This window comes from Brevundimonas sp. FG8, assembly GCF_057808845.1.
In genome coordinates, this window is record NZ_JBMDIU010000001.1 from 448060 (window position 1) to 503160 (window position 55101).

General features: G+C 67.2%; 58 protein-coding genes and 1 riboswitch (2 of these 59 cut by a window edge). Of the genes, 32 read left to right on the plus strand and 26 right to left on the minus strand.

Annotated features, from left to right (window positions below; genetic code table 11):
• From metE to purC, 5 genes are all read right to left on the minus strand, one after another.
• Window positions 1–1427 carry the 5' portion of a 5-methyltetrahydropteroyltriglutamate--homocysteine S-methyltransferase gene (gene metE / locus ACODRV_RS02090; protein ID WP_488907248.1) on the minus strand. Its footprint begins 898 nt before the window's first position, so only the first 1427 of its 2325 coding nucleotides appear in the window; the start codon lies at window positions 1425–1427; its stop codon lies off the left edge, out of view.
• 107 nt (window positions 1428–1534) lie between these two features.
• Window positions 1535–1755, minus strand: a riboswitch (cobalamin riboswitch).
• Between the two features lie 68 nt (window positions 1756–1823).
• Window positions 1824–2303, minus strand: a complete 480-nt coding sequence (locus ACODRV_RS02095; RefSeq protein WP_141626032.1) for a YbhB/YbcL family Raf kinase inhibitor-like protein — start codon at window positions 2301–2303, stop codon at window positions 1824–1826.
• A gap of 71 nt (window positions 2304–2374) precedes the next feature.
• The gene (locus ACODRV_RS02100) at window positions 2375–2506 is read right to left on the minus strand and encodes a hypothetical protein (protein ID WP_255431444.1); all 132 of its coding nucleotides are present in this window, start codon (window positions 2504–2506) and stop codon (window positions 2375–2377) included.
• Complete coding sequence (gene purS / locus ACODRV_RS02105) at window positions 2503–2739, minus strand: phosphoribosylformylglycinamidine synthase subunit PurS (RefSeq protein ID WP_141626033.1); 237 nt, start codon at window positions 2737–2739, stop codon at window positions 2503–2505. Before purS ends, ACODRV_RS02100 begins: the two co-directional genes overlap by 4 nt.
• Window positions 2739–3497 (minus strand): phosphoribosylaminoimidazolesuccinocarboxamide synthase, encoded by a 759-nt coding sequence (gene purC, locus ACODRV_RS02110; RefSeq protein WP_141626034.1) that lies wholly within the window; start codon window positions 3495–3497, stop codon window positions 2739–2741. Before purC ends, purS begins: the two co-directional genes overlap by 1 nt.
• 269 nt (window positions 3498–3766) lie before the next feature.
• Here purC and ACODRV_RS02115 point away from each other — a divergent pair, with 269 nt between their 5' ends.
• Window positions 3767–4090 carry a DUF1476 domain-containing protein gene (locus tag ACODRV_RS02115; RefSeq protein WP_205750851.1) on the plus strand — a complete coding sequence of 108 codons (324 nt, stop codon included), beginning with the start codon at window positions 3767–3769 and terminating at the stop codon, window positions 4088–4090.
• A 75-nt stretch (window positions 4091–4165) separates the two neighbouring features.
• Here the strand turns inward: ACODRV_RS02115 and ACODRV_RS02120 are convergent, their stop codons facing one another.
• The 6 genes from ACODRV_RS02120 to ACODRV_RS02145 form a co-directional block, all read right to left on the minus strand.
• Window positions 4166–4753: a fasciclin domain-containing protein gene (locus tag ACODRV_RS02120; RefSeq protein ID WP_488907249.1), complete on the minus strand. Its 588-nt coding sequence runs from the start codon at window positions 4751–4753 to the stop codon at window positions 4166–4168.
• Between the two features lie 121 nt (window positions 4754–4874).
• Window positions 4875–5381, minus strand: coding sequence for a DNA-deoxyinosine glycosylase (locus ACODRV_RS02125; protein ID WP_488907250.1), 507 nt, complete (start codon window positions 5379–5381; stop codon window positions 4875–4877).
• A gap of 10 nt (window positions 5382–5391) precedes the next feature.
• Window positions 5392–5751, minus strand: coding sequence for a hypothetical protein (locus ACODRV_RS02130; protein WP_141626037.1), 360 nt, complete (start codon window positions 5749–5751; stop codon window positions 5392–5394).
• 3 nt (window positions 5752–5754) lie between these two features.
• Window positions 5755–7053 carry an adenylosuccinate lyase gene (purB, locus tag ACODRV_RS02135; RefSeq protein WP_488907251.1) on the minus strand — a complete coding sequence of 433 codons (1299 nt, stop codon included), beginning with the start codon at window positions 7051–7053 and terminating at the stop codon, window positions 5755–5757.
• A gap of 284 nt (window positions 7054–7337) precedes the next feature.
• Window positions 7338–8999, minus strand: coding sequence for a lytic transglycosylase domain-containing protein (locus ACODRV_RS02140; RefSeq protein ID WP_488907252.1), 1662 nt, complete (start codon window positions 8997–8999; stop codon window positions 7338–7340).
• Window positions 9000–9172: 173 nt separating this feature from the next.
• Complete coding sequence (locus ACODRV_RS02145; protein ID WP_488907253.1) at window positions 9173–9964, minus strand: uracil-DNA glycosylase; 792 nt, start codon at window positions 9962–9964, stop codon at window positions 9173–9175.
• A 200-nt stretch (window positions 9965–10164) separates the two neighbouring features.
• Between ACODRV_RS02145 and ACODRV_RS02150 the strand changes: the two genes are divergently transcribed.
• The 5 genes from ACODRV_RS02150 to ACODRV_RS02170 all read left to right on the plus strand — a co-directional run bounded on the left by ACODRV_RS02150 (window position 10165) and on the right by ACODRV_RS02170 (window position 16752).
• Window positions 10165–11814, plus strand: coding sequence for an electron transfer flavoprotein-ubiquinone oxidoreductase (locus tag ACODRV_RS02150; RefSeq protein ID WP_488907443.1), 1650 nt, complete (start codon window positions 10165–10167; stop codon window positions 11812–11814).
• A gap of 145 nt (window positions 11815–11959) precedes the next feature.
• On the plus strand, window positions 11960–13807 hold the full coding sequence (locus ACODRV_RS02155; protein ID WP_488907254.1) for a tetratricopeptide repeat protein: 1848 nt from the start codon (window positions 11960–11962) through the stop codon (window positions 13805–13807).
• Window positions 13808–13810: 3 nt separating this feature from the next.
• Entirely contained in the window at window positions 13811–14677 is an 867-nt protein-coding gene (locus ACODRV_RS02160; RefSeq protein WP_488907255.1) for a 4-(cytidine 5'-diphospho)-2-C-methyl-D-erythritol kinase, read from the plus strand.
• A 223-nt stretch (window positions 14678–14900) separates the two neighbouring features.
• On the plus strand, window positions 14901–15734 hold the full coding sequence (locus ACODRV_RS02165) for a fasciclin domain-containing protein (RefSeq protein WP_488907256.1): 834 nt from the start codon (window positions 14901–14903) through the stop codon (window positions 15732–15734).
• A 97-nt stretch (window positions 15735–15831) separates the two neighbouring features.
• Window positions 15832–16752 (plus strand): hypothetical protein, encoded by a 921-nt coding sequence (locus ACODRV_RS02170; protein ID WP_488907257.1) that lies wholly within the window; start codon window positions 15832–15834, stop codon window positions 16750–16752.
• Between the two features lie 199 nt (window positions 16753–16951).
• Here the strand turns inward: ACODRV_RS02170 and ACODRV_RS02175 are convergent, their stop codons facing one another.
• Window positions 16952–17692 carry a polysaccharide deacetylase family protein gene (locus ACODRV_RS02175; RefSeq protein WP_488907258.1) on the minus strand — a complete coding sequence of 247 codons (741 nt, stop codon included), beginning with the start codon at window positions 17690–17692 and terminating at the stop codon, window positions 16952–16954.
• Between the two features lie 270 nt (window positions 17693–17962).
• Between ACODRV_RS02175 and ACODRV_RS02180 the strand changes: the two genes are divergently transcribed.
• From ACODRV_RS02180 to glyS, 3 genes are read left to right on the plus strand one after another with little or no spacing between them, the layout of a single operon-like run.
• On the plus strand, window positions 17963–18850 hold the full coding sequence (locus ACODRV_RS02180) for a glycine--tRNA ligase subunit alpha (protein WP_488907259.1): 888 nt from the start codon (window positions 17963–17965) through the stop codon (window positions 18848–18850).
• Window positions 18847–19350 (plus strand): endonuclease domain-containing protein, encoded by a 504-nt coding sequence (locus tag ACODRV_RS02185; protein WP_488907260.1) that lies wholly within the window; start codon window positions 18847–18849, stop codon window positions 19348–19350. Before ACODRV_RS02180 ends, ACODRV_RS02185 begins: the two co-directional genes overlap by 4 nt.
• A complete protein-coding gene (gene glyS, locus ACODRV_RS02190; protein ID WP_488907261.1) occupies window positions 19351–21483 on the plus strand; it encodes a glycine--tRNA ligase subunit beta in 2133 nt (710 codons plus the stop codon). It begins immediately after the preceding gene.
• Between the two features lie 3 nt (window positions 21484–21486).
• Here the strand turns inward: glyS and ACODRV_RS02195 are convergent, their stop codons facing one another.
• The 5 genes from ACODRV_RS02195 to ACODRV_RS02215 form a co-directional block, all read right to left on the minus strand.
• Entirely contained in the window at window positions 21487–22485 is a 999-nt protein-coding gene (locus ACODRV_RS02195) for a glycerophosphodiester phosphodiesterase family protein (RefSeq protein ID WP_488907262.1), read from the minus strand.
• Window positions 22486–22540: 55 nt separating this feature from the next.
• Window positions 22541–23446 carry a cobalamin biosynthesis protein CbiG gene (locus tag ACODRV_RS02200; RefSeq protein WP_141626051.1) on the minus strand — a complete coding sequence of 302 codons (906 nt, stop codon included), beginning with the start codon at window positions 23444–23446 and terminating at the stop codon, window positions 22541–22543.
• A gap of 180 nt (window positions 23447–23626) precedes the next feature.
• Window positions 23627–24133 carry a hypothetical protein gene (locus tag ACODRV_RS02205; RefSeq protein WP_488907444.1) on the minus strand — a complete coding sequence of 169 codons (507 nt, stop codon included), beginning with the start codon at window positions 24131–24133 and terminating at the stop codon, window positions 23627–23629.
• Window positions 24134–24145: 12 nt separating this feature from the next.
• The gene (xth, locus tag ACODRV_RS02210) at window positions 24146–24943 is read right to left on the minus strand and encodes an exodeoxyribonuclease III (RefSeq protein ID WP_488907263.1); all 798 of its coding nucleotides are present in this window, start codon (window positions 24941–24943) and stop codon (window positions 24146–24148) included.
• Window positions 24944–25047: 104 nt separating this feature from the next.
• The gene (locus ACODRV_RS02215; RefSeq protein WP_141626054.1) at window positions 25048–26031 is read right to left on the minus strand and encodes a hypothetical protein; all 984 of its coding nucleotides are present in this window, start codon (window positions 26029–26031) and stop codon (window positions 25048–25050) included.
• 137 nt (window positions 26032–26168) lie between these two features.
• On the opposite strand from ACODRV_RS02215, the gene ACODRV_RS02220 reads away from it, so the two are divergent.
• From ACODRV_RS02220 to ACODRV_RS02245, 6 genes are read left to right on the plus strand one after another with little or no spacing between them, the layout of a single operon-like run.
• The gene (locus ACODRV_RS02220) at window positions 26169–27260 is read left to right on the plus strand and encodes an MBL fold metallo-hydrolase (protein ID WP_488907264.1); all 1092 of its coding nucleotides are present in this window, start codon (window positions 26169–26171) and stop codon (window positions 27258–27260) included.
• A complete protein-coding gene (locus ACODRV_RS02225) occupies window positions 27257–28030 on the plus strand; it encodes an enoyl-CoA hydratase (RefSeq protein WP_488907265.1) in 774 nt (257 codons plus the stop codon). The genes ACODRV_RS02220 and ACODRV_RS02225 overlap by 4 nt, the downstream gene beginning before the upstream one ends.
• Window positions 28031–28064: 34 nt before the next feature.
• The gene (locus ACODRV_RS02230; protein ID WP_488907266.1) at window positions 28065–28538 is read left to right on the plus strand and encodes a GNAT family N-acetyltransferase; all 474 of its coding nucleotides are present in this window, start codon (window positions 28065–28067) and stop codon (window positions 28536–28538) included.
• Window positions 28539–28579: 41 nt separating this feature from the next.
• The gene (locus ACODRV_RS02235; RefSeq protein WP_488907267.1) at window positions 28580–29134 is read left to right on the plus strand and encodes a DUF1285 domain-containing protein; all 555 of its coding nucleotides are present in this window, start codon (window positions 28580–28582) and stop codon (window positions 29132–29134) included.
• On the plus strand, window positions 29131–29793 hold the full coding sequence (locus ACODRV_RS02240; RefSeq protein WP_488907268.1) for a CoA pyrophosphatase: 663 nt from the start codon (window positions 29131–29133) through the stop codon (window positions 29791–29793). The genes ACODRV_RS02235 and ACODRV_RS02240 overlap by 4 nt, the downstream gene beginning before the upstream one ends.
• Window positions 29790–31001: a CCA tRNA nucleotidyltransferase gene (locus tag ACODRV_RS02245; protein WP_141626060.1), complete on the plus strand. Its 1212-nt coding sequence runs from the start codon at window positions 29790–29792 to the stop codon at window positions 30999–31001. Before ACODRV_RS02240 ends, ACODRV_RS02245 begins: the two co-directional genes overlap by 4 nt.
• On the opposite strand, the gene ACODRV_RS02250 is transcribed toward ACODRV_RS02245, so the two are convergent.
• Window positions 30982–31974: an endonuclease/exonuclease/phosphatase family protein gene (locus tag ACODRV_RS02250; protein WP_488907269.1), complete on the minus strand. Its 993-nt coding sequence runs from the start codon at window positions 31972–31974 to the stop codon at window positions 30982–30984. The genes ACODRV_RS02245 and ACODRV_RS02250 overlap by 20 nt on opposite strands.
• Before the next feature lie 32 nt (window positions 31975–32006).
• Between ACODRV_RS02250 and ACODRV_RS02255 the strand changes: the two genes are divergently transcribed.
• The 14 genes from ACODRV_RS02255 (at window position 32007) to ACODRV_RS02320 (ending at window position 43453) form a co-directional block, all read left to right on the plus strand.
• Complete coding sequence (locus tag ACODRV_RS02255) at window positions 32007–32480, plus strand: DUF4112 domain-containing protein (protein WP_141626062.1); 474 nt, start codon at window positions 32007–32009, stop codon at window positions 32478–32480.
• A 145-nt stretch (window positions 32481–32625) separates the two neighbouring features.
• Entirely contained in the window at window positions 32626–34104 is a 1479-nt protein-coding gene (locus tag ACODRV_RS02260; RefSeq protein WP_488907270.1) for a DUF2793 domain-containing protein, read from the plus strand.
• Window positions 34101–34268 (plus strand): hypothetical protein, encoded by a 168-nt coding sequence (locus tag ACODRV_RS02265; RefSeq protein ID WP_168196789.1) that lies wholly within the window; start codon window positions 34101–34103, stop codon window positions 34266–34268. Before ACODRV_RS02260 ends, ACODRV_RS02265 begins: the two co-directional genes overlap by 4 nt.
• On the plus strand, window positions 34265–34546 hold the full coding sequence (locus ACODRV_RS02270; protein ID WP_141626064.1) for a hypothetical protein: 282 nt from the start codon (window positions 34265–34267) through the stop codon (window positions 34544–34546). Before ACODRV_RS02265 ends, ACODRV_RS02270 begins: the two co-directional genes overlap by 4 nt.
• A complete protein-coding gene (locus ACODRV_RS02275; protein WP_205750853.1) occupies window positions 34543–35028 on the plus strand; it encodes a hypothetical protein in 486 nt (161 codons plus the stop codon). Before ACODRV_RS02270 ends, ACODRV_RS02275 begins: the two co-directional genes overlap by 4 nt.
• A 10-nt stretch (window positions 35029–35038) precedes the next feature.
• Entirely contained in the window at window positions 35039–35170 is a 132-nt protein-coding gene (locus ACODRV_RS02280; RefSeq protein ID WP_488907271.1) for a hypothetical protein, read from the plus strand.
• A gap of 253 nt (window positions 35171–35423) precedes the next feature.
• Complete coding sequence (locus ACODRV_RS02285; RefSeq protein WP_141626065.1) at window positions 35424–36251, plus strand: flagellin; 828 nt, start codon at window positions 35424–35426, stop codon at window positions 36249–36251.
• Between the two features lie 92 nt (window positions 36252–36343).
• Window positions 36344–36628 carry a flagellar protein FlaG gene (locus ACODRV_RS02290; RefSeq protein ID WP_141626066.1) on the plus strand — a complete coding sequence of 95 codons (285 nt, stop codon included), beginning with the start codon at window positions 36344–36346 and terminating at the stop codon, window positions 36626–36628.
• Between the two features lie 131 nt (window positions 36629–36759).
• Window positions 36760–37593, plus strand: a complete 834-nt coding sequence (locus tag ACODRV_RS02295; RefSeq protein WP_141626067.1) for a flagellin — start codon at window positions 36760–36762, stop codon at window positions 37591–37593.
• A 256-nt stretch (window positions 37594–37849) separates the two neighbouring features.
• Window positions 37850–40573 carry an NHL repeat-containing protein gene (locus ACODRV_RS02300; RefSeq protein WP_488907272.1) on the plus strand — a complete coding sequence of 908 codons (2724 nt, stop codon included), beginning with the start codon at window positions 37850–37852 and terminating at the stop codon, window positions 40571–40573.
• A gap of 75 nt (window positions 40574–40648) precedes the next feature.
• A complete protein-coding gene (locus ACODRV_RS02305; RefSeq protein WP_488907273.1) occupies window positions 40649–41326 on the plus strand; it encodes a hypothetical protein in 678 nt (225 codons plus the stop codon).
• Window positions 41326–41730, plus strand: a complete 405-nt coding sequence (locus tag ACODRV_RS02310) for a hypothetical protein (protein WP_488907274.1) — start codon at window positions 41326–41328, stop codon at window positions 41728–41730. Before ACODRV_RS02305 ends, ACODRV_RS02310 begins: the two co-directional genes overlap by 1 nt.
• 204 nt (window positions 41731–41934) lie before the next feature.
• Window positions 41935–42429 (plus strand): single-stranded DNA-binding protein, encoded by a 495-nt coding sequence (gene ssb / locus ACODRV_RS02315; RefSeq protein WP_304580236.1) that lies wholly within the window; start codon window positions 41935–41937, stop codon window positions 42427–42429.
• A gap of 118 nt (window positions 42430–42547) precedes the next feature.
• Window positions 42548–43453 carry a DMT family transporter gene (locus ACODRV_RS02320; RefSeq protein WP_488907275.1) on the plus strand — a complete coding sequence of 302 codons (906 nt, stop codon included), beginning with the start codon at window positions 42548–42550 and terminating at the stop codon, window positions 43451–43453.
• 59 nt (window positions 43454–43512) lie between these two features.
• On the opposite strand, the gene ACODRV_RS02325 is transcribed toward ACODRV_RS02320, so the two are convergent.
• Both ACODRV_RS02325 and lspA read right to left on the minus strand, forming a co-directional pair.
• Window positions 43513–44076 (minus strand): DUF3035 domain-containing protein, encoded by a 564-nt coding sequence (locus ACODRV_RS02325; RefSeq protein WP_141626073.1) that lies wholly within the window; start codon window positions 44074–44076, stop codon window positions 43513–43515.
• Between the two features lie 61 nt (window positions 44077–44137).
• On the minus strand, window positions 44138–44680 hold the full coding sequence (gene lspA, locus ACODRV_RS02330; RefSeq protein ID WP_141626074.1) for a signal peptidase II: 543 nt from the start codon (window positions 44678–44680) through the stop codon (window positions 44138–44140).
• 178 nt (window positions 44681–44858) lie between these two features.
• Between lspA and ACODRV_RS02335 the strand changes: the two genes are divergently transcribed.
• Window positions 44859–46118: a cation:proton antiporter domain-containing protein gene (locus ACODRV_RS02335; protein ID WP_488907276.1), complete on the plus strand. Its 1260-nt coding sequence runs from the start codon at window positions 44859–44861 to the stop codon at window positions 46116–46118.
• Between the two features lie 66 nt (window positions 46119–46184).
• On the opposite strand, the gene ACODRV_RS02340 is transcribed toward ACODRV_RS02335, so the two are convergent.
• Window positions 46185–46964, minus strand: a complete 780-nt coding sequence (locus ACODRV_RS02340) for a PhoH family protein (protein ID WP_141628229.1) — start codon at window positions 46962–46964, stop codon at window positions 46185–46187.
• A 286-nt stretch (window positions 46965–47250) separates the two neighbouring features.
• On the opposite strand from ACODRV_RS02340, the gene ACODRV_RS02345 reads away from it, so the two are divergent.
• On the plus strand, window positions 47251–47778 hold the full coding sequence (locus ACODRV_RS02345; protein WP_488907277.1) for a gamma carbonic anhydrase family protein: 528 nt from the start codon (window positions 47251–47253) through the stop codon (window positions 47776–47778).
• Here the strand turns inward: ACODRV_RS02345 and ACODRV_RS02350 are convergent.
• Together ACODRV_RS02350 and ACODRV_RS02355 are read right to left on the minus strand one after the other, a co-directional pair.
• On the minus strand, window positions 47775–48977 hold the full coding sequence (locus ACODRV_RS02350; RefSeq protein ID WP_488907278.1) for a cation:proton antiporter: 1203 nt from the start codon (window positions 48975–48977) through the stop codon (window positions 47775–47777). The two genes, ACODRV_RS02345 and ACODRV_RS02350, sit on opposite strands and share 4 nt — an antisense overlap.
• 106 nt (window positions 48978–49083) lie before the next feature.
• Window positions 49084–49626 carry a PAS domain-containing protein gene (locus tag ACODRV_RS02355; RefSeq protein WP_168196790.1) on the minus strand — a complete coding sequence of 181 codons (543 nt, stop codon included), beginning with the start codon at window positions 49624–49626 and terminating at the stop codon, window positions 49084–49086.
• 154 nt (window positions 49627–49780) lie between these two features.
• On the opposite strand from ACODRV_RS02355, the gene ACODRV_RS02360 reads away from it, so the two are divergent.
• Entirely contained in the window at window positions 49781–50638 is an 858-nt protein-coding gene (locus ACODRV_RS02360) for a hypothetical protein (protein WP_488907279.1), read from the plus strand.
• 129 nt (window positions 50639–50767) lie between these two features.
• Here the strand turns inward: ACODRV_RS02360 and ACODRV_RS02365 are convergent, their stop codons facing one another.
• From ACODRV_RS02365 to hfaB, 3 genes are all read right to left on the minus strand, one after another.
• A complete protein-coding gene (locus ACODRV_RS02365; protein WP_488907280.1) occupies window positions 50768–53614 on the minus strand; it encodes a M16 family metallopeptidase in 2847 nt (948 codons plus the stop codon).
• 141 nt (window positions 53615–53755) lie between these two features.
• Complete coding sequence (gene hfaD / locus ACODRV_RS02370) at window positions 53756–55012, minus strand: holdfast anchor protein HfaD (RefSeq protein WP_488907281.1); 1257 nt, start codon at window positions 55010–55012, stop codon at window positions 53756–53758.
• A protein-coding gene (hfaB, locus tag ACODRV_RS02375) for a holdfast anchoring protein HfaB (RefSeq protein ID WP_141626081.1) crosses the window boundary here: on the minus strand, window positions 54939–55101 show its final stretch. 851 nt of this gene lie beyond the right edge of the window; 163 of the gene's 1014 nt are visible here — the last part of the coding sequence; its start codon lies off the right edge, out of view — the gene reads right to left on this strand; it ends in the stop codon at window positions 54939–54941. Before hfaB ends, hfaD begins: the two co-directional genes overlap by 74 nt.

Consider the following 55101-nt stretch of genomic DNA (forward strand, 5'->3'; position numbering starts at 1 on the left):
TCAGCCAGAACGCCCTTGCCGTGCTCGGCGCGGGCCTTTCGCACTTCCGGCGTCTGGGGGAAGGAGCCGATGGTTGTCGTGGGAAAGGCGGGCAGGCCCAGCCGCTTCGCCTGCGCCAGACGGCGGATTTCAAAGCCGTTGGCGCGCTGCGCCGGTGCGGCGTCCGCCGTCCGCGCCTTCACCGCCGGGTCTTGGATCAGCACGGAGTTCCGGCGCGAGACGATGGCCGCGTCCGTTGCATCGAGTTCGACTCGCACCGCATCGCGCCCTTCGTTGAGCGCGCGGGCCAGCACCTTGAGTTCGCCCACCTTCTGCACGGCGAAGGCCAGCCAATCGCGCACCTCCGGATCCAGCGTCGTCTCCTGGTCCAGATCGATCGGCGTGTGCAGCAACGAGCAGGACGGCGCCACGATCACCTGACGGCCAGAGCCGACCACCGGCTCGATCCGATCCAGAACGGCGCTCAGGTCCGCCTTCCAGACATTGCGCCCGTCGATGACGCCCAGCGACAGCGCCTGATCGGGTCGCGCCCCCGCGACCACCGCCTCCAACTGCTCCGGCGCCCGGACCAGATCGACGTGCAGACCGTGCGCGGGCAACGACAGGGCCAGTTCGAGATTGTCCTCCAGCCCGCCGAAATAGGTCGTCAGCATCACCCGGATCGGCGGCGTCACATCGCACAGCATCCGGTAGGCGAGGGCGTAGGCCTCGGCCGCGCCCTCTGGCAGGTCAGTGACGAGGCAGGGCTCGTCGATCTGCACCCAGGTCGCCCCCGCGCGCGCCAGCGATCGCAGCACCTCGGCATAGACCGGCAGCAGTCTCGGCAGCAGCGAGAGGACGTCGAAGTCGCCGCCTTTCGCCTTGCCCAGCAGCAGATAGCTGACCGGCCCCAGCAGCACCGGCCGGGTCTCGACCCCCTGTTCCTTGGCCTCCAGATACTCGTGCAGCGCCTTGGTCGAGGCGAGGCGGAAGGTCTGGTCCGCCGTGAACTCCGGCACGATGAAGTGGTAGTTGGTGTCGAACCACTTGGTCATCTCGGCCGCCGGCGCGTCCTGCGCGCCATGCCCGGAGACTTGCGCGTGGCCGTGCTCGCACCGGTCCCCCTGCGCCCCCCGCGCCATGGCGAAATAGGTGTCCAGATCGACCCGGTCATCCGACCAGCCGTAGATCGCGGGCACGGCCCCGACCATGGCGGTGGTGTCCAGCACATGGTCGTACAGCGAGAAGTCGTTCGACGGGATCAGGTCCGCGCCCAGCTCACGCTGGCGGGCCCAGGCCTGACCGCGCAGGTCGGCGGCGGCGGCGAACAATGCCTTGGCGTCGAGCCTGCCGGCCCAGTGGGCTTCAAGCGCGGTCTTCAGCTCGCGCTTCGGGCCGATGCGGGGAAAGCCGAGGGTGGCGACCTGGACGGGGAGGCGGGCGGTCATGGGGCGAAACCTTTGCTGTTGGCAGGGCTTCGGACAGGGACGCGCGAACGCTCACGCGGGCATCGGATCCGGCGGCGCACTTGCGGCCTGACCGGACACCCCGCCGGAGGACGTTATCTGTCGGGGCAGGTCTCCTGGCTCACGGGTCACGGCTTCGGGCCCGGCCTTCCCGGAGGCGAACCCCCAGTGACACGAGATGGACCCTCGGCTCGCCGCTTACAGTTGCGGGGGCAGCGCCGGATTTGACGCGAAATGCGTCTCACCGGCTTCCCTCTTAGCTCCGCGCGACCCGAAAGCCGCGCGCAGAACCACGATGCCCGCATAGAGCGGGCATCCTCCGGCGAAGTCAAGAAACATATAAAGACATGCTTATATGTTTATGGGATTGGCTTGGGGTCAGCCTTGGCCGGTGTTTTCGTAGGTGGCGGTGATCGTCGCCTTGGCCAGCGTATGGAAATGCAGGTTGAAGCCGAAGACGGCGCCCGAATTGTCCGGGGTGACGTCCAGCTTGTCGGTGTCCACGGCGAAGACGGTGAAGATGTAGCGGTGCGGGCCGTGACCGGGAGGCGGGGCGGCGCCGCCGAAGCCTGCGGGGCCGTAGTCCGTGCGCCCCTCGACCGATCCGGCGGGCAGATCGGCGGACGAGGCGCCGGTCTTAAGCTCGGTCACATCGGCGGGAATGTTGGCCACGGTCCAGTGCCAGAAGCCCGAGCCCGTGGGGGCGTCAGGGTCGTAGCAGGTGACGGCGTAGCTCTTCGTGCCCTCGGGGGCGCCCGACCATGACAGATGCGGCGAGGTATTGCCCTTCGCCTGAACCTGCGCGTCCGGCAGCACGCCGCCGTCGGTGATGTCGTTGGAAGTCAGGGTGAAGGTCATGGGCCGCTCCGCAAAAGGACTGCGGACCTCATAACGCGCGCGGGGCGGCCCCGTCACCCGTGGAGCGGGGCTTAGTGCCCCTGCTCGTGCGCGGCGGTGGTGAAGGCGCTGTCGTCCATCAGTCCACCGGCGAGGGCTGCGGCGAAGATCACGCAGCCCGCGACGATGAAGAGGATGACCAGAGGCTTCAGGATGCGTTTCACGCGACCTCGATCCGGTAGGATTCGATGACCGTGTTGGCGAGCAGGGTTTCGCACATCTTCTTCGCCTCGACGGCGGGGTCGCCCTCGCCGGCGAAGTCGAACTCGATCAGCTTGCCGACGCGGGCGTTGGAAACGCCGCCCCAGCCCAGACCGTTCAGCGCGCCTTCAACGGCCTTGCCCTGAACGTCCAGAACGCCCGGCTTCAGGAAGACGTGAACCTTGACCTTGGCCATCAGTGCAGCCCTCCCTGAATGACCGTGGGCATGCCCTTCATGATGCCCAGGCGGCGCGCCACTTCGGTGTAGCTTTCGATGACATTGCCCAGATCGCGGCGGAAGCGATCCTTGTCCAGCTTCTCGCCGGTGTTCACGTCCCACAGGCGGCAGCTGTCCGGGCTGATCTCGTCGGCCAGGATCACGCGGGCGAAGTCATTCTCCCAGATGCGGCCGAACTCGATCTTGAAGTCCACCAGCTGGATGCCGACGGCGCCGAACATGCCCGACAGATAGTCGTTCACGCGCACGGTCATGGCCAGAATGTCGTCCAGCTCCTGGGTTGAGGCCCAGTTGAAGGCGGTGATGTGCTCTTCGGTCACCATCGGATCGTTGAGCTCGTCCTTCTTCAGGTAGAACTCGATGATCGAACGGGGCAGGGGCGTGCCTTCCTCGATGCCGAGGCGCTTGCTCATCGAACCGGCCACCACGTTGCGGCAGACGACTTCCAGCGGAATGATCTCGACTTCGCGGATCAGCTGTTCACGCAGGTTCAGACGTTTGATGAAGTGGTTGGTCACGCCGATGCCGTTCAGGCGCGACATGATGAATTCGCTGATCTGGTTGTTGATGACGCCCTTGCCCTCGAGCTGGGCCTTCTTCTCGCCGTTGAAGGCAGTGGCGTCGTCCTTGAAGTACTGGATCAGGGTGCCGGGCTCGGGTCCTTCGTACAGGATCTTGGCCTTGCCCTCGTAGAGCTTCTTGCGCTTGACGTTCATGGGTCTCGTCCGGGCGGGGCCACGCCGGAAACAAAAAACGCGCAGCCAGCGCGTAGGTCTGGTCAGCGCGATCCGGAATCGGGCGGGCGGGTAAATCGTCGCGGTCTCCTTAGCGGAACCCGCCCCGTGATACAAACGGCGCAGCGGATGACACCGATGGGGGACAAGCCGCCGCAACCTGTTGGTTCCGGTTGCGTTCGCCCCCGGTGCGGATATAGAGCAGCGCAACGCGGCCACCCCCCGGTCGTTTGAGGAGCCTGCAGACGCCCATGACCACCTTTGACGATCGCGAAAAGGGCTTCGAGGCCAAGTTCGCCCTCGATGAGGAGCAGGAGTTCAAGGCGACCGCCCGGCGCAACAAGCTGCTGGGTCTGTGGGCCGCCGAGAAGATGGGCCTGAGCACCGAGAGCGCCGACCAGTACGCCGCCGCCGTCGTGCGCGCCGACTTCGAGCAGCCCGGCGAGGAAGACGTCTTCCGCAAGATCGCCCAGGACTTCGAAGGTTCGGGTCTGGTCGTCTCGGAAGGCGAGATCCGTCGCAAGATGGACGAACTGTCCTCCGTCGCCCGCGAGCAGATCCGCAACGGCGAATAGGCGCTTACGGATCGTCCGACAAAAAAGGCCGCCTCGGCAGAGGCGGCCTTTCTCGTTTCTGGCGTGGATTTCGGCCTAGTTCGGCATCACCACGGTGTCGATCGCGTGGATAACGCCGTTGGAGGCTGCGATGTCTGTCTGGGTGACGGTCGAGACATTGCCGGCCTCATCCGTCAGGGTCACGGAGCCGCCGGCGCCGACGCGGGCGGTCAGCGTGCCGCCTTCAACGGTGGTCAGGGTCGCCGTGCCGTTGCCCGCCTGGATTTGCTGCGTCAGGGTCGCGGCATCCACCCGGCCCGGGACCACGTGGTAGGTCAGGATCTTGGTCAGCTCAGCCTTGCCGGCGGGCGCCAGCAGCCCCTCGAGGGTCGCGGCCGGGACCTTGGCGAACGCGGCGTTCGTGGGGGCGAACACGGTGAACGGGCCAGCCCCGTTCAGGGTGCTGACCAGATCAGCGGCCTGGACCGCCGAAACGAGGGTCGAGAAGTCGGGCGCGCCTTGGGCGACGGCGACGATCGTTCCGGCTTCCGTCGTCTGGGCGGGCGCCATGGCGTCGGCGGGGGCGGCTTCGGCCGGCGGCGGGGCTTCTTCGGCATTGCTGCACGCGGCGAGCAGCAGGGTTGAGGCGGCGGCGAGGAGGGCGGCTTGAGCGGTACGCTTCATGGTTCTGTTTCCTTCCTGAGTGACGCACGGGGGGTGGCGTCGTCAGGAATTACGCACGAGGCGGGCCTTCGGATGTGGCTGCGTCAGACCGCCGCGACCCGGGGGCAGGAGAGGGGCGGACTCATGGTCTCCCGGTCGAGGAGGCGACGTAGGGCGCGATCATGGCCCAATGTTCCGCCTTCCATGCAAGCGGTTTCGCCAGCGCCGTGCTGCTCGACGGCAGGTTCAGTCTGACCGGGACGCCGGTGTCCGGCCCCAGCACGCGCGCGCCGCGCTTCGCCGCCGTGGCTCCGTTGAACGCGATGGCTTTCAGGTTCGGCAGGCGGTCGATCAGCCCGGACAGGTCAGCCGCCTCGGCGTTCCGGATCGCCGTGTCGAGACTGCCCTTTCGCTCCGCGCCGGCGATGACGTCCCACAGGCCGATGCCCGCGGCCTTCAGCGCCGTCAGCCGGTCCTCATAGGGCAGGGCGGTCAGGTCCCGCCCGATCACGTCGCCGACCAGCCGCCAGAAGGCGTTGCGCGGATGGCCGTAGTATTGCCCCACGCTCAGCGAAGCGTCGCCGGGCAGGCTGCCGAGGATCAGCAACCGCGTCCCGGCGTCGACGACGGGCGCGAACCCCCGCTTCACCGGATCGGACTCAGAAGGGGTCCTGGATCTGGACGCTCAGGCTGATCGGAATGCTGACCGGGCCGCCGTTGGCCGGCTGGCCGGTGGCGGTGTCGATGAACCGGTACTCACGCGCCAGACAGCGGGCTGCGGTGCGGTGACGGACCGGGTTGTCCTGTCCGGTTTCCAGACGGCACTGGTCCGGCACGCCGTTCCTCACAGTCGCGCAGCTGATCGTGATCCGGCTCGATGCCGTGGCGCGATCCGTCGCCAATGGTCGCATACAGGCATTGAACGGGCGCCCGGACGGCGGCGTCGCCGTCATGCCCGGCGCCAGGACCGCACCGGCGCCCTGCTGCAGGAACAGCGCCAGAAGCAGGGACATCAGCATGGTTTAACCCCCGAAGACGCGCGCGAACACCGTGTCCACGTGCTTGGTGTGATAGCCGAGGTCGAACAGCGCCTCGAGCTGGCTTTCCGGCAGGGTGACACGGGCGTCGGCCTTCAGGAAGTCCAGGAAGCGACCTTCGCCGCGCCACACCTTCATCGCGTTCTCCTGCACGGCGGCATAGGCGTCCTCGCGGCTCACCCCCGCCTGCGTCAGGGCCAGCATCACCCGCTGCGAGTGAACCAGCCCGCCCAGCAGGTCGATGTTCTTCTGCATGTTCTCCGGATAGATGTTCATCCGCTCGACCACGCCCGCCAGACGGTGCAGAGCGAAATCCAGATGGATGGTCGCATCCGGGCCGATGCCGCGCTCGACCGACGAGTGGCTGATATCGCGCTCGTGCCACAGGGCGACGTTCTCCATCGCGGGCACCACCGACGAGCGGACCAGACGGGCCAGACCCGTCAGGTTCTCGGTCAGGATCGGGTTGCGCTTGTGCGGCATCGCCGACGAGCCCTTCTGACCCTTGTCGAAGAACTCTTCGGCCTCCAGCACCTCGGTGCGTTGCAGGTGCCGGACCTCGGTGGCCAGACGCTCGATGGAGCTGGCGACGACGCCCAGCGCCGCGAAGAAGGCGGCGTGGCGGTCGCGCGGGATCACCTGCGTCGAGACCGGCTCGACCTGCAGGCCCATCTGGTCGGCGACATATTGCTCAACCGCCGGATCGACGTTGGCGAAGGTGCCCACGGCGCCCGAGATGGCGCAGGTGGCGATCTCTTCCTTCGCTGTAATCAGACGGCGCTTCGCCCGCTGGAACTCGGCGTGATAGCCGGCCAGCTTCAGACCAAAGGTGATCGGCTCGGCGTGGATGCCGTGGCTGCGGCCGACCTGCGGGGTGAATTTGTGCTCCTTGGCCCGGGTCTCCAGCGCCGCCAGCACCCGGTCCACGCCGTCGATCAGCAGGTCCGCCGAACGTGCCAGTTGCACCGCGAAACAGGTGTCCAGCACGTCCGACGAGGTCATGCCCTGGTGCAGGAAGCGGGCTTCCTCGCCGACGATCTCGGCCACATGAGTCAGGAAGGCGATGACGTCGTGCTTGGTGGTGCGCTCGATTTCGTCGATCCGGTCGGCGTCGAAGACCGCGTCCTTGCCCTTGGCCCAGATGGCCTCGGCGGCGTCCGTCGGGATCACCCCCAGCTCGGCCATCTTCGTGGCGGCGTGCGCCTCGATCTCGAACCAGATTTTGTACTTGGTCTCTTGCGACCAGATAGCGACGGCGTCGGGGCGGGAATAGCGCGTGATCATGGACGGGCCGTGTCGGTCGCAGGGGCTCCGGAGTCAAGCGCCGCCGCCATTTCACCCGGTCAAACCCGGGCAAGTCCCGTCTGTCAGTGTTGCGTTAACCCCACGTTCCAACCCGACCTTAAGACAACGGCGGTATCAACGGAGCCGAAGCAACGCAGACGCGTTTCAAGGTCCGTCATGTCAATGCAAGCGCCTCAACCCGTCGCCCGCCGCCCCAGCCTGCTGGTGTATGCGCTGCTGATCGTGGTGGCTTGCTGCCTTCCGGCGATGCTGCTGGCGGGTCTCTAGCTGCCCGTCGTCTGAACCGACGCGACCTGTACCGGCTCCACCGGAGCCGGGGGCGGCGGCACATAGTCGAGGCTCAGCGGGATCAGGGTCGCCCCCGACGCCACGGCGTCCAGCGTGTTCAGCGGCCGTCCGTTCATGCGCTGATAGATCCAGTAGGCGGCGACCACCTTCTCCACGTAATCACGCGCCTGCGGCACGTCGATCGTCTCGATCAGCAGCAGCGGGTCGGCGTCCGGCCCCAGCTTGCGGACAGCGGCCATCATCGGCCCCGGCCCGGCGTTGTAAGAGGCCGCGACCCGCAGCAGATCGCCGTTGATCTCGGGACGGGCCAGCACCCGGTTTACATAGGCCTGCCCCAGGCGGGCGTTGATCGCTGGATCATACAGCCGGTCCGGCGCGGTCACGAAACCCCGGTCGCCTGACAGCTCGGCCGCCGTCGTCGGCATCACCTGCATCAGCCCATAGGCCCCGGCGCCGGAGCGGGCGCGGGCGTTGAAGCCGGTCTCCTTGCGGGCGATGGCGTAGACCAGCGACCGCTCGATGACGAAGCCGCCGACCGGCTCGATCACCGGCTGGGCGTAGTTGTTGGCGTCCACCCGGCGGGCGTCGGCGTCGGAACCCGTCACCCGCGGACCCAGCGCGCGACCCAGCGCGGCCCACATCGCGCGGGCCCGGTCGCCCACGGCCGAGCGCATGCCGGTGCGCAGCTCATCGCGCGCATCGGTCCGGCGTCCGATTTCGAAGAAGGCCACCGTGCGACGCGCGCGCGGTTCGTTGCGGACGAACTCTTCCAGCTCGTCGGCGTCGACCCCGATGGGCTCGTCGGGAGTGTAGCTGGCCCGTTGCAGGGTCGCGCCATAGGGCGTCGGCCCCATGTTCTCGATGGTCACGTCCTCGCCCAGCTGGCGCAGGGCGATCTGTCCATAGAAGGTGGCGGGCCAGGCGGCGGCGCGACGCAGCAGCGGCTGAACCCGGTCCTGCTGGCTCGACCGGGCGGCCGAACGCGAGGCCCAGAAGGCCGCCCCGGCGCGGATCCAGCCGTCCTCGGTCGGATCATCCAGCACCCGCTCGAAGGCGTTGGCGGCGGCGCCGAACTCGCCTAGCCGGTACTGGGCCAGACCCACGCTCCACCAGTCGCCGATCTCCTGACCGATGACCACGGCTCCGGCCAGATCATCGCGGTTCAGCGCCACCCGGGCGGCCTTCAGCGGATCGCCTTCGGTGTTCTGACCGGCGGCCGAGGCCGCGGCCCAGCTGCGGTTCGAGAACCGGCCCGGGCGACGGGGCTCCGGCGCGCCGTCCGGCCGACGGCGCAGGGCCAGATTGTAGGCCCGGTCGGCGCACGGCAGGTCGGAATACTCCTCCAGCCAGGCGGCCAGTTCCTCGTAGGTGGCGGAATAGTCGGGATGGAACAGGCGCTCGAACTCGACCTGCCCCAGCAGAACGTGATCCTGCGCCGCGCGGGCCGAGGCGCGCGCGGCCTCCAGATCACCCCGGCGCAGGGCATCGAATGCGGTGGTGTAGCTCAGGCGGTCGGCCGGGCTCAGCGCGGACGGCGCGCGGCGGTCATCGTCTGCGGCATGGGCGGTCGCGCCGAAGGCGGCGAGCGCGAAAGCCAGCGTCGGCGCAAGCAAGGCGCGGCGGAAAGAAACAGGCACTGAGGCGGCCCCCCTGAGAGCGGACCCCTGACCGTCTCGTTTCGGTCGGCGTCTCGCTGTTCGTTCGGTCGTCAGGCCAAAAAGGCGCCACGCCTTCGACCCGTGTCAAGTTTTCCGGAATTTTGGGGCGCTTTTGCGTCCCTCAGGTTAACGCCCCTGCGGCGATTCGCCGTTCAGTTCGACGTGTCGTCCAGCCGCGCCGCCAGCGCCAGCACATCGGCCCAGGCCGCCTTCTTCGCCATCGGTGTCCGCAGCAGGAAAGCGGGGTGGAAGGTGGGCAGGGCCGGCGCGGACACATTGCCCTCGGCCAGTCGCCACTCTTTCCAGTTTCCGCGCAGCCGCATGATGCCTTCATCTGTCGACAGCACAGATTTGGCCGCCGCCGCGCCGAGCAGCAGCACGGCCTTCGGCTTCAACAGGAAGAAGGCCCGCTCCAGGAAAGGCGCGCATACGGCCTGTTCAGCCGGGCTCGGCGTCCGGTTGCCCGGCGGACGCCAGAAGACGGTGTTGGTGATGAAGACGCGGTCGGCCAGTCCGGCCTCGGCCAGCATCCGGTCCAGCAACTTGCCCGCCTTGCCGACGAAGGGCAGGCCCTGCGCGTCCTCATCCGCGCCGGGGCCTTCGCCGATGACCATGATCGGCGCCTGCGGATTTCCGCGTGAGAAGACGGACTGTTTCGCCCCCATGTCGCGCAACGGACAGCCGGTGAAGCCCGCGATGGCCTCGCCCAGCGCCTCCAGCGTGTCGGCGTCCGCCGCCAGCCGTCGCGCTTCCGCCGCCGCGTCGCCCGTGACTGGCAGGGCGACAACCGAAGCCGTCGCCTTCGTGACCGCCTTCACCGCCGGGGGAGGGGCCACATGGGTGCGGTCGACCGGGGCGTCCTCGAAGCAGGCGTCGACGCCCGCATCCCGCCAGAAGGCGAGCAGGCTTTCGGCGGCTGCGGAATCGAGGGCTTGAGCGTTCATGTCGGGCCGAACAGGGATAGTCCTTGACCGCCCCCGCGTCACCTTCCGATAAGCGGATCAGGGAAGACCATACGAATAACGAGGATAATCGGGCCATGGCCGAGGAAGCGATCGAGGGCGGGGCGAAGAACGCCTGGCAGGAAGCCGTGATCGACAAGCTGCCGCCCGCCGAGGCGCTGGCGGGTGTCGAGCGCGAGATCATGGAATACGACGTCGTCATCGTCGGCGGCGGCCCCGCCGGTCTGTCGGCGGCCATTCGTCTGAAGCAGCGCGCGGAAAAGGACGGCAAGGACATCTCCGTCGCCGTGCTGGAGAAGTCGGCCGAGATCGGCGGCCACATCCTGTCCGGCGCGGTCATCGACCCCAAGGCGCTGAACGAGCTGTTTCCCGACTGGAAGGAGCGCGGCGCGCCCCTCGAGACCCCGGTGACCAGGGATCGCTTCCTGCTGCTCGGGCCGCAGGCCGACATCCCTCTGCCGATGTTCGCCTTCCCGCCGCTGATGCACAATCACGGCTGCTATATCGCCTCGCTGGGCAACGTCGCCCGCTGGCTGGGCGAGCAGGCCGAGGCGCTGGGCGTCGAGGTTTACCCGGGCATGGCCGCCAGCCACGTCGTCTGGGATGAGCCGACCGGCCGCGTGAAGGGCGTCGTCGCCGGCGTCTTCGGCATCGACCGCGAGGGCAAGCCGACCGGCGAGTTCCAGCCCGGCATCGAACTGCACGGCAAATACGTCTTCATCGCCGAGGGCGTGCGTGGCTCGCTGGCCAAGACCATCATGGCCCGCCACAACCTGTGCGACACGGCCGATCCCCAGAAGTTCGGAATCGGCATCAAGGAACTGTGGCAGGTTCCGGCGGACCAGCACCAGCCCGGTCTGGCCCAGCATTCGACCGGCTGGCCGCTGGACGAGTTCACCGGCGGCGGCAGTTTCCTGTACCATTTCGGCGATCGCTACGTGACCGTCGGCTATGTGGTTCACCTGAACTACAAGAACCCGCACATCTCGCCCTTCGACGAGTTCCAGCGCTTCAAGCACCACCCCTCGATCGCCCGACATCTGGAGGGCGGCACGCGCATCTCCTACGGCGCCCGCGCCATCACCGAGGGCGGCTTCCAGTCGGTGCCGAAGCTGGCCTTCCCGGGCGGCGCCCTGATCGGCTGCTCGGCGGGCTTCGTGAACGTGCCGCGCATCAAGGGCAGCCACAACGCCATGAAGACCGGCATGCTGGCCGCCGACGCCGCCTATGACGCCGTCATGGCCGGTCGCTCGGGCGATGAGCTGGTCGAGTATCAGGCCGCCTATGAGAAGAGCTGGGTCTACAAGGAGCTGAAGCTTGTCCGGAACGCCAAGCCCCTGCTGTCGAAGGTCGGCACCAGCCTCGGCGGCGCGCTTGGCCTGTTCGACATGTGGTTCCAGACCCTGTTCGGCGGCTTCTCCCTCTTCGGCACGATGAAGCACGGCAAGACCGACGCCGCCTCGACCGAACCGGCCGCGAAGCACAAGCCGATCGCCTATCCCAAGCCGGACGGGAAGCTGTCGTTCGACAAGCTGTCGTCGGTGTTCATCTCCAACACCAACCACGCCGAGGACCAGCCCGCTCACCTGAAGCTGCTGGACCCGTCCGTGCCGATCGAGGTCAACCTGCCCAAATACGGGGAACCGGCGCGGCTCTATTGCCCGGCGGGTGTCTATGAGGTGCTGACCGACGAGCAGGGCCAGAACCCCCGCTTCCAGATCAACGCCCAGAACTGCGTCCACTGCAAAACCTGCGACATCAAGGACCCGTCGCAAAACATCGTCTGGACCACGCCTGAAGGCGGCGGCGGCCCCAACTATCCGAACATGTAATCCGGACCATTCCTCCCCGGCGCGGAGCGCGGGGGAGGGGCGCCGTCCGAAGCAGCAGGGCGAAGCAGGGTGGAAGGGGTGCAAAAAGCCGCTCCGGACAAGGACAGGCCTTGTCGTCGCCGCATAAAGCGGGAAGGGTCGCGTCATGCGCTCTTCCTCGCTTCGTGTTCTGCTCTCCGGTTGCGCCCTGCTGGCGCTGACGACTCCTGCCCTGGCGCAGGAGGCTCCCGTTGTTGTGCCCGTTCCGGAAGTCCCCGCCCCGGCCATCACGCCCGAGCGCACGCCCGACCTGCACCCGCCCGCGGTCATCCCCACCGAGGATCCGGTCGCCGAGGCTGAAGCGCCCGCACCGCCCATTCCCGAGGTATGGGAGCCCGTGCCTGTGAACGCACAGGGCGAGTCGGCTTACGGCCTTTATCTGTCCGGCCGCATCGCGGGCTTCCGGGGCGACGGCGCCGCGTCCGCCCGTCTGATGGCGGAAAGTCAGAGCCTGACGCCGGAACAGCCGCTGCTGTGGAACGAGACCTTCCTGACCAGCCTGTTCAACGGCGATCTGGACACGGTCGTCCGCCTGACGCCGGACGTCGCCGGCGTGCCGGAACTGGCGGAGGCGGGGCGTCTCGTCTCCATCGTCCAGTCGGTGAAGCGCGGGGCCGCGGGTGAAGGCTACGCCTCCCTGTCCGGTCAGCCCCTTGGGCAGCCCTTCACCATCATCGGCCAGTTCATCACGCCTTCCTTGGCCGCCGCCGCCGGGGATTGGGAGAGGGCGCTCGAGCCGGTCGAGACCGCGCCCCAGGACCCCACCGGCCTTATCCTGCGTCTGCAACGCGCCCAGCTTCTGGAGATGCGTCGCCGGTATGACGAGGCGGATACGGAGTACAAGGCGCTGGTCGCCATCCCCAACGGCGCCCGGCTGTTCAGTGTTCAGTATGGCGAGTTCCTGGAACGTCGCGGTCGTCGCGACGAGGCGCTGCTCCAGTACCGTGCCTCCCTGACCGGGCCGTCGCCCGATCCCGCCGCGCTGGATGGTCTGGAGCGGACGGCGGCCCGCGGTCGGGCTCCTGCCGCACCGACGCCCGCCGACGGCATCGCCGCCGCGCTCGACTTCTCCTCGCTGATGGCCGGCGAGCGGCAGGATCACAAGCTGACCGCCATTCTCCTGCGTCTGGCCGAAAGCCTGAAACCCTCGGACATGACCGCCCTGCGGCTCGGCCTCGCGCTGGCTGCGGACTCCCAGGAAGAGCCTGCCCGCCAGGCCTTCGGCCGCGTCGGTCAGTCCAACAAGATTCTCTACGCCGGGGCCCAGTACAATATCGGGCTCAGCTATCAGGAGCAGGACAACAACGACGCGGCGCTGGCCGCCTTCACCCGCGCGGACGCCGCTGCGCCCGACCAGACCCGCATCACCCTGGCGCTCGTCGGCCAGTTGATGACCATGAAACGCAACGAAGAAGCGCTGGCGATCCTCAACCGCGCCGACGTGAACACCGCCGATCAGGGCGCTGATGTTCGCTACATGCGCGGCTCGGCGCTGGAAGCCCTCGGGCGCATTGAGGAAGCCGAGAATGAGCTCTGGAGCGCCCTTCAGGCGCATCCGGATAATCCTGTCCTGCTCAACATGCTCGGTTACATCTGGGTCGATACCGGTCGCCGCGTCGATCAGGGCGCCGAGATGATCGCCCGCGCCCACGTCGCGGAACCCGAGAACGGCAACATCCAGGACTCCCTCGGCTGGGCCCAGTATCGGCAGGGCCAGTACGAAACCGCCGTCGGCACGCTCGAGGAAGCCGTCGCCAAGGAGCCGGCCAACGCCGAGATCAATGATCACCTCGGCGACGCCTACTGGCAGGTCGGCCGTCGTCGTGAGGCGACCTGGCAATGGAACCGTGTCCTGACGCTGGAAACCGACGCCGAGCGCCGCGCGGAGGTGGAGCAGAAGCTGGCGACCGGCCTGTCCGAACCCCAGCCCGTCGGCGGCGCGGCCCAGCCCTGAGCCATGGCTGCCGCCCCGGCGCTCGCCCCCGCCAAGGTCAATCTGTTCCTGCACGTCGGCCCGCTGGACGCGGACGGCTACCATCCGCTGGTCAGCCTGGTGGCCTTCGCCGACGTCGGTGACCGGATCAGCGTCGCGCCCTCAGACCGCCTGTCCCTGACCGTCACCGGCCCGTTCGGCGCGGGACTGGAGGGGGAGGGCGACAATCTCGTCCTGCGCGCCGTCCGGGCGCTGGCGACCGCCGCCGGTCTGCCCGAGCCGGGCCTGGCCTTCACCCTCGACAAACGCCTGCCCATCGCCGCCGGTCTGGGCGGGGGCTCGTCCGATGCGGGCGCGGCCCTGAAACTGGCGCGCGACGCGCTCGGTCTGTCGATGAGCGATGAGGCGCTCGCCGACGTGGCGGCCACGGTCGGCGCTGACGGCCCCATGTGCCTGCACGCCCGCGCCGCATGGGCCGAGGGCAGGGGCGATCTGCTGACCTTCGAGCCGCGGCTGCCGCCTCTGCCGGCCGTGTTGATCAATCCCGGCGTCCCGTCCCCGACCGGCGCCGTGTATCGCGGCTATGACGCCGGACCGCCCGCCCTCGCGGACCGTCCCGCGCCGCCCGCGGACTGGAGCCTGCCGACCGTGCTCAACTGGCTCTCGGCCCAGCGCAATGACCTCCAGCCGCCCGCTCTGAGCCTGCAACCGGCCATCGCCCGGGCGCTGGACGCCGCCGCCGACCTGTCCGGCGTTCGTCTGGTCCGCATGTCCGGTTCCGGCGCCACGGTCTTCGCCCTCTTCGACACGCCCGCCGCCGCCCAGGCCGCCGCGAAGCACCTTTCAGAACAACGTTCAGGTCTCTGGGTATATCCGACTGTATTGTCGTGATCTTCGGGCCTGAATGAGCTTTTTGTTCTCATGGCGCCGGTAATGGGCCGGTGGTCCGAAAATGGCCCTGACAATACCTTGGCCGTTCCGGTGAAATGAGTTCATTGCATCCCCACATGGAACTCAAGGCCATCCTTGGGTCTTGAACGCTGCAGTCCAGCGTACTGACGTCCGCCCTCGCTCCCCTGGTGGTCGTCCATGTTTCATTGCAAGGGATACTGTTATGCTTCGCACCAAACTTCTGACCGCCGCTGCCGCTGCCGCCATGCTGGCGGCTCCCGCCGCCTTCGCCCAGGAGGCCCAGCCGCAGCCCGCCCCGGCGCCGCAGGAACAGCCCGCCGCCACGCCTGCTCCGGCCCAGACGCCGGCGCCGGCCGCCGCCGCGACCCCGGCCCAGGCGAACAACGTCATCGAGGCCCTGCGCGCCAAGGGTCAGTTCACCACCCTGCTGACCGCTCTGGATCAGGCCCAGCTGACCGAAACCCTCGCCAGCCGTCCGGCCATCACCATCTTCGCCCCGACCGACGCCGCCTTCGCCGCCCTGCCGGAAGCGGAACGCACCCGTCTGCTCGACCCGGCCAATGCCCAGGAGTTGCGTGTTCGTCTGCTCTATCACGTGATCGTCTCTGACGTTCAGCCGGGCATGATCGAGGGCGCGCGCGGCGGTGTTCAGACCGCCGCCGACAACAGCCAGCTCCTGCTGGACGGCACCGGCGAGGCCATCAAGGCCGACAGCGCCACCGTCACCATGGCCGATGTCGCCCCGTCCAACGGTTCGGTTTTCGTGATCGACAAGGTTCTGGACCCGGCGACGTCGGAATCCGCCATGGGTGACGAGGAGGCCATGGCCCCCGCTGAGACTTCGACCGAGGCTCCGGCCGCGACCGAAACCACCGCTCCGGCCGCGCCGGGCGCCACGGCTCCGAACGGCGAACCGGCCGCCATGACCACCACGGTCCAGTCGCCGCCGGTCGCCAATCCGACCGACGGTCAGGTCGACAGCCAGGAAGACCCGGCCAACCCGGCCCCCACTCCGGCTCCGACCACCCCGAACTGATCCGGTTCGCCGCGTGAAGAAGGGCGGGAGCTTCGGCTCCCGCCCTTTCTCGTGCGCGCTTAACCGTCGGCAAACCGGTGGTGGTGCAGGATAGGGCATGGAAACGCTCACGCCCGCTCACATCGCCGCGTTCGAGGCCGTTCTGAACCGTGTCCCGTCCGAGGACCGCGCTCGCCTCCACGCGCTGAAGGACGCCGCTGCCGATGCGGCCGCCGCCTCCGCCCCGCACTGGGACTTCGACCAGCCGGGCCATCGCGCCGAAGAGGCGCTGCAGGCCGCCTTCGGTCCGGTCCTGACAGACGACCACCGCCGCGCGCTGGTGGCCATCTGGGCGCTGGAGATGCCGGCCCGCGTCCCCGCCGCCGACCTGCCCGAGGCGTCGCTGGAGCTCTACCCCCAGTGGATCGACCGTCTGGCCGCCTTCCTGATCGAGGGCGCCAACCCCTACGACCGCGACTTCTGGGCCAAGGATGTGCGCATCTCGCTGGTTCTCAGTGTGCCCGGAGCCCGCACCCAGATGATCGACCTGTCCTCGCCCATGGGGCCGGGCCAGATCCTGCGTCACGCCCGCGAGGGATGGGGCTGGTCCGTGATCCCGGCCTACGCCGCCGCCCGGTCGTGGAAGCCCTGGCTGGAGGTCCACACGGAAAGCCGCGAACTTTCGGACTTCAACGAGGCCGGCTGGGACCGCGCCTGGGCCACCGCCGCCGAAATCCTCAAGCGCCGCCCGGAGATGGCGGGCATGCTGGGCTCATCGTGGTTCTATGATCCGCCGCTGGAGCAGATCAGCCCGCGCCTCGCCTATCTGCGCGTGAACCCGCTCAAGCACGGCGCCTTCCTGATCCATCAGGGCCCGGGCGAAATCCACACCCGGCGCGCCGCGACCAGTTCGCCCACCCGCGCCGCCCTGATTGAAAAGGGCGAATACACCGCCCGGTCGTGGATCGTCGCCTGGCCCCGCGCCGCGCTCATCAAATGGGCGGACGCGCGCAAGGCGCGGTTGGCGCAAGCGGCCTGAGTTCCCTTCTCCCCAAAAGGGGCGAGGGGGATCGATACGACCAATTCTGACGCACGGGCGTGTCACCTTGCACGCCATGATCCGCGCGCATCCGTACTGTTCGCACTCTTCGCACCCGTTTTTCTCGTCGGGACCGATAGACGACATAGACGGGATAGACGGTGTATTTCGACAGTCTCCACAGTCTCGACTGTCTATTTTACCCGGATATAAAGCCGCGCCACGCTTCACCCACCGGCCGGACCTCCAGTCCCGCCGCCTTGGCCAGCCGGATCACCCGGTCCAGATCATCGGGGGTGCAGCCATAGTCGGTCGGGGTGTCCGACACGTCGTGGGCGTAGGCGGTCAGCCAGCCGTTCGACGCCGCCGCTTCGGCCATCAGGCCTTCAAGGTCGTAGTGGGGCAGGCGGCGGCTCTCCAGCCCGATGGACTTGATCAGCCCCCGGTCCTCGCGCCCGGCATTGACGCCGTCGCGGACCCCGCGCCCCAGATCGAACCGCCCGCGCACATACCGCTTCGCCGCCAGCGTCGCGTCCCCGAACGGATAGGCGAAGGTGGTCATTTCATACCCGTCCAGTCGCTCGCTGACCCAGGCCGCGTTCGCATCAAGGCTCAGCTTCAGCGCCGCCGCATCCATCCTCAGCACGCTGGTATGGCCCCAGGTATGGCACCCGACCTCATGCCCGGCGGCATGCAACTCCTGCAGGTGCCGCACCTCGAACTGGTCCCGGTCCATGTTCCGCCCGCCGGCCAGCCCGCCGCAGACATAGTAGGTCGCCCTGATCCCGTGCTCGGCCAGAACCGGCCCCGCCTCGGTCCAGGCCGTCGCCGGAATGTCGTCGAAGCTCAGCGAGAACACGCCCTTCGCCGGGGCGATGTTCACCGCCTCCACATCGAGATACCGCGCGGCCCGCCGCCGCATCTGGTCGATCTGCTTCATGGCTACAGACTGTACCCACTCCGCTTAACACTCCCCTTCCCCTCGAGGGGGAAGGGGCGGGGGGATGGGGTGGTGGCAGGCTGTCGCCGAGCATGTCGCGAGAGGCTCCGTCGAACAGACCACGCCAACCGCGTCCTTTCACCCCCATCCTGCCTCCACCCCACCCAACCCTCCCCCTCGAGGGGAGGGCTTTCAGACGCCTTCACCTTGCCCCGCAAACCCCCGCCGTCTAGGGTCCGCGGCCTTCTTCCCCGGATGAAATAACCCGCCGTGACGACCGAACCGCTCGCCTTCCAGGACCTCATCCTGACGCTCCACAAATACTGGGGTGATCAGGGCTGCGCGATCCTTCAGCCCTATGACATCGAGGTCGGCGCGGGCACCCTGCACCCAGCCACCGTCCTGCGCGCGCTGGGCCCAAGGCCGTGGAAGGCCGCCTACGTCCAGCCCAGCCGCCGTCCGGGCGACGGCCGCTATGGCGAGAACCCCAACCGGCTCCAACATTATTATCAATATCAGGTACTTCTGAAGCCGAACCCGGACAATCTGCAGGAGCTCTACCTCGGCTCGCTGCGCGCCATCGGCATCGATCCCAGCCTGCACGACATCCGCTTCGTCGAGGACGACTGGGAGAACCCCACCGTCGGCGCCTGGGGCCTCGGATGGGAGGTCTGGTGCGACGGGATGGAGGTGACGCAGTTCACCTACTTCCAGGGCGTCGGCGGCATCGAGGTCGACGTGGTCTCCGGCGAACTGACCTACGGGCTGGAGCGTCTGGCCATGTACGTTCAGGGCGTCGACAACGTCTATGATCTGAAGTTCACCAAGGAGGGCGTCACCTACGGCGAGGTCTTCCTCGAGAACGAGCGCCAGCAGAGTGAAGCCAACTTCCACGGCTACGACGTCGACGGCCTGAAGCGCCGGTTCGAGGACATGGTCGCCGAGGTCTCCAACCTGCTCGCCATGACCGGCCCGCAGGGCCAGCAACTTGTCCTGCCCGCCTACGATCAGGTCCTGAAGGCGTCGCACCTGTTCAACCTGATGGACGCCCGCGGCGCCATCGCCGTCGCCGAACGCCAGAGCTACATCGGCCGCATCCGCGAGCTGTGTAAGGCCTGCGCCACGGCGTATGTGGAACGGGAGCGAGCGGAAGCTTGATCGAAGAGCGCGGTCCAGCTCCCTTCCCCCTTGATGGGGGAAGGGTTGGGGATGGGGGTGACACCCTGTCCGCCAAGCCTCTGCACCGCAGAGGTGCGATCACGCGTGCTCGTCATCTCCGCCGCGAGCAGACCCTTCCGGAGACGCTCCTCTGGGCGGACCTCAGAAAGCTGAAGCTCAACATCCGTCGCCAGACGCCTCTGGGTCGGTTCATCGCCGACTTCGTGCACCACGGAAGCCGATTGATCATCGAGCTCGACGGCCCGCTCCACGATACGCCGGAAGCGCAAGCCAACGATGCAGCCAGAACCGAGTGGCTGAACAGCCAAGGCTATCGGGTCCTGCGCTTCTCGAACAAGCGGGTCACCGACGACCGGGAAACCGTTCTCGCCGAGATCCACTCGGCCATCACTTCACCCCCATCCCAACCCTTCCCCCATCAAGGGGGAAGGGCTCTTTGGCGCGCCCGCGATCAGTGGGTGCGAGATGACGAAAACTAGATGCCCCAACTCCTCCTCGAACTCTTCTCCGAAGAAATCCCGGCCCGCATGCAGCAGGGCGCGGCGCGTGATCTTGAGCGCATGGTCGCCGACCGGCTGAAGGCCGCGGGCCTGACGTATGAGGCCCTGACCACCTATGGCGGGCCGCGTCGCCTGACGCTGGTGATCGACGGCCTGCCGTCGGCCACGCCTGACCGCGAGGAAGAGCTGAAGGGGCCGAAAGCGAGCGCCCCTGAACAGGCGCTGGAAGGCTTCCTGCGCAAGACCGGCCTGACCCGCGAGCAACTGGTCGAGCGCGACGGCGTCCTGTTCGCGGTCATCAGCCAGAAGGGCCAGTCCACCGCCGCCCTGATCCCGGCCATGGTCGACCAGATCGTCCGCACCTTCCCCTGGCCCAAGTCGATGCGCTGGGGCTCGGGCACGCTACGCTGGATCCGCCCGCTGAAGCGCATCCTGTGCCTGTTCGACGGCGCCGTGGTGCCGTTCGAGATCGACTGCGGCGCCTCAAGTAGCGAAGCGGTAGGCGAAAAAATTGTGTCCGGCGACCTGACCGAGGGCCACCGCTTCCTCGGCTCGGGCAAGCCTTTCGCCGTCAACGATTTCGCCGACTACCGCGCCAAGCTGGAGCGCGAGCATGTCCTGCTGGACGTCGCCGACCGCAAGCTGCGCATCCTCGAAGCCGCCAAGAAGGTCTGCGCCGACAAGGGCCTCGCGCTCGTCGACGACGACGGCCTGTTGGACGAGGTCGCCGGTCTGGCCGAATGGCCGACCCCGATTCTGGGCGACATGGACCCGCAGTTCCTCGCCCTGCCGCCCGAGGTGGTGCGCCTGTCGATGAAGGTGCACCAGAAGTATTTCGCGGTCCGGGACCCGGCCAAGCATGGCCTCGCCCCGCACTTCGTCGTCGTCGCCAATGTCGAGGCCTCGGACGGCGGCAAGGCGCTGGCCGCCGGCAACAGCCGCGTTCTCTCCGCCCGCCTGAACGACGCCCGCTTCTTCTGGGACGAGGACCAGAAGGTCGGCTTCGAGCCCTGGCTGAAGAAGCTGGAAGGCGTGACCTTCCACGCCAGGCTGGGCGCCATGTCCAAGCGCGTCGAGCGCATCGCCGCCCTGGCCCGCGAGATCGCCCCGCTGGTCGGCGCTGACCCGGATCAGGCCGAACAGGCCGCCCGTCGGGCCAAGGCCGATCTGGCCTCGGGCATGGTCGGCGAGTTTCCGGAACTGCAAGGCATCATGGGCGGCTACTACGCCCGCGCCTTCGGCCAGCCGGATGCAGTCGCCGACGCCATCCGTGACCACTACAAGCCGCAAGGCCCCTCGGACACGGTCCCGACCGCCCCGCTGACCGTGGCCGTCTCGCTGGCCGACAAACTCGACACCCTCGTCGGCTTCTTCGCCATCGACGAGAAGCCCACGGGGTCGAAAGATCCGTTCGCGCTGCGTCGTGCTGCGCTGGGGGTTATCCGGCTGGTGCTGGAGGGCGGCGATCGTCTTGAGCTCCGATCAACCGTGCGGGCTCATTTCGAGAAGTTCGTGGCCCCACCGTTCGCGACAAAGAACGCGTCTGGCGACACCGACCAATTGGGCATCAATGCCCGGGATCGCGCCGCAGATGGTCTGGTCGATTTCTTCGCCGACCGCCTGACCGTCCTCCTGCGCGATCAGGGCCAGCGGCACGACCTCGTGGCCGCTGTCTTCGCCCTCGGCGACGACGACCTCGTCCGCATAGTGCGTCGGGTGGAGGCGCTGGCCGCCTTCCTCGCCACCGACGACGGCGCCAACCTGCTGGCGGGCTACAAGCGCGCGTCCAACATCCTCAAGGCCGAGGAAAAGAAGGGCGAGCTTCCGGTGGGCATGGTCGAGACCGGCCTGCCGAACCAGCCCGCCGAGGAAACCGCTCTGGCCTTCGCCTCCGCCGCCGCCGCGACCGCCGTGGACGCCGCGCTGGAGACTGAGGATTTCGCCGCCGCAATGACCGCCCTGGCCCGCCTTCGCGCGCCGGTGGACGCCTTCTTCGAGAAGGTCATGGTCAACTCGGATGTGGCTTCGGAACGCGATAACCGTTTGAAATTGCTTGGACAAGTTCGCGCCGTCATGGGCCGCGTCGCCGACTTCGGCCAGATCAACGGCTAGGCCTCAAGGGGCGTAGCGGGGCTGGTCCATGAAGGCCGCGTCCAGCCCGTAGCCGGCGAACCGGGTCACCCGTCCGGTGATCCGCCCATGCGCCGCCGGGCCGTCCCCGATCCGGTCCCACTCCGGGAGGAAGGCGTTCTCGGCCCGGAAGGTCCAGGCCGCCACCTTCAGCCCGGCCGCATGGGCCTCGGCGATCAGGGGCGTCGGTACGCCCGGCTCCGGCTCGATCAGGCTCGTGTCCGCCCCGATCCAGTCGGCATAGGCCCTGACCCGCGCCAGCCCCTCCGGCGTCGCCATGGCCGCATAAGTGAGCTCAGGCCGGTCCGCGGGCCCGCCGTCCCGGGCCATCAGTTGCAGCAGGGGCGTGTCGATGCGGTGGCTGATCCGCTCCAGCGGTCCCACCTCGAAGCACTGGACCAGCACCGGCGCATCCGCCCCGGTCAGCCCGCGCCGCTCCAGCACCGCCACAAAGGCGTCTTCCATCGGCAGGCCGATCCCGGCGAAGTAGGCCGGATGCTTCAGCTCCGGCGCGACCCCGATGGTCCGCCCGGTCCGCGCCGTGGCCTCCCGCGCGATGGCCAGCACCTGCTCGAAGGTCAGGATCGGCTCCTGCCCGTCAAAGGCCGTCCCGCGCAGCTCCGGCAGCCGCTCCCGCGCTCGCAGGGTCATCAGCTCGGCCAGGGTGAAGTCCTCGGTGAACCAGCCCGTCACCGTCTGTCCGTCGATGGTCTTTGTGACCCGCCGGTCCGCGAACTCGGAGTGCGAGGCCACATCGGTCGTGCCCCCGATCTCGTTCTCGTGCCGGACGACCAGCACCCCGTCGCGGGTCATGACCAGATCGGGCTCAATGAAGTCGGCGCCCTGCGCGACGGCCAGCTCATAGGCCGCACGGGTGTGCTCGGGCCGTTCGCCCGAGGCGCCGCGATGGGCGATGATCAGCACGTCAGCCACGGCGGGACTCGCGGTCAGCAACAGAAGGGCCGTCAGGATGATCCGGAACATGGCGCAGCGATAGCGCCGCGCCACGACACCCCGATGAAGGCCCTGACCCCGGAAATCAGGCCCCCAGGATCCAGCCTTCTTCCTGCTCCACCTGCTGGATCAGGGCTTCGCTCGCATCCTTCGGCGGGGCGAAGGCCTTCGCCAGATCACCGGCGTCATCCATCTTGGCCAGAGCCTCGGCGGTGACCCGCACCTGCGCCTGATCCTTGTACTCGCCGGGCTCCGGCTTGGCGGCGAACATCGACGGCCACACCTCGACCACGACGGCCGACAGGGGCTCCACGTCCGCCGTGTCCAGCGCGCGCCAGCCGGTGTTGAAGGGCCAGACAGCGCCTGCGTCGCCCAGGCTCTCCAGCAGGCGGCGCACCATCGGGATGCCGACCAGGGTCTGACCGCCCACGGCGCCCGCGCCGTGCATCTGCCAGACCGACTTGGGCTGCAGCTTGCCCTTGCGGACGGTGTCCTCGGTGGCCCGGAACTCGGGGATGTCGGCGCCCGAGCCCGCGGGCGGCTTGGTCGTGGTCAGCCAGCGCTGCGCCTGCTTGGCGGGCGCGCCCCAGAACGGCCAGGCCTCGTCAGTCATCAGCCGGTTCATCTTGGCCGCGACCTGATAGCGGTTGTTGGTGTTGTCGGCCTTGTCCACGACGTTGGCCGTCAGGAACTTGCCCATGGCCGCCCACGGCGTCCCGTCCAGCTTCAGGCGCGCAGCGGTGCCCGCCGGGAAGCCGAAGTTGAAGTCGAAGCCGACCAGCACCCGGTCGCCCCGCTTGCGGTGTTCCGAGATCAGCTTGTTCAGCAGGGCCTCGCCCTCGGCGCGTGTCGCCGTGTTGTGGGTCTCGGTATACAGGCGGAAGCGCACGTCGCGCTTGGCCACGCCGATCCAGACGGACTGGTCGCCCAGCTTCTTGCCTTCAGCGGCAGTCCAGTCAGCAATGATCACGGCGTCGAAGAGGCGGGCCACAGCGGGCTCCTTCAGGCTACTCGGTAAACAGGTGGGGGCTTCCTAGTCTCCTCCCCGTTGCGCAGCAATGGGGAGGGGGACCGCGAAGCGGTGGAGGGGCTGTATCCGCGCGCTCGGTCGAGAGCCCCTCCGTCTCCTTGCGGGCTCGGAGCCACCTCCCCACGTCGCGGGAGGAGACGGCTAGCCCTTCAGCAGGGCTTCCAGATGCGACAGCCAGCGGCGGCCCAGTCGCAGGGCCTCACCGGGAGAGCCCGTCTGAACGGTCAGGGCGGCGTCCCACAGCGACAACTCGAACTCAGGGTGGCGGGCATCCGCGAACATCAGCCGCAGCACGACCTGCTCGGCTTCCGGGGCCAGAATATCGAGCGACTTGCGGGCCTCCCCCCGGCGCACGCGGGCCACGACATGGCCGTCCACGATGATCTCGCCGCCTTCGATCTCCTCGAAGGCATAGACCAGTCCGGAGCCGCCACTGTTCCACAGCACGGCGATCTGGCCGCCGTCGAAATCCAGCCCGGCCGCCCGGCCTTCAGCCGGCGAAAGGGCCTCGGCTTCAGGAACCGCGCCCAGCGACTTCAGCAGGGCCCGACGCATCCGACGCACGGGCTCCATCCACCAGACCAGCAGAAGCGCCCCGGTGGTCAGCGCCGCCGCGGCCAGCGCCACCAGCAGAATGACCCGGAACACCTCGCCCAAGGATCAGTCCTCCAGCTCGACGACCACGGGAACGTGGTCGGACGGCTTGTCCATGTCACGGGCGTCGCGATGCGTCTCGACGCCCCGGAACCGGTCCGCCGCTTGCGGCGACAGCAGGTGGAAGTCGATGCGGATGCCGTGGTCCCTCTGCCAGGCGCCCGCCTGATAGTCCCAGAAGGTGTAGGTCCCCGGCGGTTGCTTGCCGAGCTCGCCCGCCTCGCTCAGACCCAGATAGCGCAAGGCGCGGAAGGCGGCGCGGCTCTCGGGCTGGAACAGGGCGTCATTGACCCAGGCCTTCGGGTCCCTGGCGTCGTCCGGCGTCGGGATGACGTTGTAGTCGCCGCACAGGGTGAAGGCTTCCTCCTGCGCCAGCAGAGTGCGGGCGTGGGCCTCCAGCCGCTCCATCCAGCCCAGCTTGTAGGCGAACCTGGGGCTCTCCACCGGATTGCCGTTGGGCAGGTACAGGCAGCCGACCCGCACCGGATGCGGAGCCTCGATCAGGGCTTCGATGTAGCGAGCGTGGACGCCATCGGCCTCGACGCCGGACTGATCCTCGCCCGGCAGGCCGCGCATGACCTCGGACATCGGGTATTTCGAGAGCAGGGCGACGCCGTTGTAGGTCTTCTGCCCGTGAACCTCGACATTGTAGCCGAGGCTCTCGAAGGCCTCGCGCGGGAACTTCTCGTCCACGCACTTGATCTCCTGGAAGCCGACAACATCCGGCTGGGCAGCCTCCAGCCACGCCAGCACGGTGGGCAGGCGGGCGTTGACCGAGTTCACATTCCAGGTAGCGATACGCATGGAGCGGGAAGCTAAGGCGTGTCGCGGGGCGAGGGAAGCGCCAACGAAAAACGCCCCGGAGTCTCCTCCGGGGCGCTGATCGGTCGTTTGACGGGCTGGCCCGGTTACGGACGGCCGCCGGCCGCCGGAGCAGCCGCGACCTGGGTCAGGGTGCAGCCCCCGCCGATGCGGACAGCGGCGGCGCAGGTGTAGATTTGCTGGGCTTCGCCTGCGGCGTTGATGCGCGCGACATAGCCTTCGCCTTCAGCGGCGCACTTGACTTCGAAGAAGCGGCCGTTGGCGTTGGAGCCCATCAGGCGGACCTGGGTGACGTCGCAGGCCGCGGCGTCGGTGCCGGCCAGCTTGGTCTTGAAGCCGTCGTTCTGTTCCTGCGGGGTGGTGAAGCGGCAGGTTCCACCCATGGCGTTGACCTGCAGGCAGTCCTTCAGGTCCCAGCCCGTGGCGGTCTTCTCAAGCCAGTAGCCGTCGGCGTTCGCGCAGCCGACTTCATAGACCATGTTGTTGTCGTCGCTCTTGCCGATGGCCAAGGCCTCGTCGATCGTGCAGGTCGCGCCGGCGGCGCGGGCCCAGCTGCCGATCACTGCGACGCCGTTCTGGTTGGCGGGGATGGCGCATTGCTGCCCGACGTCCGCGTTCGGGTCGCGCGAGCGAGCGATGGCGGCGGTCCCGGCCAGCTCGATACAGCTGTAGGCCTGAGGCGGGGTCGAGGCGATCAGGATGTAGCCTTCAGTATTGTTGCAGGCGACTTCATAGACCTGCGACTCGCCGATTACGCCCGGGTTGGAGGCCTCCGTCAGCTCGCAGGTCAGGTTGTTGGCGGCGAGTTGGGCCTGGGCCTCGGTGCGGATCTGTTCCGGGGTCTTGGCGGCGGTCGGCTGGACCTGCTGGGCGCCGGAGCGTTGGCGGTCACGACGGCGGGAAGCTTCATCGGCGCGATCGGTCTGGTCGCCGCCGATGCGACCGGGCAGGACCCGCTCACCGCGCGGTGTGCGTCCGCCGCTGCCGGAGTTCTGGGCCATGGCGGGCTCGGCGGCCACGAAGGCGGCGGCGACGGCCATCGCCATCAGGGCAAGCGTCTTTCTGGTCAACACGGGCAACACTCCGGAGGGAAAATCTTCGGCACACCCTTGGCGAGACGGGATCGCCGGGTCAAGCGCGGCGGGGGAATGCTGGACGCGAACGGGCGGTTCGGGCTATCCCTCCTGCGTTGCGATTGGAGACGGACTTGGCGGACGGTGTGATCCCGGCGGAGACGGAGGCAAGGCCCCCGGAGCGTGGCCTGACCTACCCGTTCGCCGGACCTCCGGCCTCGGGGGAGGCCATCGCCGTGACCCCGGACGTGTTGTGGATGCGCGTCGCCATGCCGATGCAACTGGATCACATCAACGTCTATGCGGTGCGCGACGGCGACGGCTGGGCGGTGATCGATTGCGGGCTCGGGATCAACGGGACCAGGGACGAGTGGGAGCTGTTGCTGGCCGGCCCCATGGGCGGCGATCCGGTGACGAAGGTCATCTGCACTCATATGCACCCGGACCACATCGGTCTGGCGGGCTGGCTGTGCGAGCGCTTTGACGCGCCCCTTGTGATGACCCGGCTGGAATACGTCATGGCGCGGATGCTGTTGGCTGACACGGGCAAGGAGGCCCCGGAGAGCGGCGCGGTCTTCTATCGCGCCGCCGGTTGGGATGAGGCCCAGATCGCCCGGTATCGCAAGGAGTTCGGACGTTTCGGCATGGCGGTGTCGCCGCTGCCCGCCGCCTATCAGCGCATTCGCGAAGGGGATCTGCTGACCCTCGGCGGTCGTGACTGGACCGTGGTTGTCGGTGAAGGCCATAGCCCCGAGCATGCCTGTCTGTGGCGCGAGGACGACGGGATCGTGCTCGGCGGCGACCAGATACTGCCGCGCATCTCTTCGAACGTGTCGGTCTGGCCGACGGAGGCGGACGCCGATCCGCTGGGCGACTGGCTGGCCTCGCTGGAACGGATGAAGACGGTCTTCCCGGACGATGTGCTGATCCTGCCGTCGCACGGAGAGGTGTTCCGGGGCGTGCAGCCCCGTCTGGACGCCCTGATCCGGGGCCATCACGTCGCTCTCAGGCGGCTGGAGCGCAGCTTGCGCGAGCCGAAGCGGGCGGTGGACGTGTTTCCGGCCCTGTTCGCTCGTCCGGTGGGCGACGGCGTGCGTGGCATGGCCACCGGCGAGGCGATCGCGCATCTGAACTACATGCTCCGCCACGGAACCGCCGTTCGCGAACGCGATGCGGACGGGGTCGACTGGTGGCGCTCAACGACAAAAGGGGAGGAGGCGGCATGACCGACCACATCAAGACCGAACTGGGCGACGGCGTCCTGACCGTGACCTTGGCGCGCGCGGACAAGAAGAACGCCATCACCCAGGCCATGTACGCGGCCCTGTCGGACGCCGCCGAGCGCGCGCGGACGGATGATGCGGTGCGGGTGTTGGTCTTCAAGGGCGAGGGCGACAGCTTCTCGGCGGGCAACGACATCGGCGATTTCATCGCTATCGGCTCCCAGACGAGCAACCCGTCCGACATGGCGGTATTCCGGTTCCTGAAGGCCATGGCTGATCTGGACAAGCCGGTGGTCGCCGCCGTGCGGGGGCGCGCAGTTGGTATCGGCCTGACGCTGCTGCTCCACTGCGACATGGTGGTGGTGGCCGAAGACGCGCTGTTGTCGGCGCCCTTCATCAATCTGGCGCTGGCGCCCGAAGCGGCGTCGTCGATGCTGTTGCCGCAGGTACTGGGCCATCAGCGGGCGTTCGAAATCTTCGCGCTCGGAGAGCCGATCGACGGCAAGACCGCCGTGGCCTGGGGGCTGGCGAACAGAGCGGTTCCGGCCGATCAGGTCGAAGCCGTGGCCGTTGAATTGGCCGCCAGGCTGGCGGCCCGCGCGCCCAACTCAATTCGCAAGACCAAGCGTCTGATGCGCGACGCCGAACGGATCTGGGAGCTGATGCAGCGGGAAGGCGAAGCCTTCGGCAGCCAGATGAAGAGCCCCGAGGCGATGGAGGCGTTCATGGCCTTCACCCAGAAGCGCGCGCCGGATTTCTCGAAAGTCGGTTGATTCCCGGCGGCGCGGGCCTTAGGTGCGCGCGCTCATGACCGACGCCGCCGTCCAGACCCTTGTGCGCATCGACGCAGAAACCCCCGCCGACGCCGCGTCGGTGGAGGCCTTGGTCATGGCCGCCTTCGGGCCGGGTCGTTACGCCAAGACGGCCGAACGCATCCGTGAACAGGCGGGCGTTGCCGCGGGTTTCGTCGCGCGGGAGAACGGTCGGGTCGTCGGTGCTGTGCGTCTGTGGTCGATCACTGTGGGTGAGCGCCCGGCCTTGTTCCTGGGGCCCATCACTGTCTCGGCGGACAGCCGCAAGGGCGGACTGGGCGGCGATCTGGTGCAGGCCTGTATCGATCATGCAGGGACAACGGGCATCCTGCTGGTCGGCGATAAACTCTATTTCAGCCGTTTCGGGTTCCGGCACGCGCCGGAAGCCCGGCTACAGGGGCCTGTGGATCAGAGTCGCGTGCTGTGGCTCGGCGCGGACGAGCCGGCAGGGACTGTTCGGGCCGCCTGAGCGGGTTTGCAGGCCCGGGCGAACACCCTAAGTCTGACGCGATGACGAGCGTCGAGAAGACAACAGGACTGGCCGCCGTCGCCGAGGCGGTGAAACAGGCGCCGGGGCGCGGCCTGCCGCCGGTGCATCTTTGGCATCCCGAGCATTGCGGCGACATCGACATCGTCATCCGCGGCGACGGCGTCTGGATGCACGAGGGTTCACCCATCGGACGCCCCGAGCTGGTGCGCCTCTTCTCGACCATACTTCGCAAGGACGCCGACGGCTATGTGCTGGTCACGCCGGGCGAGAAGCTGTCGATCCTCGTCGAGGACCTGCCGTTCCGGGCCGTCTCGGTTGAACGCCGGGACGAGGCGTTGGTCTTCACCACGGATGTCGGCGACGAAGTGGTTGCGGGGGCGGAGTTGCCTTTGATCGTGGAAACGGACGCCGAGACCGGCGAGCCGGCGCCTCGCGTTCGGGTGCGCGCCGACCTGTGGGCGCGGGTTTCGCGCGCCGTCTTCTATGAGTTGGTCGAAATGGCTGACCTGCGGGATGGACAGCTGGTCGTCCGTTCGGGCGGTGAGTCATTCACGCTCGGGGCGGTCGCGGCATGAGTCTGGCCAGTCTGCGCGAACGCTTGCTGGCGAAATTGACCCCGCCATCCGAATGGTCGGCTGAAGCCGGGCCTACACGGTCTGACTTCGACCTGAACCCCGACAGCCGTTTGACCGGTCGGTCGCTTCGACCGGCGGCGGTTCTGATCCCGATCATCGCCAATCCGGGCGGGGCGACCGTTCTGATGACCCGGCGCTCGGACAGTCTGGCGAGCCATACCGGCCAGATCGCCTTTCCCGGCGGGCGACTGGATCCAGGGGAGACGGCGGTTGAGGCCGCGCTGCGCGAAGCCTTCGAGGAAGTCGCGCTGGACCCGGCGCTGGTCGAGGTGCTCGGCGTGTGCGAGCCCTATGAGACCGGGACCGGCTTTCTGGTCACCCCGGTGGTCGGCTGGCTACGTGAGACCCCGTCCACCACGCCCTCGCCCGCCGAGGTGGCCGAGGTGTTCGAGGTGCCGTGGGACTTCGTTATGGACCCCATCAATCACCGCCGGGACTCCTACCAGCTTGAGGGCCAGCCCAAACGCTGGTTCTGGGCCATGCCGTACCGGGAGCGGTACATCTGGGGCGCGACGGCGGGTATTCTGAAGAACCTCTGCGCCCGGCTTTATGGCGATGAGAAGGACCGGGCCGCGGCGGCCGGCGAGGATGCAGCATGACGGCGCTCACCGGGCAGAACTGGCTGACAGCGTCGGCCACGCGCGCGGTGATCGCGGCGTTGGAGGCGGCGGGCGGCCCCGGCTGCGCCCGTTTCGTGGGCGGCTGTGTGCGCAATGCCCTGATGGGGCGGCCCATCGATGACGTCGATATCGCCACCACCCTGAAGCCGGAAGAGACGGAGAAGGCCATTCGTGCGGCGGGGCTGAAGGCCATACCGACGGGGATCGCGCACGGCACGGTGACGGCGGTGGCAGAGCGCCAGCCGTTCGAAATAACCACCCTGCGCCGGGACGTGACCACGGACGGCCGCAACGCCACGGTCGCCTTCACCGACGACTGGGCCGAGGACGCCGCGCGTCGCGACTTCCGTCTGAACGCCCTGTACGCCGACCGCGAGGGGCGAGTGTTCGATCCGACAGGCGAGGGCGTGGCCGACGCCGCGGCGGGACGGATCGTTTTCGTCGGTGATCCGGAGACGCGGATTCAGGAAGACTATCTGCGCATCCTGCGCTTTTTCCGTTTCTTCGCCTGGTACGGGCAAGGCGAGCCGGATGCGGCGGGACTGGAGGCCTGTCGTGCACTGGCTCCCGGGATGACGCGGCTGTCGGCCGAACGGGTGTCGAAGGAACTGATGAAGCTGCTGGCTGCGGAGGACCCGCGTCCCGCCATGGCGGCGATGGCGCGGACCGGTGTGCTGGCTCAGGTGCTGCCCGAGGCGGGCGAGCTCGATCTGTTCAGCGCGATGGTGGACCTGAGCGAAGATCCGGTCGCGCGGCTGATGACCCTGTTCCCCGTTGATGCGGACGCCATGAGGGGCGCGGCGGAGCGGTTGCGGTTCCCGAACTCGACACGGGATCGACTGGTCGCCTCGGCCATGGCCGCGCCGGAGGTGTCGTTGGACATGACCGACCCTCAGGCCCGCGCCGCCGTCTATCGCCACCGGGGACAGGCCGTCGCGGACGCCCTTCGCCGGCTGCTGGCCGGTTCGCCGGATCGGGACGCCGGACCTCTGCTGGCCTTGGCCGAGAGCTGGAGCCCTCCGCGTCTGCCCGTGGGCGGCAAGGATGTCGCGCGATCGGGTGTTGCGCCGGGTCCGGAGACGGGGCGGCTTCTGAAAGCCTTTGAGGAGGGCTGGATCGCGGACGATTTCCCGACTGATGGTCATGCCGAACGACTGGCGGCGTTGGTCAGTCCTTCGCGCGGGTGAACTCGGTTACAACCGGGCGGTGGTCCGAACCATTCTGCTGACCCAGCTTTCGGCTGAGGAAGGTCAGGTCGGGCGAGCGCCAGACCTGATCGATGGTGATGCCGAATGCTGAGGGCAGGTTGCTGGGCCAGGTGCCGGGGAAGCCGCTCGCGGGCAGCAGGCCCAGGTCCTGCTTCATCTGCCGTCCGATCCGGCCATTGGACACGCTGTTGAAGTCGCCGGCGATGACTACGGGGCCGTCCAATGTTCGGCGGATGTCGCCCAGCGCCATGGTCTGGCTGATCTGACCCCACTGATACTGGAAGGGCCAGGGACGGGTCAGGTGCACGCCAATGACATTGACCTCGCCCAGCGGGGTCTCCGCCACAGCGGTGACGGAATGAAGCCCATCGGGCCGGTTGTCGATCTGACGCAACGGCCAGCGCGAGGCGATGACGGACCGGGACGGGCCCCGCGTTTCGTCCATGCGCATTGAGCCGGCGCGATAAGGGTAGTCTTTGAGCAGTTGGTCCAGCTGTCCCAGCGGCGCGCGTCCCAGTTCGATCAGGATGATGATGTCCGGGTCGGCCGCCTCAATGGACCGGCGCATCGCGGCGACGTCGTCGTTCAGATAGTAGACGTTTGCGGAATACAGCCGGATCGTCGGAGCGCCGGGTTCGGGGGGCTTGGCTCCGGTTGCCCACTGCGGGAACACGGCGACGAACAGGATAAGGCCGGCGACCAGTCCTGCACCGGTCGCCAGACGGAACCGCAGCAGGCCCAGAATGACTGTCGCCGACAGACAGGCGATGAACAGCGGGGCCGTGAACTGGGCGAAAATGTCGACCCAGCGGTGGCCGATCCTCGCGAGGATCAGGCCGCCCAGCAGCATAAGGCCGAGGAAGCCGAGGGCGATCAGACAATCCAGCCATCGGCGGGCGATGGCCCAGGCCGAAGAACGGTCTTGCGCTTTATGGTGAACGCCGGTCTCCATGGCGCGTTACGGTCTCGCTTTCGGAGGGTGGAATGGCCAGACGGACCATCGGCGATATCGAGAAAATCTGGAGCAATGTCGAGACCATCAAGAAGCTGTCCGATCGGGTTGTCGGCGTCGGGCCTTTCGGCATCGGTCTGGACGGCCTTCTGGCCTGGGTGCCCGGCGCCGGTCTCGTCTACACCGTGGGGGCCGCGGGCTGGCTTCTGACGCAGGCGATCCGGGCCAAGGCGTCCCCGAAGACGATCACGCGAATGATGGCCTACCTTGGGCTGGACACGGTCAGCACGGCGACCGGCGAGGTCCTGTTCGTCCCGGCGGATGTCATCGACATGCTGTTCCCGGGACACCTGCTGGCGGCGAAGGCGCTACAGAAGGACATCGAGAGCACCCACTGGGTTGAGGCCAGCGAACAGGCGGCGAAAGCTTCTGGCGAGCATGACCGGCACCTCGCCAAGGTGAAGGACGACCCGAAACTGCGCCGGGTCGTCTACCTCCACGACTGAGACGTCGCGGAAGTTCACGCTGAACCCGCGCTTTCGGTGCGCCCAAGCGATTGAAGCAAAGGCTGATTGTTTCAGTTCAGCGTCATTTGCCCGCCTGAGGAAGCCGCGCCCGCACACTGATCTCCGACGATTTTCGGAGACAGCAATGAGTGACGACCAGTCCGCTCGCCTCGGCATGCCCTATCTGGCCGCCGGGCAAATGCAGAAGCATGTTACCCTGAATGAGGCCCTGACCCGGCTGGACGCGCTGGTTCAGACGGCCGTCGTCAGCCGCTCACGCCCGGATCAGCCGCCGGACCCTGACGACGGCGCCCTGTTCATCCTGCCTGAAGATCATGGAGGTGAGGCGTGGGTCTCCTTTTCGGCCAGTGATCTGGTCCGTGCGGAAGGCGGAGGCTGGGAAAAGATCGCGACACCCGAGGGACTGCTGGTCTGGGTCGCCGATGACGCGCGTTTCATTGTCCGCGAAGGCGATGGCTGGAGCGATCTGGGCGCGCGGCTGGCGATGGTGGGGCCGGTGGAGCGGCTGGGCGTGGGCGCGACTGCCGACGCATCCAATCCCTTCGCGGCCCGCCTGAACAAGGCGCTGTGGACGGCGCTCGAGACGGCATCGGGGGGCGACGGCGATCTGCGGATGACGCTGAACAAGGAGGGACCGGCCGATGTCCTGTCCCTGCTGTTCCAGTCCGGCTACGGCGGCCGGGCCGAGTTGGGGCTTATCGGTGACGACGATCTGACGCTGAAGGTCAGCGCGGACGGCGCGGTCTGGCGGTCCGCCTTGAGTATTGATCGCGCTACGGGCCGGGCAATCTTTCCGCAGGGCGCGGGACGGCGTGAAGTCGCGACCTTCAACGCTGGCGGTTCCTGGACGCCGCCCGCCTGGGCGCGGACGGTTGAGGCGGTCGTCGTCGGGGGCGGTGGTGGAGGCGGGGCAGGCGCGTTCGGCGCCTCGGGCGCGCGCTATGGGGGCGGCGGCGGCGGCGCGGGCGGCGTCAGCCGGGCGATCTGGCCGGCGGATCAACTGACGGCGGGCCTGACGGTTGTAACGGGGGCCGGCGGGGCTGGAGGCGTGGCCGCGACGGGCGGCGGCGGCAGCGGCAGCGCCGTTTATCTGGGTTCAACCCTCCTGGTGTCCGCCACGGGCGGCGGAGGCGGCGGGCTCGGCAATGCGACAGGTGGAACCGCAGGAGCGGGGGGAGCCAGCGTGCCCAACTCCAACGCAGGCGGCGCGTCCAGCATTACCGCGGCGGGCGCCGCCGGGCGAGCTTTTGATCGTCCTGACGCGCCCGGAGGCGGTGGCGCGGGTGGCGGTCTGGACGCCGGGGGCGCAGCGCGCGCGGGCGGCGCCGGAGGAGACGGCGGGGTGCTGGCGGTCAGGGCGGTCGGCGGCGCCGCCGGTTCGGGCTCGACGGGGGGAGCCGGGAGCGCGGCGCCCCTGACGCATCTTCACTGGGCGGGCGGCGGAGGGGGAGGCGGCGCGGCCGTCGCCTCGGGGGCGGGGCATGCCGGCGGCGCAGCGGGCCTGTTCGGAGGTGGCGGAGGCGGTGGTGGAGCCGGAACGACGTCCGGTGGCGTCGGCGGCTCGGGGGCGTCCGGCGTGGTCTGGCTGACGGTGCTGGGATGAGGTCCGCCGCTTTCAACGACTGGAGCGACGCGGACACCGAGCTGCTGGATCCTGAAGCGCGGGAGATACCGGAACGCCTCACCCGCGAGGAGTTGCTGGCCGCATCCGACGCCGGATGGCGGCGAAATGGCTGGCGTTTTGATGAGTTTGAGGACGACCAATGACAGACACCCCGCCGACGGGAACTCCGCCGACGCCTCTCGCCGAAGGGCGGTGGCTGTGGCGACGACTGTATGTCTTCGCGACCAGCGCGGCCGCATGGCTGATGCTGGACAGGGTCATAAACGCTGTCCCGGTGACGGCGACGCCGCGTTTGATCGACTCGCTGATGGGCCTGCTCGCCCTGACCATGGTGCTCTATCTCGTTGCGCCTACTGCTCATGAGCTGCTCTCCGGCCTGCGTCTTTTGCGCCGCGCGCCGGACGAGGAGGTGAAGCGGTGATCCCGCGTGAGGCGCTGCGGCTGCTCAGCCCGTTCGGCTGGGTTGTGGCGGTGGTGGCGATCGTGAGCGCTGTGGTGCTGCTCGGGCGAGGGGCGGGGCTGCGCTGGGACCCGTTCGGGCTGGGCGCGCGCCGTCTGGAGCAGGCCGAACAGCAGGCGTCGGTCGCCACCGCCGAAGCCCGGGCTCGCAGCCTGGAAGCGGAGGCCGTCGTCGAACAGGCGCGACGTCTTGAACAACAACATCAACAGGCCGTCGATCTGGCGCGGGTCACCGCTGTCGCCGGGGCCGCGGCGAGGACCGCCCATGATTCCCGAACGCCCCTGGACCCGGCTCGCGTTGATCGTATCGGCGCTCATGATCGCGAGCTGTGCCGGCTCGCCCCGACGCTCTGTGTCGCCCCCAAGGCTGATCCTGCCGCAAGCGATCCTTTCGCCTTGTCGGCTGGACCGGTTGCCGGACGCGCCGACAATCTCGGATCTTGAGGCGTCCTATATGGCGCGCGGACTGGCTCTGGCCGAGTGCGACGCCGCCCGGGCGCTCGCCGTGGAGACCCTGCTGTCAGAGCGCGCACTTCGGGACGCGTGGCTGGAGGAGGGAGGTGAGGGGCCGAAGCCGCATCGGTGATCCGCTCCCGCCCGGCTCGGCGCCTGGCCCGAAGGGGCAAGTTTTGCAGCCCTTCCCGGCAAAATGTGCCGGGACCCGGCAGGTTTTGCCGACCCGCCGTCATGCTTAACGAGAACTAACGTAGAAAAAACAATGCTCGCCCTTCTGGCACGGCGAAAATGCGACTGGTCCCATCCTTGCTCGGAGGCCCACTGAGCAAAATGCTCCCGGCAGCCAAAATGGCGTCGGACACCTTGAAACAAGGATACTCGTCATGGCGCTGAACAGCGTTAACACGAACACGGGCGCTATGGTCGCCCTGCAGAACCTGTCGGTCACCAACTCCGAACTGGCTACGGTTCAAAGCCGCATCAATACCGGCAAGAAGGTCAACTCCGCCAAGGACAACGGCGCCATCTGGGCTATCGCTCAGGGGCAACGTGCCGAGATGGGCGCCCTGAATGCCGTCAAGGACAGCCTGAACCGCGGTCAATCGGCCGTGGACGTCGGCATCGCCGCCGGTGAAACGGTGTCGGACTTGCTCACGCAAATGAAGGAAAAGGCGCTCGCCGCCACCGACAAGAGCCTGACCACGGCTGCCCGCAATGCCCTGAACGAAGACTTCGTGGCCCTGCGCAAGCAGATCACCTCGACCGTCTCGAACGCCAAGTTCAACGGCGTCGCCGTGATCTCGGGCACCGCCGGCTTCAAGGCTCTGGCTGACTCGGCCGGTTCGACCACCATCGACATCGCCGCCGAAAACATGACGCTCTCGGGTTCCATCGTGACCCTGGCGTCGACCGCCAACATCGCCACCCTGACCCAGGCCACCGCCAACCTGGCCAAGGTCAACGCGTCGATCGATAACGTGTCGGCGTCGCTGGCCCGCCTCGGCACCGGCTCGAAGGCCCTGGGCACTCACCTCGATTTCGTGAGCAAGCTGCAGGACACCATCGACGCGGGCGTCGGCAACCTGGTGGATGCCGATCTGGCTAAGGAGTCCGCGCGTCTGCAGGCCCTGCAAACCAAGCAACAGCTGGGTGTGCAGGCTCTGTCGATCGCCAACTCCTCGACCTCCATGCTGCTGGGACTGTTCCGCTAAGGAACGATCGGAACGGCGGGGCCTTCGGGCCCCGCCTGACCGCTCCAGTCCCTTGAAGGGAACCGCCGCCTTGAAATGCGTCGGCAGGAGACATGCAAAACAATGCGAATGTTGGTGCGGTAAACGCCTACGAAATCACCCCCCTCAGCACGGCCGCCGGTAACGACCCGCAAGAGTCGCCCGCCCGGCAAGAGGCTGAACAGGTCGCTCGCTATCGTCTGGTCATTGAGGAAGGGCCCCGTACAGGATCCTTCATCTACAAGACGATGGATCGTTTGACCGGTGAGGTCGTGAAGCAGTTTCCCCGCGAACAGGTCATCGATCTGATGAACCAGTCTGATTACAGCGCCGGCGCGGTCATCGACACCAGAGCCTGACGCCTTCGAAAATCCGTTCTACCCGCCGTGCTGGAGCGATCCGCGCGGTTAAAATGCGTGGTGAATGCGCGTTAACCATGTGTGCACCCTTACCGCCTTAGCCTTGCCCAAACCTCGAAGGGCTGAGTCGGATGACGAATAGCGTCCATACCAACGTCGCGGCGCAAATCGCGCTCCAGAACCTGACCACGACGAACAACCGTCTGGCGGATGTTCAGGGTCGGGTGTCCACGGGCCTGAAGGTCCAGGGCGCCAAGGACAATGCCGCGATCTGGGCGATCGCCCAGACGCAACGCGCCGACGTCGGGGCCTTGGGCGCCGTGAAGCAGAGCCTGGACCGGGCGACCTCGATCGCCGACGTGGCCCTTTCGGCCGGTGAGTCGGTTTCTGACCTGTTGAATCAATTGAAGGAAAAGGTCACGGCGGCCAAGGACAGCTCGCTGAAAACCCAGTCCCGTCAGCTGCTGAACGCCGACTTCCAGGCCCTGATGAAGGCGATCAAGTCCGCCATCGACAACGCCAGCTTCGATGGCGGCAACATCCTGAACGGTTCGCTGACCAACGGCATCAAGTTCCTGGCCAATGCGGATGCGTCGGCCTTCGTGACGCTGTCTTCGAAGAACCTGACGCTGGGCGGCTCGATCATCGAAATCTCGCTGAGCGACAGCCTGATGACCCTAACGGGCGCGACCAACGCCCTGACCAAGCTGGACGATTCGATCACCCAGCTGAACGCCGCGCTCGGCGAGATCGGCGCCCAGGCCAAGCAGATCGAAGCCCACAACAGCTTCGTGTCAAAGCTGATGGACACGCTGGAATCCGGGATCGGCAATCTGGTCGATGCCGATCTGGCCAAGGAAAGCGCGCGCCTGCAAGCCTTGCAGGTTCAGCAGCAACTGGGCGCCCAGTCGCTGTCGATCGCCAACCAGGCGCCGCAGATCATCCTGTCGCTCTTCCAGGGCTGATGTCAGGCGAGACGGCGGTCTCCGGACCGTCCGATCGCAATCGGCGCGGGGCGTCGGCGTTGGACGCGCGGCCCGAAGCCATACAAGGCAAGCAGCGATATTAGGGCGTTGACGAAGGCACTCATCGGGCACTCCTCCGTATTGATCGCGCTCTGAACGGGCGCGGACAAACATTGTTCCGCGAGTCGGGGCGAATGTCGCGTCTGTTAAGCCCTCGTTACGCCTCCGCTGGCACACTCGCGCGCGGGAGCCGCCTGTGATCGACAACAGCTATCTTCTGGGACTGTTCAGCGGGACGGCGTCGACCACGACGTCGAACGCCGCTGCGACCGCGCTCACCCAGGCCACGAAGCAGCCGACCCCGCCTTGGTCGAGCACCGTCAAGGCGCCCGAACAAAGCGCCCTGCTGCGCGCCGCCCTCGGCGGCCGAAACTTCATCAATGAAGGCACGGCCCAGCTCGATGTGAAGGGCGCATCCGCCGACTACAAGAAACTGTTCGCCCTGTATCAGGGGCTCGAGAGCATGAACGCCCTGGTCAACCGGGCCGGCACCAAGGGCGTCAGCACGCTGGAGCTGACGCAGTTGGACCGCCGGTTCGCCGCGGGCATGGCCGAGATCAGCAAGTGGATCCCGTCTGCTGATCTGGAAGGCATCCGACTGGTTCAGGGCACGTCTTCGACGACCAGCAAGACGACGGCTGCCGTCGCCCGGGATGGCGCGATCTCCGTCACCGGGCCGATCCACGAAGGTTCGCCCGATGAGTTGTCGCCGGCCTTCGCGGGCGAGGTGCAGTTCAGGATTTCGGCCAAGAAATCGGACAACACCACGGTTGAGGTGGACATCGACCTGAACGAGATGGGGACCACCTCCCGGACCCTGACCAATGTGCTGGATCACATCAACGGCAAGCTGGAAAGCGCGGGTCTGGAAACCCGTATCGGACGTGAACTGGTTAAGCCGGAACCCAAGACGATCACCTCGGGCGGCAAGACGATCACACTGCCGGCGGGGCCGGACCAGTTCGCCCTGGCCGTGCGTGGCGTGACCACCGAGAAGGTCAGCTTCGAACCCGCCGTGACCGCGAACGCCGTCTATGTGGTGCAGAAGGCCGGAACCGCCGGCGGGCTGCAGATGCTCAAATTCCAGAGCGATACCGGAGGCGACGCCCCGGCCCCGATCGCGGGCGTGGGCGAGACCCAGTGGGTGGACGGCCGCTCGTCCCAAACGGCCCTGCCCGCCGGAGTGGAAACCGTCCGCGCCAGCGCGACGGGACCTGATGGTTCGGTCTGGATGGTGGCAGACCTGACCGCGGGACCAGACAATCAGCCGATCAAGGGCCAGAAGGACGTGGCTCTGATCAAGCTCGATTCCGCCGGCCGGGTGGTGATGACCCAGGCGCTCGGCGCAGCCTCCACGGCCAGCGGATACGCCATCGCTATCGACGCGGACGGCAAGGTGGCTGTGGCGGGCTCGGTTACAGGCGCGCTGGATGCGGGCAAGACCGGCGACGTCGCGGGCGTGGCAGACAGCTTTGTGTCGGTGTTCGACGCGGACGGTCAGGAGTTGTGGACCCAGCGTCGGGGCGCGCGGGCGGCGGACGAGGCGACCTCGGTCAGCTTCGGTCCAAATGGCGCGGTCTACGTGGCGGGCCGGGCCCAGTCCGCGATGACCGGCGCGGTCGGGGTCGGCGGCTGGGACGGCTATGTTCAGGCCTTTACGTCGAGCCAGGCCTATCCTTCGGCGCCGGTCGTGGCCACGGCGGTCGGAACGGTCCAGTTCGGCACCGCCGAGACGGATGGCGTCAGCGCCATCGCGGTCGATGGGAACAACCTCTATTCGGCGGGCGTCGAAGACGGGCGGATCGTCGTTCGCCAGTTCACCCTGGACGCGGACGGCAAGCCGACGCTGGCTGCCTCCCGTGATCTGGGCGATGCGAGCGGCGAGATCAGCGGGCTAGCCATCGTTGATGGCAAGGTGGTGCTGAGCGGCACGACCCGGAACACCTCGCTGGATGTCGGCACGGTCAACACGGCGCACCACGGAGGCAAGGACGCCTTCGTCGCCGTGCTGGACGGTAGCCTGACCGCGTCCGTGGATGATCGCCTGACCTATGTCGGCAGCGCGGGCGACGATGACGCCGTGGACATGAAGATCCTCGACGGCAAGGTCTGGCTGACCGGTGTGGCGGATCGCCCTGAAGGCGCCAAGGACACCGATCCGACGCGGGCCTATCTGACCCGGATCGACGCGACGACCGGGGCGGTCGAGTGGCGGAGGGAGTGGGATGGTGACGGCCAACAGGCAGCCCCGCTGACGCTCGCCGTGTCCTCGGGCGGGGCCAGCGTGCTGGATCGGCTGGGGCTTCCGCAGGGGGAGATCGACCAGAGCCAGTCCAAGACCCTCGTGAACGCGACGTCTCTGAGGGTGGGCGACCGATTCTATGTCTCGCCCGCTGACGGAGGACGTCAGGTCGCCGTCACCATCGAAGCGCGCGATACCCTTCAGACACTTGCGCGGAAGATCGAGCAGGCGTCGAACATGAAGCTCAAGGTCACGGTCTCCTCGGAATCCGCCAAGGATGGCGAGGCGGGAGATCTGGCCACCGCGCTGCGGACCGGCTTGCAGCGCCTGAGCATCACCGCGCGGGACGGGGTGAAGGGCGCCGTGCTGACATCGGGTGAGACCGGGCGTGACGCCCTGGCCGGTCTGGGCCTGTCGCAAGGTTATATCGGCAAGACCTCGGGCGATAACGTCACCCAGACTTTCGGGCTGGGGCTGCCGACCAATCTGAATCTGAGCAGCGCCGGAGCGGTCGCGACCGCCGGCGAGAAGCTGCAGGCTGCGATGAAAGCGATCCGCGACGCCTATCGTGGCCTGGCCCCGGAATCGAACACTCCAGCCGTCACCGGTACGGCTCCGGCCTACCTGACGGCCCAGATCGCCAACTATCAGGCGGCCCTCGCCCGTCTGACCGGCTGATCGGGCGACGACGAAACGCGTTGACGGCTCCCGCATCGGCGGGGTTATTGGGGCTTCCAAATGCGCGAGCCCTGTATGCCCAAGGACAACCGAATTCTCATCCTGATCGGGGCGGCCGTGGCCGTCGTGATCGCCGTGATCATCGGCCTGCTGGTATCCGGTGGCAAAGATGACGGCCCCGCCGAGCCGCCGCCCGCGGCCCAGGGCGGGCTCACGGTCGCCGTTGCCGATGCGCCCGGTCTGGATTCCACGCGTGAACTGCGGTGCTACGTTGATGGCCAGTTCATCGGCATGGCGACGCTGAGCGACTGCGCGCGCCGCAACGGTCTGGCGACCGACGCGCTGGATGTCGGGGTGGACGCCACCGGCGCGCTCGTGGCGGCGCCGACGGCTTCGCTGACCCCGCCGCCTTCGGCCCCGCCCGCCGACCTGACCGAGACCAGGCCGGAGGCCGCCGCGGCTGAGCCGACACAGCCCGCCCAGGCGCCGCAACAGCAGGCCGCCGGCGGTGGGCAGTGCTTGCGATACACCGGCTCGGACTGGCGTGTCCTGGCCTCGGGCGTGAGCCTGAATCAGTGCGTGCAGGAACTGTACGCCGGAACCTGCGTGCGCCCGGGCGAGGCGCTGTATGGTCGCTGGGGAGAGACGACGCTGCGTCTGGTGCCGCGTCGGGTCGAGCAGTCGCCGGACAATAGTCGCTTCCGCACCCTCGCGGAGCAGGATCGCAGCTGCCAGTTCCCGGGACTTCGTTGATGATGCGCGCCGTTTCCCTGTTGGCCGTCGCATCGGCCGCCGCCATTCTGTCCGCCTGCGCCGGCGGGGTCGAACCGCCGGCCGAGCGTGGCGTTTGCTATGTGGTCGAACCCGGCGCCGACGGCGCGGACCCGGCTTTCAATGTTCTGGCCCGCGATCAGACCCAGATCGAGTTCTGTGCCGCGCGTCTTGAGGAAATGCGACTGCGCTTTCTGGGTCTGGGCGGCAGCCGTCGCGATGTGATCGGCGTCTATCAGGGGCAGTTCATATTCATCGACCGTGCCGGGGTGTGGTTCGGCAAGAGTCTTGATGGACCGCGTTTCATGGCGTTGGCCCGAACGGGGGATGGACGTCTGGCGGTGCCGGGCGCCATCGAACAGGCGCCGGTCGCTCCCGGTCAATAGGTCCCGAACAGGCGGGGCCTCGCCGTCCGCTGGACAAGGGCGAACAAAGGTGGAACAAATCGTCGCTCCGCCCTTGGGCGACGGCGAGTTCTGTGGATTGCGAAGACAAAACGGCCACGGCGGCGTGAAAGCGCGCTAGGCCACGTGGGAAGGGCCTGAATCAGCGCGAAGCGCGGTGGGCCAGCTAGCTAAAGGAGCTCGATGATGGCGGGCAGCGTCAACAAGGTCATTCTGGTCGGTAACCTGGGCAAGGATCCCGAAATCCGGTCACTCAATTCGGGCGAGCGCGTCGCCAACCTGTCGATCGCGACCTCGGAAACGTGGCGCGACAAGTCGACCGGCGAGCGTAAGGAAAAGACCGAATGGCACCGGGTCGTGATCTTCAACGAGAACATCGTGAAGGTCGCCGAGAACTACCTGAAGAAGGGCTCGACCGTTTACATCGAAGGCTCGCTGCAAACTCGCAAGTACGAGCAGGGCGGCGTCGAGAAGTACACGACCGAGATCGTGCTGCAGAAGTTCCGCGGTGAACTGACCATGCTGGGCGGTCGCGCTGACAGCGGTGGCGGCTCGGGTGGCGGTTATGGCGGTGGTGGCCGTGGCGACGACGACTATTCGTCGGGCTTCTCGACCGGCGGCGCCAACAAGCCTTCCGGTCCGAAGGAAAGCTACGACCTGAACGACGACATCCCGTTCTAGGTTGGCCGTTCCAGGTTGGCCGTTCTGACCGGGGAGCCGGTCTGACTGCCACATTCCGAAATGCGAAGTGTCGGGCGCGTCTCTCGCGTCCGGCGCGTTCGCGGGCTAACCGGATGCGGTGATCACCCCGGACAAGCCCCACAGCCCTCTGAGCCCTCTGGAGATCGCCGCGATCGTGGCGATCATCGTCATCTGGGGCGTGAACAATGCCGCGGCCAAGGTCGCGACCGAGGTTCTGCCGCCGCTGATGACCGGCGCCCTGCGTTTCGCCATCGCCGCAGCCTGTCTGATTCCCTTCGTGCGCCCGCCCTTCCCGAACTGGAAGAGCCTGCTGCTCATCGTCTGCATCGGCGGACCGCTACACTACGGGCTCGTGTATCTGGCCTTCTGGTTGGCGCATGACGTCAGTCCGGTGTCCGTGGCGACACAGCTTTGGGTGCCGTTTACAGCGCTGTTCGCCTTCCTTGTGCTGGGAGAGAAGCTGTCGCGGTTCGCCCTGATCGGTATGGGCGTGGCCTTCCTGGGCGTGGCGTGGATGACGCTGGACGCCCATGCAATCGAGGACTGGAAAGCCGTCGCCGTCGGTGTGGTGGCTGCCAGCGCCTGGGCCATGACCACGGTCATCGCCCGCCGAACGACCTCCATCCCTCCGTTGAAGATGCAGGGTCTGCTGGCGCTGGTCGCCCTGCCGACCTTGGCCTTCGCCTCGGCCTTCTTTGAGCGCGGACAATTCGAGGCGTTGCAGAAGGCTGATGCGCTGATCTGGGCCTGTTTGATCTGGGCGGGGGTGGTGTCGTCCGTGCTGGCGACGACCCTCGTCTTCTGGCTGGTGCAGAAGCGGCCTGCCGGACGGGTGACGCCCTATCTGCTGGCGACGCCCGTGGTGTCTATCCTGATCGGCTGGTCGCTGATGGGGGATGTACTCACGCCCCAGATTCTAAGCGGCGCCGCGCTGACGATGGTCGGCGTCGCCGTTGTCGCCATCGCCGAGCGCGGTCTGCGGGCAGGCGCGGCCAAGGCCTGAACGAAAAAGCCCCGGGCGCTGGGCGTCCGGGGCTGATCCGTCGGAACTGAAATCGAACCTTAGAGGCCCGGCAACTTGAAGCCCGTGTCGCGACGCGGGGTGATGCTGATGCCGGCGCGACCGCCGGTCAGCGCCTGCATGCGGGCGTACTCGCTGGCGGCGTCGATGGTGACGGCGCCTTCGGTGGTCTGGGTCGTGGTCGCCACTTGGGTCGCGGGATCCTCGCGGCGCCAGAACATGATGCGGTTGGCCCAGCTCTCTTCCTTGTGGGTCAGGTCGCCGAATTCATCGTCCACGACATAGCGGGCGAGGGGATCAGCGCGGTCGCCGCCGGCCTGTGCGACCAGGATCTGCTCGCCGGGCGAGCGGGTGACCGACTGACGTTGACCCAGCAGAATCTGGCGAGCTGCGGATTCCGGCGCCAGTTCCTGCGGACGGGGCTGGCCCGGCGCCGGCGGACGAAGGCCATACTCCGGCGGAACGGTCAGCGGGGCCGTCGCCACCGTCAGAAACTCGTCCGGCGTCACCTTCGACAGGCCGATGCTTTGCTGGATGTTCGTGCAGGCGCCAAGCGCGAGGGCCGAGGCGGCCAGGGTCAGAACGGCGGTAGTGCGAAGACGCATGATCAATCCCGGTGCAACGCGCCGACGAGGCGCATGCGTAAACCCTAGTGGAAGCGGCTGATTACGACTTTTCGGCGGCGAGGCCAACCTTGGCCGCTTTCTCGGACATCAGACTGTCGAGGATCAGCAGCACAACGCCCACCGTGATGGCGCTGTCGGCGATGTTGAACACCCACGGAAAGACACCCGTGCCGGAAAAATCGAGGAAGTCGACGACAAAGCCGAAGCGAATCCGGTCGATCACATTGCCGATGGCCCCGCCCATAACCAGACCAAGGGCGGTGATCAGCAGGCGGCGGTCCGCCTTCATCGCCCACCAGCCGAGGCCCGCGGCGACGATCACCGAAAAGACGCTCAGGAACCAGCGGGCCGACCCGTCACCGAACAGGCCGAAGCTCACGCCGTCATTTGCGACGAAGGTGATGCGGAAGATGTCACCCAGCACCGCGACCGAACGATAGCCCCAAAGCTCCCGATCCAGCATCGCGCCGCCGTCGTCCAGCATGTGCAGGCCGGACAGGACCCACGCCTTCGTCAGCTGGTCCAGGATGATCACGACAAGAGCGAAGCCGAAGGCGGCGTAGGTGATGCGGGGGATTTTCATTCGGGTCGCTGAAAAATTGAGGGGTCCGGGTTAGCAGCCCCCGCCCTGCACGCGAAGCCTATTTTATCGTGTCAGAGGGTCGCGGACGGCCGGTTTTGTCTTGTTCTGATGGGGGCAAGACCCCAAATGTCACGCTTCAACCCGCAAGGATTCCCCTCACGCACCTGAAGGAGCGCCGATGACGCATGCCGATGTGGCCCAACACGCCACCGACGTCGCCAACCACGCAGACAGCCTGATCCTCACTCTGGTGGGGGGCTTTGTGCTCGCCTTCGTGTTCGGGATGCTCGCCAATCGGATGAAGTTGTCGCCTTTGGTCGGTTATCTGGTCGCCGGCGTCATCGTGGGGCCTCACACAGCTGGATTCGTCGCCGATCAGGAGCTGGCGCCCCAACTGGCCGAGATCGGCGTGATCCTGCTGATGTTCGGGGTCGGGCTGCACTTCTCGCTCGCTGACCTGATGAAGGTCCGGAAGATCGCCATTCCCGGCGCGCTGGTGCAGATCGCCGCGGCGACCGCGCTCGGCTGGGGATTGGGACGCCTTATGGGGATGGGCGACGTCGAAGCCGTGCTGATGGGCTTTGCCCTGTCCGTCGCCTCGACTGTCGTGCTGCTCAGGGCGCTGGAGGAACGCAAACAGGTCAAGGGAGACGTCGGCAAGATCGCCATGGGCTGGTTGATCGTCGAGGATCTGGTGATCGTTATCGCGTTGGTCGTGCTGCCGCTGGTGGTCATTCAGCCGGGCGCCGAGGTCAACGGGATGCAGTTGGCCGCCTCGATGGGCTGGACCCTGTTCAAGGTCGCCGCCTTCACGGCTGTCATGCTGGTGGTCGGGGCCAAGGTCCTGCCGTGGGTGCTGGTCCGCATCGCGCACACCAAGTCGCGTGAGTTGTTCACTCTTGGGGTTCTGGCCATCGCCTTGGGTATCGCCTGGGTCGCCTACGCCCTGTTCCACTCCTTCGCCATGGGCGCTTTCCTGGCGGGACTGGTGCTGAACAGTTCTCCGCTGGGCCACAACGCCGCGGAACGCTCGCTGCCCCTGAGGGACGCGTTCGCGGTGTTGTTCTTCGTCTCCGTGGGCATGTTGTTCGACTTTCACATTCTGATCGAGCGGCCGCTGGCTGTTCTGGGCGTGCTGGCCATCATCATCATCGGCAAGTCACTGGCCGCGCTGGCCATCACCACCGCTTTCAAGCTCGACAAGGCGACCAGCCTGACCGTCGCCGCGGCTCTTGCCCAGATCGGCGAGTTTTCCTTCATCCTGACCAAGATGAGCGTGGACCTCGGCGGCATGAGTCCGGACACCCAGAATCTGATTCTGGCGGCTGCGTTGCTGTCCATTTCGCTGAACCCGTTTGTCTTCGCCCTTATAGATCGCTGGGGCGGCAAGCCGAAGCCGCCGGTCAAGGAAGCGCCGCCGGTCAGCGCGCTGATCTGAGCGCGGCAAAAAGAAGGGGCGCCGGTCGATCCGGCGCCCCTTTTCCATTTCAGCTGGCGGGAAGTGTCAGAGGACGCCGATCATGCTGGCGACCAGCGGGTGGCGGACGATGTCCCGCTCCGCCAGCTTGACCACGCCGATGTCCGGCACTGCGGTCAGGCGTTCGGCGATATCCGCCAGCCCCGAGATGCCCGGCAGCAGGTCGGACTGCTGCGGGTCGCCCGTGACCACCATGGTCGAGTGCCAGCCCAGTCGGGTCAGCAGCATCTTCAACTGGACGTAGGTGCAGTTCTGGGCCTCATCCACGACGATGAAGGCGTTGTTCAGCGTGCGGCCGCGCATGTAGCCGATGGGAGCGATTTCGATCAGGCCCTCGGCCATCAGCGCCTTGACGCGTTTCATCGACAGGCGATCCGACAGGGCGTCGTAGAGCGGGCGCAGATAGGGGGCGAGCTTGTCCTCCATGTCGCCGGGCAGGAAGCCGATGGATTCGCCCGCCTCCACCGCGGGGCGGCTCAGGACGATGCGGCCCACCTTGCCGGCTTCCAGCGCTTCGACCGCCTTCGCGACGGCCAGATAGGTCTTGCCCGTACCGGCCGGTCCCAGTGCGAGGACGAGGTTGTGATGATCAATCATCGTCATCAGCTCGGCCTGGCCATCCGACTTGGGCTTGAGCGTCTTCAGATAGGCCTGGTCGCGGTCGTCATTGGAGGGCAGGGGAGACCAGCCGGCGTGGGTCGGCAATCGCCGAACCTTGGAATCCTCCGTGAACTGCCGGGAATCGAGAACGCCGTGTTCACGGGTCTGACGCTTGAGGGCTGAACGCTTGGTCATGGACGCCTCCAGGGCATGAAAAAAGGCGATGCCGCAAAAGCATCGCCTCGAACGATCGTGGGGAGGAAAGAAGAGGATGCGCAGCATCCGCCCGGGTCGGAGGAGTATCCAACTTCCAGCGGACGAGGCCGCCGAACCGAACGCGCCACAGCGTTCCCCCAGCTTGACCGGACCGGGCTTGATCCGGTTACGGATCCGGGGCCGAAATGGCGACCTCGAATCGCATCAACAGATTGATGCTAGCGTGGTTTACGAAGGCTTAAAGCGCTGATTGAGCCAAAGATGAGGTGATGTTTCTATGACGATCTATGCGTTGGCGGACAAGAAACCGCAGCTTCCGCCTGAGGGCGAATACTGGGTGGCACCTAATGCTGTGGTGGCAGGAGACGTGATTCTGAAGCCTGGCGCCAGTGTCTGGTTCGGAGCGGTCGTGCGGGGGGACAACGATCCCATCACGATCGGTCATGACACCAATATTCAGGACGGCAGCGTGCTGCATTCCGACCCCGGCGAACCCTTGACCATCGGCGACGGCGTGACCGTCGGGCACATGGTCATGCTCCATAGCTGCGAGATTGGCGACAACACCCTGATCGGCATCGGAGCGGTGGTTCTGGGGCGGGCGAAGATCGGAAAGAACTGTCTGATCGGCGCTAACGCCCTGATCACCGAGGGTAAGGTAATACCGGACAACTCCCTTGTCATGGGGCAGCCGGGCAAGGTCGTGCGCGAGCTCGAGCCCGGTCAGATCGATGCCCTGCGCATATCGGCCCAGCACTATGTCCAGAACTGGAAGCGTTACGTCAGCGACCTGAAAGAGGTCTAGCCGTCCTTGGCCAGCAAGCCCTGAAGCTTCTTCAGCTTCGGGGCCACCAATGGCGTGGTCAGCATGGTCGAACCGACGGCCATCAACAGCAGGGCCGTGAAGGTCGTGTTCGTGATCACCTGTTTGTCCAGCAGGATGTTGGCGAAGATGATCATGATCAGGGCCTTGGTCTGCAGCAGCCAGCCGATGACCGAAGCCTCGCCCTGTTCCCATTTGAGGATTCGCCCGGCGATCCGGACGCCCAGCAGTTTGCCGGCGACGGAAGCGATCAGAAGCACTGCCGCGGCACCGAAGACCATAAGGCCGCCGACGTCCCACTGGGTCCGCAAACCCGTGGACAGGAAGAAGACCGGCATGACGGCCAGCAGGATGTGCTGTCGGAACTGGTCCATCTGCCTCTGGTCGAACCATTCCGCGTCCAGCACCGCGCCTGACAGGAAGGCGCCGACCATGAAGTGCAGCCCGGCCCAGTCGGCGGCGAACCCGCAGGCGGCCAGCCAGATCAGCGAGACGAACCAGCGGTCCGTCTGGGGGATGCGCTTCATCAGCATGCGAATGCCGACCGTGGCCGCGCCGAACCCAACGAGGAAGGCTCCCTGACGGCCGATCCGCTCCCAGTCGAGGAGAATCAGCGCCAGCACGCCCCAGATGGCGATGTCGTCCAGGCTGGCGTAACGCAGGATGCGCTGTCCCAGCGGCTGACGCAGAATGTCCATCTTCTCCATCAGCAGCACGAGAATCGGCAGGGCGGTGACCGCGCAGGCCATGCCGATACCCAGAACCACCTGCCAGGTCTCGCCCTTGGCTCCGGCCCAGCCCGGGCTGAGCGCCAGCATGCCCATCGCCGCGAGCGCGCCGAAGACCAAGGGGACCGTCAGGGCCAGTCCCGCTGTTATCCCGGTCTCGCCTCGGTGCTTCCAGGCCTGCTTCAGATCCAGCTCGATCCCGGCGATCCAGACGAAAATCATGACCGCCCACCAGGCGATGCCGTTCAGGGCTGTGATCACGTCCTTGCTGAAGACGAAGGCGTAGTAGTCGGGGAAGGCCGCGCCGAGCACACCCGGCCCCAGCAGGATGCCGCCGGTGATCTGAACCACCACCAGCGGCGCCCAGTAGTCGGTCTTGAACAGACGCCAGACCAGATACGGCACGCTGAAGATCAGCAGCATGGCGATCAGGAACACTTCGGTGGTGGTCATATGCATCTGTCGTCCCCCCGAACGACTGTGGTTCGCCTCGGGCGGGCGATTGGATGCAACTATGTCCCGTGCCGGACAAAAGGCACGTCAAATTATGTGAGCGCTATCAGGCGATGCGACGGCCGTCGCTGACGGCGAGGCTGAGGGCCGGGCGACCGGGCGTTCCGGCGTCGGCGACCAGCCTTGCGACCAGCCGGGGAACATCGCCCCTGACGGGGATGAGGGCGGACGCCGGAGCGAACAGGCCCAGAAGGCGGTCAGCCTGTCCTGAGGTGCCGCGCAGAGGGGCGAGGACCATCTCAAGGGTCAGCGCCGGCTCGCTGTCGGTGAAGGCGGCGATCACCAGCGGACGGGCTTCACGCGCGGTCCGGATGACAGCCTGCTCGAGCAGGTCTGCCGAACCCGGAGTCCACAATGCGCTGAGCGGGGCGCCCGCCAGCGGCGCACGCCAGAAGGTGTCCAGCGCCGTCCCGGCGAGGGACAGAACGGTTTGGCCCTCGCGCCGGTCGGCGATGAAAGCCCGAGGCAGGCGGCGGCCCAAGGCTTCCGGCAGAAGGGCCGAGCGGACGGGAATTCCGCCGCGCACGCCATTCGCGCGGGCCAGACCGGTCCAGTGGTCGATCAGAAACTGCGTATCGGGATGGAACACTTCATTCGCCTCGGGACAGAATGCCGCAAGGCCCGGGCCGCGAAGGCAACGGAAATGCAAGGGTTTCCGGGTTCTGATGCAGGCTGGAACGATCCGCGTGCGTCGCGGGTCGCGCGCTAACTGATCTGGAGGTCGGCCCATGGGGGTGCGGATCATGACCTGGCTGCCGGCCGCGGCGGGCTTTCTGGCCCTGTCGGCGGTCGCCGACGACGCGGCGGCCCAGTGCACCGGCGGCTGCCCGCCGCCGCCCCCGCCGTGCTGCGAGCCTCCGCCCCCGCCACCTCCGCCGCCCCCTCCGGTGTGCTGTAATCCACCCCCTCCGCCGTCGTGCTGCGGCGGCGGCAACCTGAACGTCAATGTGAACGTCAACGCAGGGGCCAACGCCAACGCGACGGCGCGCACGGCCGCGGGCATCAATGCCCGTGCGGGCGGCTCGGTCTGGGTCAGCGGCGGTGGTTCGGCCTATGTGACGGTCGACCAGCCCTATCCGACCACCATCAACGGCCTGAACGTCGAGGGCGCCCGCGTCCGCGAAGTCGTGCGGGTGCCGTACGAATCGCGCCGTCGGTGGGAGAAGCGTGTGGTCATCCAGGCCGTCTGCATCGACGACCGGGCGATTCCGCATCCCGCTTCGCAAGTGCGCCCCGACCGTGAAGTCGACGGCGGCTACGAGGGCGAACTCTACCGCTGCCTCGCAGGGACCTCGATGCAGTTCACCTGGGCCGAGTACGACGGTCAGGTCCGCTTTGATCACGGCGAAACTGTCACCTGCCGCAAGGGCGAATCGCTCTGGTACGGCGGCGGCAATGTCGAGTGCCGGACCCAGCGGGCCGAGCGGGAGTGCAACGAGCGCTCGCTGCTGCGTCGGTACGGCGCCGGTGTGAAGATCCTGACCTGGGTGCGCGAAGAGACCTACACGGCCTATCGCGAGGAAGTGGTCGAAACGTCCGGAATGGCCCTGACGGGCGGTACGATCGCGCTCGACGGCGGTGTCGGCGGTCGGGTGTTCTGATTCCGTTGAACGGCGTGTTCAGCCTGTCGTCAGGCGGGAGAGACTAGAAAGAGGGGTCGTCGGCTCTCCGCCGATGATCCTGAGAAGCGAAACTGGCCCCGGTCCGAAGACCGGGGCCTTTTTTGTCGCTTACTGCTGGGCCTGGGCCGAGACCACGATGGCCTTCCAAGCGGTGTCGTCGCGCAGGTATTGGCGAGCCAGGGCCTGTACGTCAGCCGGGGTGACGGCTTCCAGATCCGAGATGTGGGTCAGGGTCTGTTCCACATCGCCGGGCTTTTCAGCCACTTCCGACAGTTGGCCCAGCCAGTACTCATTGCTGGCCTGGCTGCGGCGCAGGGCCTCGATCACCGGCAGGCGGGCGCGGTTCAGCTCGTCCTCGGTCGGAGGCGCGTCCTTCAGCGATTGGACGATGGACGCCACCGCCGCATAGAAGGGATCGACCTTGTCCGCGGCGATTTCGGCGCGGATGGAGACCGAACCGTAGCCGCGGTAGGTGTCCGACGAGCTGGAGCCGGCGCCCGGCGAGTAGGCCAGAGCCTGCTGTTCACGGATGACTTCCAGCACGCGCAGCTTCAGCACTTCGGTCATGATCGAGACGCGACGGGCTTCGGTGCGGTCTTCCACGGCGTCGGTTGTCGGCCAGGCGATGTAGGCCAGCGTCTGCTCGGCCGGACCATTGTGGGTCAGGCGAACAGGCGTCGGCGTTCCGGCCGGGAAGCGCAATTCGGTCGCGCCCGGCGCCGGGTTGGCGTCCGGACCACGACGCGGAAGGGCGCCGAAGGTGGGGGCGACGGCGGCGATGGCGTCATCGACGGTCACGTCGCCGACCACGAGCACATCGATCGGCCCGGTGCTGAGGCCGCTGGTGATTTCGGCACGTGCCTGTTCGATGGTCCAGGCGGCGACTTCTTCCGCCGTGGGGAAGGTCTCACGCTTGTCGCCGCTGGCCAGAAGACCCGAGGCCTGCACTTGGAAGGCGCCGCCGGGGGTGGCCATCTGCTGGGCGATGATCTGCGGGAAGACGCCCTTGATCTGCTCGAACGGGGCCGCGCGCAGGCCTGGATCCGTCAGATAGGCCGTCAGAACCTGCATCTCGAGGCCGAGGTCGGCCGGACGGGTCGCGCCGGTGAAGGAGTAGCTGTCGCTACCCACCGAGAATCCGGCTGAATAGACGCGACCGTTCAGGACGCGGTTCATCTCGTCAAACGACAGACGGCCGAGCCCGCCGGTGGTCACATAGGCTTGGGCGAGCGCCTGGGGAGTCGAACGATCAGTGGGCAGGCCCTGTTCGCCGATGCCGGTGCGGACGCTGACGAGAATCTGCTCATCGCGGAAGTCGGTCGGCTTGACGGTCAGACGCACGCCGTTGGCGAAGGTCACGACGGTCGCGCTGACTTCACTGATTTCACGGCGTTGAGCCACCGCGCCGGCCGTGCCGAAGTCGGCGTAAGGCCATTGAACCTCGGCCTGCGCGGCCGGGGCAGACACAGGGACCTGACGCGACGCTTCGAGCGCAGCAGTGACCGCGGCTTCACCGCCTTCAATTTCGACCGGAGTGACGACCAGAGCCAGCGGGCCGCCGCCGGTGAAGACTGTTTGCAGCGAGGCATTGACCTGCGCGGCGGTCAGACCGTTCACCGCGGCGTTGAAAAGGTCCAGATTGGTTTGCGGCGACGAGAAGACGGCACGACCGTTCACGGCGCCGGCGATGCCGTTGGCCAGGGCGGGGGTGCGACGGGTCGCGGCGCCGGCGACAGCGTTTTCCAGCGCAGTGCGGTACTCGATGATCTCGCGCTGCAGTTCGGCGTCCGAGACGCCGTACTGGACCAGACGGCGTTGTTCCTGCTCGATCGACTCCAGCGCGGCCTTCCAGCCGCCCGGATTGAAGCTGGCCGAGATGGAGGCGATGTCGAGGCTGTCGGCCAGCGTCGACTGACCGCCGCCAGCCGAGGTGAACGGCGGGTTGTCGGTGCGCGAAATCTCGCCAAGACGGCGGTTCAGAACCGCCAGACCCAGATTGGTGATCAGGTTGTCGCGGCGTTCGGCGACGGTGTCGGGATCGCGGTCTGGCGCCTTGGTCCAGTTCAGCTGGATGTTCGACTGGATCCCGGGCTCGACCAGAATACTGGTGCCCGGCTGGCGCGGGGCCACGGTGCCCAGATCGGGCTCGGGGCCGTCAGCGGCCTTCGGCTCCCAGCTTTCGAACGCGGCGCGGATCTTGGATTCCATCACATCCACGTCGAAGTCGCCCACGGCCACGAAGGTCGCGCGCGAAGGACGGTAGTAGGCTTCGTAGAATTCGACGAACCGTTCGCGCGGCGCGGTGCGGATGATGTTCAGGTCGCCGATCGGCAGGCGCTGGGAGATGCGCTGACCCGGCGCCAGAAGGGCAAGCTGGGCCTTGATCGAGCGAAGACCCGGCGTATTGCGCAGGCGCTCTTCGCCTTCGATGACGCCACGCTCGGCGTCGACGGCGTCCGGGGCCATCAGGGCTTCGGAGACCTGTTCCCGCATGATGCGCAGCGAGGTGTCGACGGTCTCGTCGTTCGTGCGCGGCAGTTCGAGCATGTAAAGCGTCTGGTCGAAGCCGGTCGACGCATTGGTGTCGGCGCCAAAGGCCAGGCCCAGACGCTCAAGGATACGCAGCAGGTCGTTCTCGGGAATGTTGGTCGTCCCATTGAACGCCATGTGTTCCATGAAGTGCGCCAGACCCAGCTGGTTCTCGTTCTCCATCAGCGAACCGGCGTCGATACGCAGGCGGAACGAGGCCTGGCCCGGAGGCGTGGCGTTGCGCATCACCGCATACTGCATGCCGTTGGGCAGGATGCCGAAACGAACGTTTGAATCCGCCGGTACGTCACTGGTGGCCTGAGCGAAGGGGTCGGTCGGAGCGACCTGCTGCGCCAGTGCGGGCGCGGCGGCCGTCAGGGCCACGGCCGATGCGGCCACGAGGAGAAGGAGGCGGGGGGAACGCATGGGTCGGTCAGTCTCCGAAGGCGCATTTCGAAGCCCGTGCGGGCGCGCCGGCAAACAGGAGGGGCCGCGATCCTGATCTTTACGCCGACGCCCCGCTGCAACCCTTCGGCGACCGGCGGGGTCGGCTCAAGTTACCGAAGATTAATGTGAGGGCCGGGAGACGTGGAAGGTGGCCGAATTTCCTGTCGCGGTGCTGCTCGAGATCACCGAGCGGTTGGAGCCGCTGACCGTCGTCGTCGCCTGCGCGGATACGTCGCCTGAATTGGTCTGGTTGTTCCGCGCTTCCAGATAGCCCTGACACTCTGAACAGGCGTAGCCGGTGACCGTATTCCCCGTGGCTTCGGCGCCGACATAGACATCATAGCCGTTCGTACCGGCGAAGGTGGCCGTCACCTCGACGCCGCCGGTGTTGATCTGGCTGTTGTCGATCTCGACGTAGATGTCGTTGTTGCCCACCGACAGCTGGTTGCCCGCGCCGCTGGCGTAGGCCTGCGCCCGTCCATAGTCATAGGCCGTGGTCGTGGCCGCCGAGCGAATGAAGGCGGCATTGTCCTGCGCCGAGGTCGTCACGACCGAGCCGCCGGAGTTGTAGCTGTTGGCGTAGTTGCCGACCGCGCGGGCGCGGGCCGCCAGATCCCAGCCGTTGCCCGTGTTGGCGCTGGCCTCGGCTTCGACGAAGTCGCCGCCGGAGGTCTGGTCGAAGGTCAGAGTCTGGCCGGAAGTCTGACCGCTGTTCACACCGATGGCGTTGCCCATGGCCTGGGCCTGCACCTCGGCCGCGGCCGGGACATATTGGCTTTCCAGACGGCTGTAGGCGCGCACGGTGGCGGAGGACGACTGCTCGACCGTGCCCTGGATCACGCTGCCCTCACCGTAGAGAGACACGGTGTTGGACGTCGCGGTGGCCGATACCACGCCTCCGGCCAACAGGCGGGCGTTCTCGTCACCCACGTCGGTCAGGGCGCCGACCAGAGCGCCGGTGTTCCTCTGGGTGGCTTGCACGGTGACGTCGGCGCCGTAGCCGCTGACCCCCAGATAGTTGCCGCCCGCATTCGACTGGATCGCCACCGGACCAGCGGTGTCTCCGCCGACGGTGACGCTGGTTGTGGCGATCGAGTCGCCGCGCATGTCCTGATCGGATCGCACCGTGACCGTGCCGTTCTCCACCGAGCCGGAGGCGGCGTTGCCGTTGGCGGTGGTTCCGACGGTGACCTGATCCTGGGCGTTGACGACGTTCAGCGTCTGGTCGGAGAAGACGTCGCCCAGTTGCAGCTGGTTGTTCAGAACCAGGCTGTCATCCTGCGGCGGAGTCTGCGCAGCGGCCTCAGTAGCGGCTGCGACGCAGATCACCGTCGCGGCTATCGTTCCAGCGAGACGGATCGGCGCGAGTCTGGCCATTGTTGGTGTCCGTGTTGGGATAAGCCGGATAATAGCCGCCGGTGATGCTAACCGTGCCGGCCAGAGGGTCGCGCCCGGCCTGCAGGCAG

Bases quoted from the DNA above. Each gene is read 5' to 3' on its own strand.
- ACODRV_RS02310 (WP_488907274.1), top strand. From the start codon at position 41,326: ATGATGCGCGCCGTTTCCCTGTTGGCCGTCGCATCGGCCGCCGCCATT.
- ACODRV_RS02325 (WP_141626073.1), bottom strand. From the start codon at position 44,076: ATGCGTCTTCGCACTACCGCCGTTCTGACCCTGGCCGCCTCGGCCCTC.
- ACODRV_RS02290 (WP_141626066.1), top strand. From the start codon at position 36,344: ATGCAAAACAATGCGAATGTTGGTGCGGTAAACGCCTACGAAATCACC.
- ACODRV_RS02230 (WP_488907266.1), top strand. From the start codon at position 28,065: ATGACCGACGCCGCCGTCCAGACCCTTGTGCGCATCGACGCAGAAACC.
- ACODRV_RS02175 (WP_488907258.1), bottom strand. From the start codon at position 17,692: ATGAAGCAGATCGACCAGATGCGGCGGCGGGCCGCGCGGTATCTCGAT.
- ACODRV_RS02295 (WP_141626067.1), top strand. From the start codon at position 36,760: ATGACGAATAGCGTCCATACCAACGTCGCGGCGCAAATCGCGCTCCAG.
- ACODRV_RS02250 (WP_488907269.1), bottom strand. From the start codon at position 31,974: ATGGAGACCGGCGTTCACCATAAAGCGCAAGACCGTTCTTCGGCCTGG.
- glyS (WP_488907261.1), top strand. From the start codon at position 19,351: ATGCCCCAACTCCTCCTCGAACTCTTCTCCGAAGAAATCCCGGCCCGC.
- hfaD (WP_488907281.1), bottom strand. From the start codon at position 55,012: ATGGCCAGACTCGCGCCGATCCGTCTCGCTGGAACGATAGCCGCGACG.
- ACODRV_RS02360 (WP_488907279.1), top strand. From the start codon at position 49,781: ATGACCTGGCTGCCGGCCGCGGCGGGCTTTCTGGCCCTGTCGGCGGTC.
- ACODRV_RS02280 (WP_488907271.1), top strand. From the start codon at position 35,039: ATGGCGCGCGGACTGGCTCTGGCCGAGTGCGACGCCGCCCGGGCGCTC.
- ACODRV_RS02260 (WP_488907270.1), top strand. From the start codon at position 32,626: ATGAGTGACGACCAGTCCGCTCGCCTCGGCATGCCCTATCTGGCCGCC.
- ACODRV_RS02240 (WP_488907268.1), top strand. From the start codon at position 29,131: ATGAGTCTGGCCAGTCTGCGCGAACGCTTGCTGGCGAAATTGACCCCG.
- ACODRV_RS02170 (WP_488907257.1), top strand. From the start codon at position 15,832: ATGGAAACGCTCACGCCCGCTCACATCGCCGCGTTCGAGGCCGTTCTG.
- ACODRV_RS02335 (WP_488907276.1), top strand. From the start codon at position 44,859: ATGACGCATGCCGATGTGGCCCAACACGCCACCGACGTCGCCAACCAC.
- ACODRV_RS02255 (WP_141626062.1), top strand. From the start codon at position 32,007: ATGGCCAGACGGACCATCGGCGATATCGAGAAAATCTGGAGCAATGTC.
- ACODRV_RS02245 (WP_141626060.1), top strand. From the start codon at position 29,790: ATGACGGCGCTCACCGGGCAGAACTGGCTGACAGCGTCGGCCACGCGC.
- ACODRV_RS02285 (WP_141626065.1), top strand. From the start codon at position 35,424: ATGGCGCTGAACAGCGTTAACACGAACACGGGCGCTATGGTCGCCCTG.
- ACODRV_RS02165 (WP_488907256.1), top strand. From the start codon at position 14,901: ATGCTTCGCACCAAACTTCTGACCGCCGCTGCCGCTGCCGCCATGCTG.
- ACODRV_RS02225 (WP_488907265.1), top strand. From the start codon at position 27,257: ATGACCGACCACATCAAGACCGAACTGGGCGACGGCGTCCTGACCGTG.
- ssb (WP_304580236.1), top strand. From the start codon at position 41,935: ATGGCGGGCAGCGTCAACAAGGTCATTCTGGTCGGTAACCTGGGCAAG.
- ACODRV_RS02155 (WP_488907254.1), top strand. From the start codon at position 11,960: ATGCGCTCTTCCTCGCTTCGTGTTCTGCTCTCCGGTTGCGCCCTGCTG.
- ACODRV_RS02365 (WP_488907280.1), bottom strand. From the start codon at position 53,614: ATGCGTTCCCCCCGCCTCCTTCTCCTCGTGGCCGCATCGGCCGTGGCC.
- xth (WP_488907263.1), bottom strand. From the start codon at position 24,943: ATGCGTATCGCTACCTGGAATGTGAACTCGGTCAACGCCCGCCTGCCC.
- ACODRV_RS02150 (WP_488907443.1), top strand. From the start codon at position 10,165: ATGGAATACGACGTCGTCATCGTCGGCGGCGGCCCCGCCGGTCTGTCG.
- ACODRV_RS02195 (WP_488907262.1), bottom strand. From the start codon at position 22,485: ATGTTCCGGATCATCCTGACGGCCCTTCTGTTGCTGACCGCGAGTCCC.
- purS (WP_141626033.1), bottom strand. From the start codon at position 2,739: ATGGCCAAGGTCAAGGTTCACGTCTTCCTGAAGCCGGGCGTTCTGGAC.
- ACODRV_RS02115 (WP_205750851.1), top strand. From the start codon at position 3,767: ATGACCACCTTTGACGATCGCGAAAAGGGCTTCGAGGCCAAGTTCGCC.
- ACODRV_RS02235 (WP_488907267.1), top strand. From the start codon at position 28,580: ATGACGAGCGTCGAGAAGACAACAGGACTGGCCGCCGTCGCCGAGGCG.
- ACODRV_RS02145 (WP_488907253.1), bottom strand. From the start codon at position 9,964: ATGAACGCTCAAGCCCTCGATTCCGCAGCCGCCGAAAGCCTGCTCGCC.
- ACODRV_RS02120 (WP_488907249.1), bottom strand. From the start codon at position 4,753: ATGAAGCGTACCGCTCAAGCCGCCCTCCTCGCCGCCGCCTCAACCCTG.
- ACODRV_RS02130 (WP_141626037.1), bottom strand. From the start codon at position 5,751: ATGCTGATGTCCCTGCTTCTGGCGCTGTTCCTGCAGCAGGGCGCCGGT.
- ACODRV_RS02345 (WP_488907277.1), top strand. From the start codon at position 47,251: ATGACGATCTATGCGTTGGCGGACAAGAAACCGCAGCTTCCGCCTGAG.
- ACODRV_RS02270 (WP_141626064.1), top strand. From the start codon at position 34,265: ATGACAGACACCCCGCCGACGGGAACTCCGCCGACGCCTCTCGCCGAA.
- ACODRV_RS02095 (WP_141626032.1), bottom strand. From the start codon at position 2,303: ATGACCTTCACCCTGACTTCCAACGACATCACCGACGGCGGCGTGCTG.
- lspA (WP_141626074.1), bottom strand. From the start codon at position 44,680: ATGAAAATCCCCCGCATCACCTACGCCGCCTTCGGCTTCGCTCTTGTC.
- purB (WP_488907251.1), bottom strand. From the start codon at position 7,053: ATGATCACGCGCTATTCCCGCCCCGACGCCGTCGCTATCTGGTCGCAA.
- ACODRV_RS02305 (WP_488907273.1), top strand. From the start codon at position 40,649: ATGCCCAAGGACAACCGAATTCTCATCCTGATCGGGGCGGCCGTGGCC.
- purC (WP_141626034.1), bottom strand. From the start codon at position 3,497: ATGAACGTCAAGCGCAAGAAGCTCTACGAGGGCAAGGCCAAGATCCTG.
- ACODRV_RS02265 (WP_168196789.1), top strand. From the start codon at position 34,101: ATGAGGTCCGCCGCTTTCAACGACTGGAGCGACGCGGACACCGAGCTG.
- ACODRV_RS02350 (WP_488907278.1), bottom strand. From the start codon at position 48,977: ATGACCACCACCGAAGTGTTCCTGATCGCCATGCTGCTGATCTTCAGC.
- ACODRV_RS02160 (WP_488907255.1), top strand. From the start codon at position 13,811: ATGGCTGCCGCCCCGGCGCTCGCCCCCGCCAAGGTCAATCTGTTCCTG.